At 70.5% G+C, this 55,036-nt stretch carries 58 protein-coding genes, 1 rRNA gene and 1 riboswitch (1 of these 60 cut by a window edge); of the genes, 22 read left to right on the top strand and 37 right to left on the bottom strand.

From position 1 onward, the window contains the following. Positions 1-59, top strand: the final stretch of a protein-coding gene (locus tag ACWFRU_RS17110; RefSeq protein WP_453688294.1) for an MFS transporter. 1,273 nt of this gene lie to the left of the window's left edge; the window shows 59 of its 1,332 coding nt (coding positions 1,274-1,332); its start codon lies beyond the left edge, outside the window; the stop codon is at positions 57-59. Between the two features lie 340 nt (positions 60-399). Here ACWFRU_RS17110 and ACWFRU_RS17105 read toward each other — a convergent pair whose 3' ends face one another. The 3 genes from ACWFRU_RS17105 to ACWFRU_RS17095 all read right to left on the bottom strand — a co-directional run bounded on the left by ACWFRU_RS17105 (position 400) and on the right by ACWFRU_RS17095 (position 3,569). Further along, positions 400-1,233 (bottom strand): spermidine synthase, encoded by an 834-nt coding sequence (locus tag ACWFRU_RS17105; protein WP_453688292.1) that lies wholly within the window; start codon positions 1,231-1,233, stop codon positions 400-402. Positions 1,234-1,358: 125 nt separating this feature from the next. Then, on the bottom strand, positions 1,359-2,528 hold the full coding sequence (gene tuf / locus ACWFRU_RS17100) for an elongation factor Tu (protein WP_453687709.1): 1,170 nt from the start codon (positions 2,526-2,528) through the stop codon (positions 1,359-1,361). 342 nt (positions 2,529-2,870) lie between these two features. Next, a complete protein-coding gene (locus tag ACWFRU_RS17095) occupies positions 2,871-3,569 on the bottom strand; it encodes a DNA alkylation repair protein (RefSeq protein ID WP_453687708.1) in 699 nt (232 codons plus the stop codon). Positions 3,570-3,646: 77 nt separating this feature from the next. Between ACWFRU_RS17095 and ACWFRU_RS17090 the strand changes: the two genes are divergently transcribed. From ACWFRU_RS17090 to ACWFRU_RS17075, 4 genes are all read left to right on the top strand, one after another. Then, entirely contained in the window at positions 3,647-4,351 is a 705-nt protein-coding gene (locus tag ACWFRU_RS17090; RefSeq protein ID WP_453687706.1) for a TVP38/TMEM64 family protein, read from the top strand. A gap of 172 nt (positions 4,352-4,523) precedes the next feature. Next, the gene (locus ACWFRU_RS17085) at positions 4,524-5,399 is read left to right on the top strand and encodes an undecaprenyl-diphosphate phosphatase (protein WP_453687704.1); all 876 of its coding nucleotides are present in this window, start codon (positions 4,524-4,526) and stop codon (positions 5,397-5,399) included. Positions 5,400-5,444: 45 nt separating this feature from the next. Continuing rightward, positions 5,445-6,020 (top strand): DoxX family protein, encoded by a 576-nt coding sequence (locus ACWFRU_RS17080; protein ID WP_453687702.1) that lies wholly within the window; start codon positions 5,445-5,447, stop codon positions 6,018-6,020. 118 nt (positions 6,021-6,138) lie between these two features. After that, positions 6,139-6,453: a DUF6401 family natural product biosynthesis protein gene (locus tag ACWFRU_RS17075; RefSeq protein WP_453687700.1), complete on the top strand. Its 315-nt coding sequence runs from the start codon at positions 6,139-6,141 to the stop codon at positions 6,451-6,453. Positions 6,454-6,493: 40 nt separating this feature from the next. On the opposite strand, the gene ACWFRU_RS17070 is transcribed toward ACWFRU_RS17075, so the two are convergent. Next, on the bottom strand, positions 6,494-7,315 hold the full coding sequence (locus ACWFRU_RS17070; protein ID WP_453687698.1) for a membrane protein: 822 nt from the start codon (positions 7,313-7,315) through the stop codon (positions 6,494-6,496). A 248-nt stretch (positions 7,316-7,563) separates the two neighbouring features. Here ACWFRU_RS17070 and ACWFRU_RS17065 point away from each other — a divergent pair, with 248 nt between their 5' ends. After that, the gene (locus ACWFRU_RS17065) at positions 7,564-7,743 is read left to right on the top strand and encodes a hypothetical protein (protein ID WP_365822279.1); all 180 of its coding nucleotides are present in this window, start codon (positions 7,564-7,566) and stop codon (positions 7,741-7,743) included. A 35-nt stretch (positions 7,744-7,778) separates the two neighbouring features. Here the strand turns inward: ACWFRU_RS17065 and ACWFRU_RS17060 are convergent, their stop codons facing one another. After that, positions 7,779-8,390, bottom strand: a complete 612-nt coding sequence (locus ACWFRU_RS17060) for an HAD family hydrolase (RefSeq protein ID WP_453687696.1) — start codon at positions 8,388-8,390, stop codon at positions 7,779-7,781. A 361-nt stretch (positions 8,391-8,751) separates the two neighbouring features. On the opposite strand from ACWFRU_RS17060, the gene ACWFRU_RS17055 reads away from it, so the two are divergent. After that, complete coding sequence (locus ACWFRU_RS17055) at positions 8,752-9,285, top strand: nuclear transport factor 2 family protein (protein ID WP_453687695.1); 534 nt, start codon at positions 8,752-8,754, stop codon at positions 9,283-9,285. A gap of 193 nt (positions 9,286-9,478) precedes the next feature. Further along, entirely contained in the window at positions 9,479-11,167 is a 1,689-nt protein-coding gene (gene lnt / locus ACWFRU_RS17050) for an apolipoprotein N-acyltransferase (protein ID WP_453687693.1), read from the top strand. Here the strand turns inward: lnt and ACWFRU_RS17045 are convergent. Both ACWFRU_RS17045 and ACWFRU_RS17040 read right to left on the bottom strand, forming a co-directional pair. Continuing rightward, on the bottom strand, positions 11,091-11,996 hold the full coding sequence (locus ACWFRU_RS17045) for a Gfo/Idh/MocA family protein (protein WP_453687691.1): 906 nt from the start codon (positions 11,994-11,996) through the stop codon (positions 11,091-11,093). The genes lnt and ACWFRU_RS17045 overlap by 77 nt on opposite strands. A gap of 20 nt (positions 11,997-12,016) precedes the next feature. Then, entirely contained in the window at positions 12,017-13,279 is a 1,263-nt protein-coding gene (locus tag ACWFRU_RS17040) for an FAD-dependent monooxygenase (RefSeq protein WP_453687689.1), read from the bottom strand. 105 nt (positions 13,280-13,384) lie between these two features. Here ACWFRU_RS17040 and ACWFRU_RS17035 point away from each other — a divergent pair, with 105 nt between their 5' ends. Then, a complete protein-coding gene (locus ACWFRU_RS17035; RefSeq protein ID WP_453687688.1) occupies positions 13,385-14,038 on the top strand; it encodes a TetR/AcrR family transcriptional regulator in 654 nt (217 codons plus the stop codon). A 112-nt stretch (positions 14,039-14,150) separates the two neighbouring features. Continuing rightward, the gene (locus tag ACWFRU_RS17030) at positions 14,151-14,606 is read left to right on the top strand and encodes a hypothetical protein (RefSeq protein WP_453687686.1); all 456 of its coding nucleotides are present in this window, start codon (positions 14,151-14,153) and stop codon (positions 14,604-14,606) included. Positions 14,607-14,652: 46 nt separating this feature from the next. Here the strand turns inward: ACWFRU_RS17030 and ACWFRU_RS17025 are convergent, their stop codons facing one another. After that, entirely contained in the window at positions 14,653-15,141 is a 489-nt protein-coding gene (locus ACWFRU_RS17025) for a hypothetical protein (protein WP_453687684.1), read from the bottom strand. A gap of 97 nt (positions 15,142-15,238) precedes the next feature. Beyond that, a complete protein-coding gene (locus tag ACWFRU_RS17020; RefSeq protein WP_453687682.1) occupies positions 15,239-16,201 on the bottom strand; it encodes a helix-turn-helix transcriptional regulator in 963 nt (320 codons plus the stop codon). A 61-nt stretch (positions 16,202-16,262) separates the two neighbouring features. Between ACWFRU_RS17020 and ACWFRU_RS17015 the strand changes: the two genes are divergently transcribed. Next, positions 16,263-16,712, top strand: coding sequence for a DUF3224 domain-containing protein (locus ACWFRU_RS17015; protein ID WP_453687680.1), 450 nt, complete (start codon positions 16,263-16,265; stop codon positions 16,710-16,712). A gap of 19 nt (positions 16,713-16,731) precedes the next feature. Here ACWFRU_RS17015 and ung read toward each other — a convergent pair whose 3' ends face one another. From ung to ACWFRU_RS16985, 6 genes are all read right to left on the bottom strand, one after another. Then, on the bottom strand, positions 16,732-17,415 hold the full coding sequence (ung, locus tag ACWFRU_RS17010) for a uracil-DNA glycosylase (protein ID WP_365822295.1): 684 nt from the start codon (positions 17,413-17,415) through the stop codon (positions 16,732-16,734). A gap of 108 nt (positions 17,416-17,523) precedes the next feature. Further along, the gene (locus ACWFRU_RS17005) at positions 17,524-19,101 is read right to left on the bottom strand and encodes an ABC transporter substrate-binding protein (RefSeq protein WP_453688291.1); all 1,578 of its coding nucleotides are present in this window, start codon (positions 19,099-19,101) and stop codon (positions 17,524-17,526) included. A 197-nt stretch (positions 19,102-19,298) separates the two neighbouring features. Next, on the bottom strand, positions 19,299-20,054 hold the full coding sequence (locus ACWFRU_RS17000; RefSeq protein WP_453687678.1) for an SDR family oxidoreductase: 756 nt from the start codon (positions 20,052-20,054) through the stop codon (positions 19,299-19,301). Between the two features lie 22 nt (positions 20,055-20,076). After that, positions 20,077-20,838, bottom strand: a complete 762-nt coding sequence (gene fabG / locus ACWFRU_RS16995) for a 3-oxoacyl-ACP reductase FabG (RefSeq protein WP_453687676.1) — start codon at positions 20,836-20,838, stop codon at positions 20,077-20,079. A 136-nt stretch (positions 20,839-20,974) separates the two neighbouring features. After that, positions 20,975-21,391, bottom strand: a complete 417-nt coding sequence (locus tag ACWFRU_RS16990) for a DUF3037 domain-containing protein (RefSeq protein ID WP_453687674.1) — start codon at positions 21,389-21,391, stop codon at positions 20,975-20,977. Beyond that, a complete protein-coding gene (locus tag ACWFRU_RS16985) occupies positions 21,388-22,179 on the bottom strand; it encodes a HipA family kinase (RefSeq protein ID WP_453687672.1) in 792 nt (263 codons plus the stop codon). Before ACWFRU_RS16985 ends, ACWFRU_RS16990 begins: the two co-directional genes overlap by 4 nt. Before the next feature lie 90 nt (positions 22,180-22,269). On the opposite strand from ACWFRU_RS16985, the gene ACWFRU_RS16980 reads away from it, so the two are divergent. Continuing rightward, entirely contained in the window at positions 22,270-22,734 is a 465-nt protein-coding gene (locus tag ACWFRU_RS16980) for a Rieske (2Fe-2S) protein (RefSeq protein ID WP_453687670.1), read from the top strand. 10 nt (positions 22,735-22,744) lie between these two features. Here the strand turns inward: ACWFRU_RS16980 and ACWFRU_RS16975 are convergent, their stop codons facing one another. Then, a complete protein-coding gene (locus ACWFRU_RS16975; RefSeq protein ID WP_453687668.1) occupies positions 22,745-23,386 on the bottom strand; it encodes a cysteine hydrolase in 642 nt (213 codons plus the stop codon). Between the two features lie 190 nt (positions 23,387-23,576). On the opposite strand from ACWFRU_RS16975, the gene ACWFRU_RS16970 reads away from it, so the two are divergent. Further along, entirely contained in the window at positions 23,577-24,056 is a 480-nt protein-coding gene (locus ACWFRU_RS16970; protein WP_453687666.1) for a pyridoxamine 5'-phosphate oxidase family protein, read from the top strand. 22 nt (positions 24,057-24,078) lie between these two features. On the opposite strand, the gene ACWFRU_RS16965 is transcribed toward ACWFRU_RS16970, so the two are convergent. Beyond that, a complete protein-coding gene (locus tag ACWFRU_RS16965; RefSeq protein WP_453687665.1) occupies positions 24,079-24,981 on the bottom strand; it encodes a LysR family transcriptional regulator in 903 nt (300 codons plus the stop codon). A 74-nt stretch (positions 24,982-25,055) separates the two neighbouring features. Here ACWFRU_RS16965 and ACWFRU_RS16960 point away from each other — a divergent pair, with 74 nt between their 5' ends. Continuing rightward, on the top strand, positions 25,056-26,036 hold the full coding sequence (locus ACWFRU_RS16960) for a DMT family transporter (RefSeq protein WP_453687663.1): 981 nt from the start codon (positions 25,056-25,058) through the stop codon (positions 26,034-26,036). Here ACWFRU_RS16960 and ACWFRU_RS16955 read toward each other — a convergent pair. Continuing rightward, positions 26,027-27,358, bottom strand: coding sequence for an aminotransferase class I/II-fold pyridoxal phosphate-dependent enzyme (locus ACWFRU_RS16955; protein ID WP_453687662.1), 1,332 nt, complete (start codon positions 27,356-27,358; stop codon positions 26,027-26,029). The genes ACWFRU_RS16960 and ACWFRU_RS16955 overlap by 10 nt on opposite strands. Before the next feature lie 35 nt (positions 27,359-27,393). Between ACWFRU_RS16955 and ACWFRU_RS16950 the strand changes: the two genes are divergently transcribed. Beyond that, complete coding sequence (locus ACWFRU_RS16950; RefSeq protein WP_453687660.1) at positions 27,394-28,128, top strand: pyridoxamine 5'-phosphate oxidase family protein; 735 nt, start codon at positions 27,394-27,396, stop codon at positions 28,126-28,128. A gap of 241 nt (positions 28,129-28,369) precedes the next feature. Here the strand turns inward: ACWFRU_RS16950 and ACWFRU_RS16945 are convergent, their stop codons facing one another. The 3 genes from ACWFRU_RS16945 to ACWFRU_RS16935 all read right to left on the bottom strand — a co-directional run bounded on the left by ACWFRU_RS16945 (position 28,370) and on the right by ACWFRU_RS16935 (position 31,209). After that, positions 28,370-29,353: a DMT family transporter gene (locus ACWFRU_RS16945; protein WP_453687658.1), complete on the bottom strand. Its 984-nt coding sequence runs from the start codon at positions 29,351-29,353 to the stop codon at positions 28,370-28,372. Between the two features lie 172 nt (positions 29,354-29,525). Further along, complete coding sequence (locus ACWFRU_RS16940; RefSeq protein ID WP_453687656.1) at positions 29,526-30,548, bottom strand: EamA family transporter; 1,023 nt, start codon at positions 30,546-30,548, stop codon at positions 29,526-29,528. A 46-nt stretch (positions 30,549-30,594) separates the two neighbouring features. Further along, positions 30,595-31,209: a Clp protease N-terminal domain-containing protein gene (locus tag ACWFRU_RS16935; RefSeq protein WP_453687654.1), complete on the bottom strand. Its 615-nt coding sequence runs from the start codon at positions 31,207-31,209 to the stop codon at positions 30,595-30,597. 215 nt (positions 31,210-31,424) lie between these two features. Between ACWFRU_RS16935 and ACWFRU_RS16930 the strand changes: the two genes are divergently transcribed. Next, positions 31,425-31,595 carry a hypothetical protein gene (locus ACWFRU_RS16930; protein ID WP_453687652.1) on the top strand — a complete coding sequence of 57 codons (171 nt, stop codon included), beginning with the start codon at positions 31,425-31,427 and terminating at the stop codon, positions 31,593-31,595. Between the two features lie 32 nt (positions 31,596-31,627). Here ACWFRU_RS16930 and ACWFRU_RS16925 read toward each other — a convergent pair whose 3' ends face one another. Further along, positions 31,628-32,461, bottom strand: coding sequence for a putative protein N(5)-glutamine methyltransferase (locus ACWFRU_RS16925; protein WP_453687650.1), 834 nt, complete (start codon positions 32,459-32,461; stop codon positions 31,628-31,630). A gap of 304 nt (positions 32,462-32,765) precedes the next feature. Here ACWFRU_RS16925 and ACWFRU_RS16920 point away from each other — a divergent pair, with 304 nt between their 5' ends. Further along, positions 32,766-33,194: a type II toxin-antitoxin system Rv0910 family toxin gene (locus ACWFRU_RS16920; RefSeq protein WP_453687648.1), complete on the top strand. Its 429-nt coding sequence runs from the start codon at positions 32,766-32,768 to the stop codon at positions 33,192-33,194. A 107-nt stretch (positions 33,195-33,301) separates the two neighbouring features. On the opposite strand, the gene ACWFRU_RS16915 is transcribed toward ACWFRU_RS16920, so the two are convergent. Continuing rightward, the gene (locus ACWFRU_RS16915) at positions 33,302-33,922 is read right to left on the bottom strand and encodes a PadR family transcriptional regulator (RefSeq protein WP_365822327.1); all 621 of its coding nucleotides are present in this window, start codon (positions 33,920-33,922) and stop codon (positions 33,302-33,304) included. Between the two features lie 221 nt (positions 33,923-34,143). Between ACWFRU_RS16915 and ACWFRU_RS16910 the strand changes: the two genes are divergently transcribed. Continuing rightward, positions 34,144-34,974: a PhzF family phenazine biosynthesis protein gene (locus tag ACWFRU_RS16910; protein ID WP_453687645.1), complete on the top strand. Its 831-nt coding sequence runs from the start codon at positions 34,144-34,146 to the stop codon at positions 34,972-34,974. 66 nt (positions 34,975-35,040) lie between these two features. On the opposite strand, the gene ACWFRU_RS16905 is transcribed toward ACWFRU_RS16910, so the two are convergent. Beyond that, on the bottom strand, positions 35,041-35,841 hold the full coding sequence (locus tag ACWFRU_RS16905; protein WP_453687644.1) for a CPBP family intramembrane glutamic endopeptidase: 801 nt from the start codon (positions 35,839-35,841) through the stop codon (positions 35,041-35,043). 166 nt (positions 35,842-36,007) lie between these two features. Between ACWFRU_RS16905 and ACWFRU_RS16900 the strand changes: the two genes are divergently transcribed. After that, entirely contained in the window at positions 36,008-37,780 is a 1,773-nt protein-coding gene (locus ACWFRU_RS16900; RefSeq protein ID WP_453687642.1) for a substrate-binding and VWA domain-containing protein, read from the top strand. A 16-nt stretch (positions 37,781-37,796) separates the two neighbouring features. Here the strand turns inward: ACWFRU_RS16900 and ACWFRU_RS16895 are convergent, their stop codons facing one another. Beyond that, positions 37,797-39,314 carry a glutamate--cysteine ligase gene (locus tag ACWFRU_RS16895; protein WP_453687640.1) on the bottom strand — a complete coding sequence of 506 codons (1,518 nt, stop codon included), beginning with the start codon at positions 39,312-39,314 and terminating at the stop codon, positions 37,797-37,799. 483 nt (positions 39,315-39,797) lie between these two features. On the opposite strand from ACWFRU_RS16895, the gene ACWFRU_RS16890 reads away from it, so the two are divergent. After that, a complete protein-coding gene (locus ACWFRU_RS16890) occupies positions 39,798-40,382 on the top strand; it encodes a hypothetical protein (RefSeq protein WP_453687638.1) in 585 nt (194 codons plus the stop codon). A gap of 305 nt (positions 40,383-40,687) precedes the next feature. Further along, entirely contained in the window at positions 40,688-40,879 is a 192-nt protein-coding gene (locus ACWFRU_RS16885; protein WP_363213468.1) for a DUF5999 family protein, read from the top strand. Positions 40,880-40,977: 98 nt separating this feature from the next. On the opposite strand, the gene gcvP is transcribed toward ACWFRU_RS16885, so the two are convergent. Beyond that, positions 40,978-43,863, bottom strand: coding sequence for an aminomethyl-transferring glycine dehydrogenase (gene gcvP, locus ACWFRU_RS16880; protein ID WP_453687636.1), 2,886 nt, complete (start codon positions 43,861-43,863; stop codon positions 40,978-40,980). Between the two features lie 197 nt (positions 43,864-44,060). Then, positions 44,061-44,158: riboswitch (glycine riboswitch) on the bottom strand. A gap of 144 nt (positions 44,159-44,302) precedes the next feature. Between gcvP and ACWFRU_RS16875 the strand changes: the two genes are divergently transcribed. Further along, positions 44,303-44,683: a PRC-barrel domain-containing protein gene (locus tag ACWFRU_RS16875; protein ID WP_453687634.1), complete on the top strand. Its 381-nt coding sequence runs from the start codon at positions 44,303-44,305 to the stop codon at positions 44,681-44,683. A gap of 49 nt (positions 44,684-44,732) precedes the next feature. Here the strand turns inward: ACWFRU_RS16875 and ACWFRU_RS16870 are convergent, their stop codons facing one another. From ACWFRU_RS16870 to rrf, 11 genes are all read right to left on the bottom strand, one after another. Then, positions 44,733-46,154, bottom strand: coding sequence for a DNA polymerase IV (locus ACWFRU_RS16870; protein ID WP_453687632.1), 1,422 nt, complete (start codon positions 46,152-46,154; stop codon positions 44,733-44,735). A 37-nt stretch (positions 46,155-46,191) separates the two neighbouring features. Then, positions 46,192-46,827 carry a MerR family transcriptional regulator gene (locus tag ACWFRU_RS16865; RefSeq protein WP_453687630.1) on the bottom strand — a complete coding sequence of 212 codons (636 nt, stop codon included), beginning with the start codon at positions 46,825-46,827 and terminating at the stop codon, positions 46,192-46,194. Positions 46,828-46,997: 170 nt separating this feature from the next. Then, entirely contained in the window at positions 46,998-47,471 is a 474-nt protein-coding gene (locus ACWFRU_RS16860; protein ID WP_006123076.1) for a bifunctional nuclease family protein, read from the bottom strand. 53 nt (positions 47,472-47,524) lie between these two features. Further along, a complete protein-coding gene (gene ftsR, locus ACWFRU_RS16855; protein WP_453687628.1) occupies positions 47,525-48,268 on the bottom strand; it encodes a transcriptional regulator FtsR in 744 nt (247 codons plus the stop codon). A gap of 42 nt (positions 48,269-48,310) precedes the next feature. Further along, the gene (locus ACWFRU_RS16850; protein WP_160510116.1) at positions 48,311-49,279 is read right to left on the bottom strand and encodes an FHA domain-containing protein; all 969 of its coding nucleotides are present in this window, start codon (positions 49,277-49,279) and stop codon (positions 48,311-48,313) included. Between the two features lie 82 nt (positions 49,280-49,361). Continuing rightward, a complete protein-coding gene (locus ACWFRU_RS16845) occupies positions 49,362-50,240 on the bottom strand; it encodes a DUF881 domain-containing protein (protein ID WP_453687627.1) in 879 nt (292 codons plus the stop codon). Positions 50,241-50,245: 5 nt separating this feature from the next. Beyond that, on the bottom strand, positions 50,246-50,578 hold the full coding sequence (locus ACWFRU_RS16840) for a small basic family protein (protein WP_003988855.1): 333 nt from the start codon (positions 50,576-50,578) through the stop codon (positions 50,246-50,248). Beyond that, complete coding sequence (locus ACWFRU_RS16835) at positions 50,575-51,474, bottom strand: DUF881 domain-containing protein (protein ID WP_453687625.1); 900 nt, start codon at positions 51,472-51,474, stop codon at positions 50,575-50,577. Before ACWFRU_RS16835 ends, ACWFRU_RS16840 begins: the two co-directional genes overlap by 4 nt. An 89-nt stretch (positions 51,475-51,563) precedes the next feature. Then, entirely contained in the window at positions 51,564-54,059 is a 2,496-nt protein-coding gene (locus ACWFRU_RS16830; protein WP_453687624.1) for a sugar phosphate nucleotidyltransferase, read from the bottom strand. Positions 54,060-54,172: 113 nt separating this feature from the next. Then, complete coding sequence (locus tag ACWFRU_RS16825; RefSeq protein WP_363213459.1) at positions 54,173-54,781, bottom strand: CDP-alcohol phosphatidyltransferase family protein; 609 nt, start codon at positions 54,779-54,781, stop codon at positions 54,173-54,175. 161 nt (positions 54,782-54,942) lie between these two features. Next, positions 54,943-55,036: ribosomal RNA gene (rrf, locus tag ACWFRU_RS16820) — 5S ribosomal RNA — on the bottom strand; the annotation flags it as partial.

Here is a 55,036-nt window from a genome sequence, read left to right as displayed (position 1 = left end):
GCGCCCCTCCGGCAATGCCCTCAGCCGACGCTGAAAGCGCCGCCGGACGGCTCGGCTAAGGCAACCGCGCCCTCGTCCCGCACCGACCGCCCATTTCGCCAAGCCAGCCGCTCGCCTGGGCGGCCCCCCGGCAATGCCCTCAGCCGATGCTGAAGACCCCGTCGGGCGGCTCGGGTAAGGCAACCGCGCCTTTCGTCAAGGCAGCCGCTCCCCCGGCCGCACCCGCAACAGGCCCGCAGCCAAACCCTCAGCCAGTACCGAAAGCCCCGCCCGGGCGCCTCGGCTCAAGCCACCGCGTCCACATCCCGCACCGGCCGCCCCCTTCACCAAGGCAGCCGCTCCCGCGGCTTCCCCCCATCACACCCTCGGCAGCCCCGCAGCCCAGCCTCAGCCAAACCCTCAGCCAATGCTGAAAGCCCCGCCCGGTGGCTCAGGTGAGGCCACCGCGTCCTCGTCCCGCACCGGGCTCGCGTCGCCCGTGAACAGGCGTAGTGCAGTCCCGTGCTCGACACGTGCCGGGAAGATGTCGGCCGCCGTGCGGCGGGACAGGGCCTCGATGTCGATGGACTCGTGCGAGGCGACGAGCACCGCGTTGCCGAAGCGGCGGCCGCGCAGCACGGCCGGCTCGGCGATCAGCGCGACCTCCCCGAACACCTCGGCGAAGGTGGCGAGCTGGGAGCGCAGGAAATCGAACGGCGCCCCGTCGGCGAGGTTCGCCGCGTAGAGACCGCCCGCGCGCAGGACCCGGTCCGCGGCGCGCGCGTAGGCCACCGAGGTCAGATGGGCGGGCACCCGGGAGCCGCCGAAGACATCGGCGACGAGTACGTCGGCGCTGTCCGGAGCCGCCGCCTCGAGCCACTGCCGGGCGTCCGCGCCGTGCACGGTGATCCCGGAACCCTTGGCCAACGGCAGCCGCTCGGTGACCAGTTCGAGCAGCCCCCGGTCCGCCTCCACCACGTCCTGGCGTGAACCGGGCCGGGTCGCGGCGACATAGCGGGGCAGGGTGAGCGCGCCGCCGCCGAGGTGGATCACGTCCAGGGGGCGGCCCTGGTCGTCGGCCGTGTCCAGGACGTGCGCGAGCCGCTGCGCGTACTCGAACTCCAGGTGGGTGGGCGCGTCCAGGTCGACGTACGACTGGGGCGCTCCGTCGACCGTGAGCAGCCAGGCGCGCGGCCGGTCCACGTCCGGCATCAGCTTGGCGGTGCCGTGGTCGACGGCCTTGATGACGGCCATGGCCTCGTCCGCACCTTCATCCGCGCCTTCATCCACGCTTTCGTCCGCGCGTTCGTCCTCAGTCACCGGTCCATTGTGCCCGCCTCCCCCGGGGGTGGACCCCCGCGGGAAGCGGGCACAGGACGTCAGCCGACCTCGGTCACCGTGCCCGCGCCGACGGTGCGCCCGCCCTCGCGGATGGCGAAGCCGAGGCCCGTCTCCAAGGGCATGTCGCGGCCGAGCTCGACCGTCATGGTGACGGTGTCGCCGGGCCGGGCGACGGCGGCCTCGCCGAGGTCGACGTCACCGACCACGTCCGCGGTGCGGACGTAGAACTGCGGCCGGTAGCCGGTCGCGATCGGCGTCGACCGGCCACCCTCCTTGGTCGACAGGACGTACACCTGGGCGGTGAAGCGGCGGCGCGGACTGACGCTGCCCGGCTCCGCGACGACATGCCCACGCCGTACGGCATCGCGTGGCACACCGCGCAGGAGCAGTGCCACGTTGTCGCCCGCCTGCGCGGACTCCATGGGCTTGCCGAAGGTCTCAAGACCGGTGACGACGGTCTCCGTCTCCGCGCCGAGCACCTCCACCCGGTCACCGATCCGCACGGTGCCGCGCTCCACGGCTCCGGTGACGACGGTTCCGCGCCCGGTGATGGTGAGCACGTTCTCCACCGAGAGGAGAAAGGGCGCGTCGACGTACCGCTCGGGCATGGGCACATAGGTGTCCACCGCGTCGAGCAGCGCCTCGATGGAGGCGGTCCACCGCGGGTCGCCCTCCAGCGCCTTGAGCCCCGACACCCGTACGACGGGGACGGAGTCGCCCCCGTACCCGTGCGCGGAGAGCAGGTCGCGCACCTCCAGCTCCACGAGGTCGATGAGCTCCTCGTCACCCGCGTCGGCCTTGTTGAGCGCGACGACGATGTGGTCGACGCCCACCTGCCGGGCGAGCAGGACGTGCTCGGCGGTCTGCGGCATGATCCCGTCGAGCGCGGAGACGACGAGGATCGCCCCGTCGAGCTGCGCGGCCCCGGTGACCATGTTCTTGATGTAGTCGGCGTGGCCCGGCATGTCCACGTGCGCGTAGTGCCGGGTGTCGGTCTCGTACTCGACGTGCGCGATGTTGATGGTGATGCCGCGCTGCGCCTCCTCGGGGGCGCGGTCGATGCGGTCGAAGGGCACGAACGTCCCGGTGCCGCGCTCGCTGAGGACCTTGGTGATGGCGGCGGTCAGGGTGGTCTTGCCGTGGTCGACATGGCCCATCGTGCCGATGTTGAGGTGCGGTTTCGTGCGGACGTAAGCCGTCTTGGACATGGCGGTTCCTTCTCCGGAACTCGAAAGCTGAAGTCCTGGGCGCACGTCGTCGCGTGCGCGCTCGGGACGGGGACCCCGGGGCCGGACCGACCCTCCCCCTATGGGGTCCGCCGGAGTGTCCGGGGAGGGTCAGCGTCGGGCGCCGTCGACGGGAAATGCTGCGCAGAGGAAAACGGCAGCCTTCGCGACGTCCGCGACTGCGGACGTGTCTGCGTGAAAGGCGTACCGGAACATGTCGCAGATCATTGCCGACGGGCGGGGGTACGTCGAATGGTTTTCGCCGGGCTCGCGGCGGGCTCGTGACGGGAGTGGCCCGTGAAGTCCGCCGTGCGCAAAGGCATTTCAGAGGTTCTTCAGTGCCTCGCGCACCGAGAGGGGCGCGAGGCGCCCGCGTTCCCGCTCGACGAAGGCGCGTACGGCGTCCGGGTCGGTCTTGGCGTACTCCCGCAGGCACCAGCCGATGGCCTTGCGGACGAAGAAGTCGGGGTGCCCGGATTGGCGTACGCAGTAGGCGAAGAGGCGCTCGGTGTCGGTGGCGTCCTTGTATCGGAGCTGGTGGAGGAGGGCGGTGCGGGCCACCCACAGGTCCTCGTCCTCGATCCAGGCGTCCATCTCGGTCCTGAGCCCCGGGTCGGCGGCGACAAGACCGCCCACGACATGCGCGGCGAGCGCGTCGACCGTGTCCCACCACGGGACCGTCGTCACGAGGTGGCGCACGACCGGCAGGAAGGCCGAGGGGAGGCGTGTCACGTGGCGGCGCAGATAGTCCACGGCGAAGTACGCGTACTCGCGCTCCGGAAGTGCCCAGCAGCGCAACGCGATCGCCGTGCAGTCGGTCGCGTCGGGGCGCGGGAGCCCGGCGAGCACCGTGCGGGACAGCCGGCGGCGCATCGGCGTGGGCAGGCCCAGGAAGGGGGCGACGTCCTTCATGTACGCCTGTGCCCGCGCGGCCCACTCGGGATCGGCGGGCGTCGTGTAGGCGGCGGTGAGCCGTGCCATGACGGTGTCGGCCAGGTCGCTGTGAGGGACGGTGACACTCATGGACGCACCCTAGAACTGTGACGCCCGTGAGACGTCGCATACGGCGATCACACACATTTGTCGGTTAGTCTCCCCGGATGTTCGACTCAGCCGCCGTCCGTCCGCAAGGCCTCGCCGAGCGCTGCACCAGGGTGCTGTTCTCGCCGTGGTCGCGGCTGTCGCTGCTGGTGGCGCTGCTCGCGGCCGCCGGGACGTGTGTCCTTCTCTTCGAGCCACAGCGCATCCTGTCCGACGGCTGGCCCGCCCAACTCGGCGGCGCCGCCGCTGTGGTGGTCTTCGCCGTCGCGTACGGCCTGTGCACCACCGCGTTCGTGCCGCGTCCGCTGCTCAATCTGGCGGCAGGCGCCCTGTTCGGGTCGCAGTTGGGCCTCACCGCGGCCATCGCGGGCACGGTCCTCGGCTCCGGGATCGCGTTCGGGCTCGGCAGGATGCTGGGGCAGGACGCGCTGCGCCCGCTGCTCCGGGGGCGCTGGCTGAAGGCGGCCGACGGGCAGTTGAGCAGGCACGGCTTCCGGTCGATGCTGGCGGCGCGGCTGTTCCCCGGGGTGCCGTTCGCGGCGGCCAACTACTGCGCGTCGGTGTCCCGCATGGGATGGCTGCCGTTTCTGCTCGCCACCGGCCTGGGGTCGATCCCGAACACCGCCGCGTACGTCATCGCGGGCGCCCGCGCGTCGACGCCGACGTCCCCGGTGTTCCTCGTCGCCATGGGCTTCATCGCGGTGACGGGGCTCGCGGGCGCGGTGGTGGCGTGGTGCAAGCGCCACCACCTGCGAAACCGGTAGGCCGCCGACAGGCGGCGAGCGCCGGACGGCGGCCCTCCGGCGGTCTCGTAACCAAGTGACGCTACGCTGCCCCACGGCAGGGGAGTGATCACCCCTCGCCCGCACACCTCCCGTGTCCCATCACATGACCGCACCCGCAGCCCATGATCCGTACTTGGACGGCGCAGTTTCCATGTCTTGGCTTGAATCCTTCATCCTCGGGCTCGTCCAGGGACTGACCGAGTTCCTCCCGATCTCGTCCAGCGCGCATCTGCGGCTGACCGCGGCGTTCGCGGGCTGGCACGATCCGGGAGCCGCGTTCACCGCGATCACCCAGATCGGCACCGAGGCCGCCGTGCTGATCTACTTCCGCAAGGACATCGCGCGGATCATCTCCGCGTGGACCGGTTCCCTCTTCGGCAAGGTGCCACGCTCCGACCACGACGCGCAGATGGGCTGGCTCGTCATCGTCGGCTCGATCCCGATCGGCGTCCTCGGGGTCACGTTCAAGGACCAGATCGAGGGCCCGTTCCGCGACCTGCGGCTCATCGCCACGACGCTGATCGTGATGGGCATCGTCCTCGGCGTCGCCGACCGTCTGGCGGCCCGCGACGAGGCCGGCGGCAAGCACCGCGCCGTCAAGGAGCGCAAGAGCCTGAGGGAACTGGGCGTCCGCGACGGCCTGATCTTCGGCATGTGCCAGGCGATGGCCCTGATCCCGGGTGTCTCCCGCTCCGGCGCCACCATCAGCGGCGGCCTGCTCATGGGCTACACCCGCGAGGCCGCGGCCCGCTACTCGTTCCTGCTCGCCATCCCGGCGGTCCTCGCCTCCGGCGTCTTCGAGCTCAAGGACGCCAGCGAGGGCGGCCATGTCTCCTGGGGCCCGACGATCTTCGCGACGATCGTCGCGTTCCTCGTCGGTTACGCCGTCATCGCGTGGTTCATGAAGTTCATCACCACCAAGAGCTTCATGCCGTTCGTGTACTACCGGATCGTGCTCGGCATCGTGCTGTTCGTGCTGGTCGGGATGGGTGTACTGAGCCCGCACGCGGGAGAGTCGGCGGGATAGCGCCGGGCGCTGACTGAGGTCCCGTATCGGGGGAAGCCGGATGGCATGGCTGTTCTCAGGAAATGCGCACGCCCGTTGCTCGCCTCGGTCTTCCTGTCGGGAGGGTTCAGCACTCTGCGGGACCCCAAGCGCGTGGCCCCCGCTGCGGAGCCCGTCGCGGTCCCGCTGGGCTCCAAGATCCCCCGGCTGCCGGAGGACCCCGAACGCCTGGTCCGCATCAACGGTGCGGTGCAGCTCGGTGCCGGCGCGATGCTGGCCACCGGGCGGGTTCCGCGCGTCGCCGCGCTCGCGCTGGCCGGGACTCTCGTGCCCACGACGCTGGCCGGGCACGCGTGGTGGAAGGAGGAGGACCCCGAGCGCCGAGACGCTCAGCGCACCCAGTTCATCAAGAACCTCTCGCTGCTCGGCGGCCTGCTGCTAGCGGCGGCCGACACCCACGGCAAGCCCTCCCTCGCCTACCGCGGCCGCAGCGCCGCCAAGTCCGGCGCCACCCGCGGCCGCTCCGCCGTGAAGTCCGGGGCCCATCGCGGCCGTGGCGCGGCGGAGTCCGGACGGCGGGTCGCCCGCAATGCCGGGCGCGATGCCAAGGGCGCGCTGAACAAGGTGACCGGGTCGTTGTGAGCAGTGGCCGGCCGTCGTGTGCAATGACACGGACGTCGTGAGCAGTGGCCGGCCGTTGTGACCAATGGCATGCCGAAAGACCCTCTTCAGGAGGGTTTGGCCGTCCTACGGTGAAGGGATGTCGCCCCTCGCCCGCATCAGCGCCTCGTACGCCCCGCGCTTCGCCGAGTTCGCCTTCGAGCCCGGATTCACGGCCGCCGTGGACCAGCACGTCGCGGAGCTGCGGGACCGGCTCGAGATGGGCGGGCCCGGGCTCGTGCCGCCGACGCCGGACCCGGAGATCCTCTCGGACTACGCCCTGGGGTTCCTCGACGCGCTGGCCGAGAACGGGTGGCGGGAGCCGGTGGGCCATGACTACGCGGTGTGCCGCCTCACCGCCATCTCCTGGCTGGTGAGGCGGCACGACCTGGTGCCGGAGTCCTCCGGGGCCTGAGGCGGTCCAGGGACAGCCCTGGGACCGGGACCCGGAGCGGTCACATGCCGTCGCGCATGTCGTCGTCACGCAGGTGACTGCCCGTTTCCGAGCCCATGCCGGGACGCGTGCGCTCCCGCACGGGCTGGTTGGTCATCGCGTCCTGTCGCCCCGCCTGGTAGGCGCTGACGCTGCCGCGAGCCTTGGCCGTCTCCTGCTCCGCCGTGTTCAGCCAGCGCTCCCAGCGCTGCCGCATCGGGCCGATGAGACCACCGCCCACGCCGACGATCAGGATTCCGGCACCAGCCGCGAGCGCCGCGTAGAGCACCGGCTGGGTGACCGTGGTGGCGATGCCCGCCTGGCCGAGGGCCGCGAATACACCGAGGGCGACGATGCAGGCCCACGCGATCGTGCCGACGGTCTTCCCGTACGACATCGAGGACAGGGCGCTGGTGACGATGTCCCGCACGATGTTGGCGACCGCCATGGCCACGACCATCAGGACGATGGCGACGACGCCGCGCGGAATCCAGGAGACGATGCCGTCGAGCATCGTGGAGACCGGGTTGCTGCCGAAGACTCCGAAGCCCAGCTGCAGGGTGATCAGAAGCAGGGCGAAGTAGATGACCTTGCAGACGATCCCCGTCATGTCGTACTTGGAGTTCGCGAGCATGCGGGACGCGCCCGCCCGTTCGGCGAGCTTCTCCGAGCCGACCTTGCGCAGGACCCGGTCGAGGACCCGCGCGATCATCTTCGACACGAACCAGCCGATGACCAGGACGACCAGGAAGCCGATCAGCTTCGGCACGAACTGGGCGACCTTCGACCAGGCGTCGTTGAGGCCTTGGGTGAAGTCCACGGAGAGACTTATGTACTGAGACATGAGTGGTCCTCCACTCGGTGGGCCCCGGCCGCCACAACGGCGTCAGGGCGATGAATCCCCCACGGCGCGCGGCTTCCGGCGCGTCCCTTCTCCCCTGGATATCAGGGGTCACGGCCCGGGGCGGTGCGGTGCTGAGCCGTACGGGTGACGGCGTGCGACGGTCCGCTCCGCTGTGCGTCCGCTCACTTGGGGGATGTGCCCGGTAGCTGAGAGTTCCGATTGTCGTAGCCATCCCCTAGGCTTGACTCATGCCCTTAACCCCTCAGCCCCTTGGTTCCGCACGGTCTGCCGCGGAACTGAACGAGCGGATCCGCGGCCTGTGGATGCGTGCCGGCGGACGTCTCTCGGCCGAGCAGCGCCGTGAGTACGAACAGTTGGTGACCGAGTGGGCTGCCGCTGTCCGCGAAGAGGTCGTCAAGGCGGCCTAGCGCAGGTCCGCCGCAGGTCCGCACCCCTGAGACGCTCACTCCTGAGACGTGAACTCCCTTATACGAGCGAGAGTTCGCGCCGTCTCGGTATGCACGTGACCCGCCGTCCCCAGCGCCCGTGCCGCCGCGACATTGCCGGAGGTGTCGTCGATGAACAGCGCTCGCTCGGGCTCGACGGAGAGCAGCCGCAGTGCGATCTCGTAGATCCGCCGGTCCGGTTTGGCACATCCGACCTCGCAGGACAGGACGAGGCGGTCGACGATGTCCGTCAGACCGCCGTCCGTCATCCGCTCGCGCAGACCGGGCCAGGTGTTGCTGACCACGGCCGTACGGACGCCCCGCTCGCGCAGGCCGCGCAGGCACGCCACGAGCTCCTCGTCCCAGCTCTCCCTTGTCGCCAGGTCCCGGCGCAGCTCGGCGATCACGTCCGGTTCCGTACGCAGCCGCCCCCGGACGGTCTCCCACCAGGCGTCCTCACTGACGCGGCCGACGAGGACCCCTGAATCGTTTCCCTCGTACAGGGCGGTCATGAAGGCGGTGGGCGTGAGGCCAAGACGCCTGCCCCAGGCCGCCGCGACGGCGGGCAGGTACTCGCGGACGAGCACACCGCCGACGTCGATCAGTACGCCGCGGGCGTGCGGGCTCATGTGCCGTACTTTCGCCGCCGCACGCCCCCGTCGTCAACGGTTGCCGCGTCAGCCCTTGCCCTGGCGCGCCTTCCTCGCCACGCGGCGCTTCTGCCGCCCCGTGAGTTCCTTGCGGTTGCCCTGCCGCTTGTACGCCGCGATGCGCTGCTCGTTCTTCACCGGGCCTCCCAGCTCGGAGTGCTATTGCTTGCCTCAACGGACATGAACGGTGGAACGGAGATGGAACTGCCGTGCATAGTAAGGCAGTTGTGGGCCCGCCGCCCCCTCCTGGCCGCAACACACGTGCCGCGTGCCGGGAAGCGTTGCGGCACGTTCCTGCACGCCTCTTGGCTGCGCACCCCCCGTGCCCAACACTGACCCGATGACGCAGCGCGTGGAACTCGCCGCCGTGATGGACCGGTTGGCCATCGACTCCCTCATCACCGAGTACGCAGTGACCGTCGACGACGGCGACTGGGACGCCTACCAGCGGCTCTTCACCCCGGACGGTCGCGCCGACTACAGCTCGGCGGGCGGTGTGGACGCGAGCGCCGCGGAGGTGGCCGCCTGGCTGGCCGGGACGATGCGGCTCTTCCCGATGCGGCAGCATCTGATCGTCAACCGGAGGCTGCGGTTCGGGACGCTCGACCAGGATGTCGGTGACGTGGCGCAGGTCCAGGCGGACTACGTGAACCCCATGCGCTTCACCACGGGCGACGCCGGGGGCGAGAGCGACGCCGAGGCCGGGGAGAAGGGCGAGGGCGGCGCGGAATCCTCGGCGCCGGACTTCATATGCGGCGGCCGCTACGCCTTCACGGCCCTGCGTACGGAGGAGGGCTGGCGGCTGAGTCGGGTGACCGTGCAGGAGAAGTGGCGCCAGATGAAGGAGCGGTCCGCGACCCGCCCGTCCGGCTAGGAGGGCGGCCCTCAGGAGGACGGCCCCAGGAGGGCGGCCCTGGAAGGGCGAACGGGAAAACGGCCGGGAGAAGGATCGGGAAAGCGGTCAGGGAATCGGGCGGGAAAACGCGGGGTAAGCGCACTGTCCTAGATCGTCCGGGACGCGCACACTGGAGGCACGACCGGGCGTCGGGGACCGAGGGAGGCGCTGCATGGAACCACTCCGCGACGACCGGGACCCGCGGCGACCACGCCGCACGGCCCCTTCGGCGGCGGGGCTGCTCGCGTCGGCCCGCTGGCGCGGCGCCATCGCGGTGGCCGCAGGCGCGCTGCCGGCCCTCGCCTTCCCCGCACCGTCGCTGTGGTGGTTCGCCTACGTCGCGCTCGTGCCCTGGATCCTGCTGGCACGCTCGGCGGGTACCGGGCGCAGGGCCGCGGTCGACGGATGGCTCGGCGGCCTCGGGTTCATGGTGGCGGTGCATCACTGGCTGCTGCCGAGCCTCCATGTCTTCACCCTCGTCATCGCCGCGCTCCTCGGCCTGTTGTGGGCGCCGTGGGGCTGGCTCGTACGGCGTCTGCTCGGCGGGGCGCTCACACCAGGGCGGACCGCGGCCGCGCTGGTCGTCCTGCCGTCCGGCTGGCTGATGGTGGAACTTGTCAGGTCGTGGGAGGGCCTCGGCGGCCCGTGGGGGCTGCTCGGCTCCAGTCAGTGGCAGGTCGAACCCGCCCTGCGCCTGATGTCGGTGGGCGGGGTGTGGCTGGTCAGCGCCCTGCTCGTGACCGTGAACACCGCCGTCGCGGTGCTCGTGGCGGCGCTCGTCCCGGCCCACGCCGTCCGCCCGCCTGGGGCGGTCCGCTCCCCCGTCGCCAGGGCCATCCCCGCCACCGCCGGTCTCGTCGCCGTCGCGGCCGTGACCACTTCCGCCTGGGCGTGGGCGCCGCGCCCCGAGGCCTCCGGACGGATGCGCGTGGCCGTCGTCCAGCCGGGCGTCATCGACGGCGCGGGCAGCGCCGACAAGCGTCTCGCGCGCGAGGAGGAGCTGACCCGCGGCCTGGCGGGGCAGGACCTGGACCTCGTCGTCTGGGGCGAGAGCAGCGTCGGGTACGACCTCGCGGAGCGCCCCGACGTCGCCCGGCGGATAGCCGCGCTGTCCGGCGAGGTCGGCGCGGACATCCTGGTGAACGTGGACGCGCGCCGCTCCGACCGGCCCGGCATCTTCAAGAGCTCCGTCCTCGTGGGTCCCGATGGCCCGACCGGCGACCGCTACGACAAGATGCGGCTCGTCCCCTTCGGCGAGTACATCCCCGCCCGCTCGCTCCTCGGCTGGGCGACATCCGTGGGCAAGGCGGCGGGCGAGGACCGCAGGCGCGGCGAGCGTCCGGTGGTGATGGACGTGGCGGGTGGCCCGAAGGTCGGCCCGCTGGTGTGCTTCGAATCGGCGTTCCCCGACATGAGCCGTCATCTGACGCGTGAGGGCGCCCAGTTGCTGCTCGCGCAGTCGTCCACCTCGACGTTCCAGTCCAGTTGGGCGCCCGAGCAGCACGCGTCGCTCGCGGCGGTGCGGGCCGCCGAGACCGGCCGCCCCATGGTGCACGCCACGCTCACGGGTGTCTCCGCGGTGTACGCCGCGGGCGGCGAGCGGGTCGGAGCACCGCTCGGCACCTCGGCGAGCGCCACGTCGACGTACGACATTCCGCTGGCCGAGGGCGTCACGCCGTACGTCAGGCTGGGCGACTGGCCCGTGCACACGGCCCTGGGTGTGCTCGCGCTGCTGTGCGCGGCAGAGGGCGTGCGGTCCCTGCGAAGGCCCGCGAGGGGTCGCCTCAGGCGGCCTGCTCCTGAGCCGCGCGGACCACACGCTCGCACAGCTCATGGGTCGCCAGCGCGTCCCGGGCGCTGAGCACCTTGCCCGCGCGCACGGCGTCGAGGAAGGCCAGCACCACCTGCTCGATGCCGCGCTGCCGGGCCACCGGCACCCAGTCGCCGCGCCGCCGCACGCTGGGCTGGCCCTTGTGGTCGATGACCTCGGCGAGATTGAGCACCTGACGCTTGGTGTCCTGCCCGGAGACCTCGAGGATCTCCTCGGTGGAACCGCTCAGCCGGTTCATCACGCCGAGCGCGGTGAACCCGTCCCCCGCGAGCTGCAGCACGACGTGCTCCATGAGCCCGTCCTGGACGCGGGCGCGCACGCTTACGTGGTCGATGGGCCCCGGTGCCAGGAAGCGCAGGGTGTCGACGACGTGGATGAAGTCGTCCAGGACGAGCGTGCGCACGTCCTCGGGCAGACCGACGCGGTTCTTCTGCATCAGGATCAGCTCGCGCGGGTGCTCGGCGCACTGCGCGTAGCCGGGCGCGAAGCGGCGGTTGAAGCCGACGGCGAGACTGACCGCGCGCTCCTCGGCCAGGCGCACGAGCCGCTGCGAGTCGGCGAGTTCGTACGCCAGGGGCTTGTCGACATAGGTGGCCACGCCCGCTTCGAGCAGCCGCGTCACGATCTCCGGGTGGGCGGCGGTCGACGCGTGCACGAAGGCGGCGTCGATGCCCTGGGCGAGCAGCGCGTCCAGGTCGGTGTGGCAGCGCGCCTCGGGGATGTGGTGGGTGCCCGCGACGCGGGCCAGGGTCGCGGGCGTGCGCGTCTGCAGGTGCAGCTCGACCCCGGGCAGGGTGGTGAGCACCGGAAGGTACGCCTTCTGTGCGATGTCACCGAGTCCGATGCAGCCGACCTTCACCACTGTCCCCTTTGTCTCCGCTAACGCTGTGCGAGTTCCGCTCCCGCAGCATACGGCTGCTGCGGAGGCCGCCAGTCGGCGATGGAGGCGAAGCTCCGCAGGATCAGGTTCGGGCCGAGGCGCGCGGCGGCGGCGATGACTTCGTTGCGTACGGCGATGAGCGGGGCGCTCGTCAGGTGGTTCATGCGGGCCGCGCGCGCCGCCTGCCGGACGATCGCCGTGGTGCGCGGCACCCGTACCGCGCTGTGGCGGGCGAGCCCGGCGGCCAGGTCCCCTCCCGGATCCGCGTGGTGGGCCAGGACGACGGCGTCCTCGATGGCCTGGTTGCCGCCCTGGGCCAGCGTGGGCGCCATGGCGTGCGCGGCGTCGCCGATGAGGGCGACCCTGCCGCGGTGGTGGTGGGCGAGCGGTGTGCTCATGTGCCGCACGTCGTTGCGCAGGATGTCCTCGGGGCGCGCGGCGGCGATGATCTCGGGGATCGGGTCGTGCCAGTCGGCGAAGCGCCGCGCCATCTCGGCCTTCTCGCCGTCGGGGCTGCGGCCGCCTTCGGGGACGGTGGCGGTGGCGTACGCGTAGATCCTGCCGTCCTTGAGCGGATGGGTGCCCCAGACACCGCCGTGGCCCCAGGTCTCGTGCGCTTCGAAGGGGCGGCCGGGAGCGGGGACCACGAGGCGCCAGGCGGTGAATCCGGCGTACGTCGGCTGCGGGTGGGCCGGGAACAGGACCGAGCGCACGGCCGAGTTGATGCCGTCGGCGCCGACCACGAGGTCCGCCTCGATGTCTCCGTCGCCGGTACGGACGACGGCCCTGCGGTCCGCCGCCCCCGGGTCGGCGAGCTCGGCCCGCACCCCGGTGCGCAGGGCGTCCGCGGGCAGCGCGGTGACGAGCAGGTCGACGAGGGTGGCGCGATGCACGAGGACCAGCGCGCCACCGAACTCCTCGGCGGTCGCCGCCGCGGACGTCCGCACGAGCCAGCGCCCGTCCTGCGCGCGCATGCCGCCGCCGCCCTGCCAGGCGGCGAGGGCGCGGACCCGGTCACCGAGCCCCAGGACGTCCAAGGCGCGCTGGGAGTTGGGGGCGAGGCCGATTCCGGAACCGACCGGCTCCAGGGTGGCGGCCCTTTCCAGGACGGTGACGCGCCAGCCCGACAGGTGCAGGGCGATGGCGGAGGTGAGGCCACCGATGCCTCCGCCGATGACGACGGCGTGCGGCCTGGGGCGCCGGGAGGGATGACGGGACCGCCTGGGCTGCTGAGGCCGCTGAGGCTGCTGGGGCTGTGCCATGACTCTGCTCCTCGTACTCGCGCTCACGCACCGCGCAACTACACCTGTAGTGACCAACACCTCGAAGGTACTACACCTGTAGTGACGGCGGCTAGGATGGCCGGTATGCCCGCACGCACCGCACCCACCGCGCACACCGCGCACACAGCACTCACCGCACGCACCCCCCGCGCCGAACTGATCGCCGACACGGCACTCGCCCTGCTCTCCGAGCGAGGCATGCGGGGGCTGACGCACCGGGCGGTGGACGAGGCCGCGGGGCTCCCGCAGGGCTCGACGTCGAACCACGCGCGCACGCGGCTCGCGCTCCTGGAAGCGGCGGTACGAAGGCTTGCGGACCGGGAAGCCGAGGTGCTGGGTCTGCCGGACTCGACGCTTCCGGGGCCGGGGGGCCGCGACAGCGTCGAGTCCGTGTTCAGGGCCCTCGCCCAGGCCCTGCACCGCTACCTGGCGGACGACCACCGCGACCTCTTGCTCGCCCGCTACGAACTGGCGCTGGAAGCAACCCGCAGACCAGAGCTACGCGCCCTCTACGACGCGACGGGATCACGCTTCACGGAGCCCCTGGTCGCCCTGATGCGCGCCCTGGACTCACCGGCCCCGCAACGACACGCGCTGTCGCTGATGGCGTGGAGCGAAGGTCTGCTCTTCGCCCACGCGGCAGGCTCCTACCGCACCCCGCCCCCGAGCGAGCGCACCCTGCGGACAGGCCTCACCGAACTGCTGCGGGGAATGCTTCCCGCCCTCCCCCAGGCATGACACCGGGCCACCCGCCACATCCCCCCGCCGGCCAGAAGCCCACTCACCCATGCGGGCCAACTTCTCCTCGTTCCCTCGCCGAAGGCACCCCGCACCCCCCAGAGTTGCGCGAATGCACCGAACCACGACCACCGCCACACTCCTGGCCTCCGTGGCGGTCACCGCCGTCTCCGGCTGTGTGAGCGTCGAGCGGCACCCCGCGCCCGGACCGTCCGCCGCGAGCGCCCCGCCCCCGGCGCCCCGCGCCGACGGCAACGCCCGCCCGCGCGTCGTGGAAGCCCCCGCCCGCGAGGCACTGGAGCTCATCGAAACCCCGCGCGACCCGGCGCCCCGCACCACCGGCACCGCCCCGACCGTCCCCACCGCACAGCCCCGTACGGCCGACCGCGCGCGCCCCTCGGACCCGCCCCCGCAGCGCCGCGCCCCGCGCCCCAAGGTCGCCGAACCGGCCGCTCTGCCCACCGAGGCGCCCACGATCGCGGACCTCTGCACCCTCGGCAAGCAGTACGGCGGCTGGCAGCCGGGCAGCCCCGAGGCAGTCATCTGCCAGAGCGCCTACGGCCGTTGACCCTCACCCGCCCGGCACCCTCACCCCACCCCGACGGGCCCCTGCCTCACTCGACCTCACTGCCCTCCCCGAGCTGCAGCTCCAGCCTCCCGATGGCCGCCCGGACCCCGTCCCCGTACCCGTCGTCCCCCAGTGCCCCGACCGCCCCGCGCGCCCGGCGGATGTGGTTGCGCGCCGCCTCGGGGCGGCCCAGTTTCGCGTAGTCCGCCGCCAGGTTCAGGTGCAGCGAGGGGTAGAAACCACGGACCGCGATGGAGTCGTGGTGCTCGTGCAGGCGCTCGTCCGTGAGCTCGTCGGCCGCCGACAACGCCCGCAGGTCCCAGGCCAGTTCGTCCGAGGGGTCCTCCTGCGTGTCCGCCATGTAGTGCGCCAGCGTGCAGCGGTGCAGCGGGTCGCCGTCCTCGCCGATCTCCGACCACAGGCCGAGGAAGCGGTCCTGCGCCTCCTCGCGGTCACCCCCGTGGTGCAGCATGACCGCCTGCCCGATCCGGGTCATCATGGCGTCGTCCGCCGCCTGCTCCTGCTGCTCCGCCACCGGGTCCTCCACACTCGTACGCCCATCGTGCCCACCGCTCTCGACGCTAGCCGCCCCCACCGACAATCACGGTCAGGCGCGATCGGCCGCGAGGCGCTCACGCGTACCGCTGGGCCAGCCCGGTGACGGTCCGCGCCACCTCCGCGCGCAGTTCGGGCGGGCCGAGCACCTCCGCCTCCAGGCCGAGCCTGATCAGGTCATTCACGGCGACGGGCAGGGTCTCGACCTCCAGGTCGACCACCCTTAGGCCCGCCGCGTCCGGCTCGCCCGCCGCCTCCACGGCCCGTGTCCCCGCCGCCCCGAACATCGCGGGCAGCAGCCGAAGCCCCGCCGGCGTCACCCGCACCCGCGCCGTTCCCTGCAGCACACGCGCCCGCAGGTCGCGCGACGCGTTCTCCCAGTAGGCGGCCAGATCGAACCCGGCGGGCCGCTCGGAGTCCTCGTCCGCCGCCGTCACCTCCAGGAACCGTGAGACCCGGTAGGTGCGTACGGTGCCGTCGGCGGCCGCCACCAGATACCAGTTGCCCGCCTTGAGCACGAGCCCCAAGGGGTGCAGTTCGCGCCGCACTTCGCCGCCCCACCGCCGGTAGTGCGCCCGCAGCACACGTTGCCGCCACACGGCGTCGGCGACCACGGACAGCAGCGGCGCCGGATCGGCCGCACGGAACCAGCCCTCCGCGTCCAGGTGGAAACGCTCCTGGATCCGCCGCGACCGCTCCCCGAGCCCGGCCGGCAGCGCCGCCCCCAACTTGAGCTGCGCGGTGACCAGTTCGGCCCCAAGGCCCAGATCGGCTGCGGCGGCCGGCATCCCGGCGAGGGCGAGGGAGTCGGCCTCGTCGTCGGTGAGGCCGGTCAGCCGGGTGCGGTAGCCGTCCATCAGCTGGAAGCCGCCCGCCGGACCCCGCTCGGCGTAGACGGGCACACCGGATGCGGCGAGGGCCTCCGCGTCCCGGTAGACGGTCCGCACTGATACCTCGAGCTCCCCGGCGAGCTCGGGCGCGGTCATGCGCCCCCGGTTCTGGAGCAGCAGGAGCAGGGCGAGAAGGCGGTCGGCGCGCATGGAACCAAGTCTGCACCGGTACCTGACAGAAGGTGTCAGGTACCGGTGACAGGGTTCTCACATGACGACGAACACATCGGCCGCAACCACCGCCACACCCGCAGCCACCATCACAGCCACTGGCACCTTCACCTTCTCCCACTGGGACGAGAAGCCGGTCGCCGGAGCCGAAGGCGGCGCCCGCATCGCGCACGCCGCCGTGACCAACGACTTCACCGGCGCCATCGAGGCCACCGGCACCTCCTGCGAGTACACGCTCGTGTACGCCGACGAGACCACCGGCGCCTTCGTGGGCTACGAGTTCATCGAAGGAACCGTCGACGACCGCGCGGGCTCCTTCGTCCTGGAGCAGCGCGGCTCGTTCGGCGCCGACGGCACGATCACCTGCGCCCTGACCGTGCAACCCGGCTCGGGATCACGGGAGTTGACGGGCCTCACCGGCACAGGCGCGTTCACCGCGCGACACGGCGAGACCACCGTCCCGTACACCCTCACCTACGAGATCAACTGAATTCGGCCCAGGGAAGCGCTCAGCCCAGGTTCGGGATCCGCCAGTCGATCGGCTCGTGTCCCTGCGCCGCCACCGCCTCGTCGATCTGCGTGAAGGGGCGCGAGCCGAAGAACTTCTTCGCGGAGAGCGGCGAGGGGTGTGCGCCCTTCACGACCACGTGCCGCTCCTCGTCGATGAGGGGCAGCTTCTTCTGGGCGTAGTTGCCCCACAGGACGAAGACGGCGGGGTCCGGGCGGTCGGCGACCGCGCGGATCACCGCGTCGGTGAACTTCTCCCAGCCCTTGCCCTTGTGGGAGTTGGCCTCTCCGGCTCGCACCGTGAGCACCGCGTTCAGGAGGAGGACGCCCTGCTGGGCCCACGGCATCAGATAGCCGTTGTCCGGCACGGGGTGGCCGAGCTCCTCCTTCATCTCCTTGTAGATGTTCCGCAGCGAGGGCGGGGTCTTCACCCCGGGCCGCACGGAGAAGCAGAGGCCGTGCCCCTGCCCCTCGCCGTGATACGGGTCCTGGCCGAGGACGAGCACCTTGACCTGGTCGTACGGCGTCGCGTCGAGCGCGGCGAACACCTCGTCACGCGGAGGGTAGACGGGTCCCTGCTCCCGCTGTTGCTCGACGAACTCGGTGAGCTCCTTGAAGTAGGGCTTCTGCAGCTCCTCGCCGAGGACTCCGCGCCAGGACGCGGGCAGCATGGCGATGTCGGTCACGTCAACAACCTCCGGTGTGCGGTCACTTCTCACCACAGAACCTACCGGCGACCACTGACAATCGACCCGCCGCCCGCTGCCCGGGCCCCTTCGCCGACCGCGCCCCCGCTACCAGCTCGTCTTGCGCTCCAGCTCCCACATCATCATGATCGCCGAGGGGTCCAGGGCGCGCTCGCCGCCCGCGATCTCCTCGCTCGCCATGATGTACTGCTTGCCCTGCCACAGCGGCAGCAGCCGCGCGTCGTCGACGAGGAGCTTCTGGGCCCGCTCGAAGTCGTCGGCCACCGCGCCCCGGTCGGCCTCACGGCGCGAGCGCGGCAGCACCTCGTCGGTGATCTCCGGCGCCGGGTAGGGCGTGTTGAGCACGTTCTTCGTGCCGATGAACGGCGCGATGAAGTTCTCCGCGTCAGGGAAGTCGGGGAACCAGCCACGGCCGAAGACCGGGTACTCGCGCTTCTTGGTGCCCGCGTCGAACTCGGTCCAGGGGCGGCTCTTGAGCGTGATCTTGAAGAGCCCGGATGCCTCGAGCTGCCGCTTGATCTCCTCGAACTCCCCGGCGGTCGCCGAACCGTAGCGGTCGGTCGTGTACCAGAGCGTGAGCGGCACGGGTTCGTTGATGCCCGCGCCCTTGAGGATGTCCGCGGCCTTGCTGTCGCTGGGGTCACCGTAGTCGTCGAAGAAGCCCGTGCCGTGCCCGGTGAGCCCCTGGGGAACCATCGAGTACAGCGGCTCGACGGTGTCCTGGTAGATCTTGTGGGCGATGGCCGGACGGTCGATGACCTGGGCGAACGCCTGACGGACCGGCTTCTTCCTGGCCCACGGGTCGTCGGGGTTGAACACCAGGTAGCGGATCTCGGTGCCCGAGCCCTCCACGAGCTGGATTCCCTCGCGCGCGTGCTTGTTGGCCTGCATGTCGACGATGTCCGTGGCCGCGAGTCCGCGGAAGGTGACATCGATCTGCTTGTTCTTCAGGGCCTCGACCATCGTGGCCGACTTCTTGAAGTAGCGGATCGTGACGGCGTCGTTCTTGCGGTCGGCCGCGCCCTTGTAGTTCGTGTTCTTGACCAGCTCCGCCCGCTCACCGGCCTGGTACGACTCCAGGGCGTACGGCCCCGAACCGGCGATGGACGAGCCCTCGCGGAGCTTGTCCGCCGGGTACTCGCGCGGGTCGACGATCGACATGGCGGGTGTGGACAGCACGAACGGGAAGGTGGCGTCCGGCTTCTTGAGCCGGAACGTGACCGTGCGCTCCCCCTTCGTCTCGACCTTGTCGAGCGACCCGAGCAGACCCGCGGGCCCGCCCTTCACGTCGATGCGCCGCATCCGGTCGAAGGTGTACTTGACCGCCTTGGCGTCGAGCGCGTGCCCGTCGGAGAACTTGAGGTCCTCGCGCAGCTCACAGGTGAAGACGGTGTTCGTCGCGTCGGCGAACTTGCAGGACTCGGCCGCGTCCGGCTCGGGCTCGGCCGCCCCGCTGGGGAAGCTGAGAAGCGTCTGGAAGACGTTGCGGTACAGCTCCCAGGAGCTGTCCCAGGCGGCGGCCGGATCGAGGGTGCTGGGAGCACTCATGGTGCCGACGGTGATCTTCTGTTCCTCGTCGGACTCGTCCGACGAGAAGATTCCGCATCCCGAGAGCAGGGACAGGGACACCAGCGCCGCGGCCGGCCGCAGGCCCCGGCGGGGCACCCCGGCCAGGCCACGCAGACCCGCCGCCGCCACCAGGCGAACTTCACTGAACACGCGCACGCTCCTCGATCGGCCATGCCATGGGTCGGGAGACAATATCGCAATGCCCCGCCGGGCCAACTTGCGGCGCCGACGGGGCACTTGATGCGGGTGTACGTCCCTTTTGGATGGCGTACCTGGCGATTGCCGGGCCTTCGTCAGCTGACGCCCGCATTGAGGAAGATGCCGCCATCGACCACGAGTGTCTGTCCCGTGATCCAGTCGGACTGGCCGGACGTGAGGAACGCGGCCGCGCCCCCGATGTCCTCCGGCACACCCAGCCGCCCCAGGGGGTACGCGGCCGCGGCCTCCGCCTCGCGGCCCTCGTAGAGCGCCTGGGCGAACTTGGTCTTGACCACGGCGGGCGCGATCGAGTTGACCCGCACCTTCGGCGCGAACTCGTGCGCGAGCTGCAGGGTCAGGTTGACCATGGCGGCCTTGCTCATGCCGTACGCGCCGATGAAGGGCGAGGGGGCGACGCCCGCGACGGAGGCGATGTTCACGATCGCGCCGCCGTTCTCGCTCTGCCAGGCCTTCCAGGTCTGCTGGGCGAAGCCGAGCGCCGAGATCACGTTGGTCTCGTAGACCTTGCGCGCCACGTTCAGGTCGAGCTCCGCGATCGGTCCGAACACCGGGTTGGTGCCGGCGTTGTTGATCAAGAAGTCGACCCGGCCGAAGGCCTCCATGGCGCGCTCGACGGCGACCGCCTGGTGGGCCTCGTCGTGGGCCTTGCCCGCGACGCCGATGACGCGGTCGGCGCCGAGCTTCTCGACGGCCTCCTTCAGCGCGTCCTCGTTGCGTCCGGTGATGCACACGCGGTCACCGCGGGCGACGAGCGCCTCCGCGACGCCGTAACCGATGCCTCGGCTGGCGCCCGTGACGAGCGCGGCCTTTCCGCTGTCCTGCACAGTCATCTCCGCATCCCTCCGGGAAGAACTAGTTGAGCGGGCCGCCGGCCACGTACATGACCTGACCCGAGACGAAGCCCGCCGCGTCGCCCGTGAAGAAGGCGATGGCGTTGGCGATGTCCTCGGGGCGGCCGACGCGCTGCACCGGGATCTGGGTGGCCGCCGCTGCCTGGAAGTCCTCGAAGCCCATGCCGACGCGGTCGGCGGTGGCCTTGGTCATCTCGGTGACGATGAAGCCGGGGGCCACGGAGTTGGCGGTGACGCCGAACTTGCCGAGCTCCTTGGCGAGGGTCTTGGTGAAGCCCTGGAGGCCCGCCTTGGCCGCGGCGTAGTTCACCTGGCCGCGGTTGCCGAGCGCGGAGGACGAGGAGAGGTTCACGATCCGGCCGAACTTGGCGTCCACCATGTGCTTCTGGCAGGCCTTCGACATCAGGAAGGCGCCGCGCAGGTGCACGTTCATGACCGTGTCCCAGTCGCTCGCGCTCATCTTGAAGAGGAGGTTGTCGCGGAGCACTCCGGCGTTGTTCACGAGGATCGTGGGCGCGCCGAGCTCGTCGGCGATCCGGGCGATGGCCGCCTCGACCTGAGCCTCGTCGGACACGTCGCAGCCGACGGCGATCGCCTTGCCACCGGCAGCGGTGATCTGCGTGACGGTGTCCTTGCAGGCGGCCTCGTCGAGGTCGATCACCGCGACGGCGCGGCCTTCGGCGGCCAGACGCACGGCGGTCGCCGCGCCGATGCCTCGCGCTGCTCCGGTCACGACCGCGACGCGCTGCTCAGTGGTGGACATGCTGGTTCTCCTCGCCCTGTGGGATGCGGCTCTACGGTACGCCCCGATGGTGAGCGACCGCTTAGTACCTTCAGCTGAACGAGACGCTAGAAGCCCTGGCACCCGGTGTCAACGGCACACTGAGGCCTGTGATTCTTTACCTCACCAGGAGGTCGAGGAGTCGGTCCACCTCTGCGGCAGGATCCGCCGTGAGACCCGTGTGCACGGGGCCCGGCTGCACGACGGTCGAGCGCGGCGCGATCAGCCACCGAAAGCGCCGTCCGGCGTCGTCCCGCTCGGCCTGGCCGGCCGCCTCTCCCCCGGCGCAGATCCGCTCGACGGCGCCGAGCGCGGCCCTGATGCCGTCGAGGTCGGCCCCCGGGTCCAGGGCCCGCAGCTTGCCCTCGTCGAGATGCGTACGGGCGGCCACGAAGGACTTCGCCCGGCAGTAGACGACCACGCCCGCGTTGAACTGCTCGCCGCGCTCCACGCGCGGGACCACGCGCACCAGGGCGTACTCGAAGACGTCCCGCTCGGTCGGCTTCGGCTGCTGCTCGGTCACTGGCGCAGTCACTGGGTGGCACCCTTCCGCTGCGCCTGCGGCAGCTGGATCCGCTCGTGGATGGTCTTGGCGCGCGGCAGCAGGGCCGTCACATAGGCGCGGCGCACGGCGTCGGGGTCCTCGAAGCCGGGCTCGTCCACCAGCCACGCGTCGGGCACGTCGGCCGCGGCGGCGGCGAGCAGCTCCTCGGTGACGAGCGGGGCGAGCTCGGCGGCGGCGGACGCGACGTCGGGGGCGAAGGGGGCGAGGGCGTGGTCGGAGGCGTCGTACGGCTTGGCGGCCGCGGTCTCGGCGGTACGCCAGTTGTGGTGCCAGATCATGCTCGCGCCGTGGTCGATGAGCCACAGCTCGCCGCCGGTCATGAGCATGTTCGGGTTGCGCCAGGAGCGGTCGACGTTGTTGATGAGCGCGTCGAACCACACGACCCGGCCGGCCTCGGCCGGATCGACGTCGAAGGCGAGCGAGTCGAAGCCGAGGGCGCCCGAGAGGAACTCCATCCCGAGGTTCAGACCACCGCTCGCCTTGAGCAGCTCCTGCACCTGCTGGTCGGGCTCGCCCAGGCCGAGCACTGGGTCGAGCCGGACCTGCGCGAGGCCCGGCACCCGGAAGCCGAGGCCGCGCGCCAACCGGCCGCAGATCACTTCGGCGACGAGGGTCTTGCGGCCCTGTCCGGCCCCGGTGAACTTCATGACGTACGGCGCGTACGTTCCCCGGCCGTCGACGGCCTCGACGAGGCCGGGGAGCGATCCGCCCTCCCGCAGGGGCGTCGCGTAGCGGACCGCGGTTACTTCGGTGAGCATTGCCCCAGGTTAATGCCGGTGCGAACTCGGTCTGCGCAAGAAGTGCTTGAGGGTTTGAACACGGCGGCCCGTGGTCTCGTACCTCCGGACATGACCATTTCGAAGGAACCCATTGGCCCGCTCTCCCGCCGTTCGGTCGTCGCCGCCGCCGGTGTCGTCAGCCTGGCCGCGGCCCTCGCGGCCTGCGGGGAGAGCGACGACGGTTACGGCTCCGACCAGGCCGACGAGCAGACGCCCGCCGAGGCCGATGCCCCGGAGGGCGCCGCCGGTGCCGCGCTCGCCAAGACCTCGGAGATCCCGGTGGGCGGCGGCAAGATCTTCAAGGACCAGGGCGTGGTGGTGACCCAGCCGACGGAGGGCGACTTCAAGGCCTTCTCGAACCGCTGCACCCATAAACAGTGTCCGGTGACGAGTGTCGAGGGCGGCACCATCAACTGCCCTTGTCACGGCAGCAAGTTCTCCATCGCCGACGGGAGCGTGAAGGCCGCGCCGGCGCCGAAACCGCTGCCCGCCGCCGAGATCAAGGTGGACGGGGACACGATCACGCTGGCCTAGGACATCCCGGTCACACCGGCTTGGGACGCTTCCAGGCGCCGAGGACCTCCGCGGTGGTGGCGATGGTGGCCACCAATGAGAGCGTGTTGCGGATCATCGCGGGTGCATAGTCGGAGGGGACTCCCGCGATGGCGTCCGACGGCACGACGGCGGTGTAGCCGAGGTTCACGGCGTCGAAGACAGCGTTCGGTATCGCCACGTTCGCCGACACACCGGTCACCACAAGGGTGCGGCAGCCCAGGTTGCGCAACAGCGGGTCGACGTCCGTGCCGGCGAGGGGCGAGAGGCCGTGCAGCCGCCGTACGACGAGGTCCTCGTCGGCCACTTCGACGGGCGGCGCGATCCGCACGGCCCTGGTCCCGGAGAGCTGCTGCACGGGCAGCCGTCCGGCGGCACGGAAGAGGCGGGCGTTGCGGTTGGCCCCGCGGCCGTCGGGCCGGCGTTCGGCGACGGCGTGCACGACCTGCACCCCGGCCAGGTGGGCGGCGGAGACGAGCCGCGCGACATTGACGAGACAGCCCGACGAGCGTGCCTCGTCGGCGAGTTCGGGCAGCGCGCTCTCCGTCCCCACCACACCCTGCTGGCACTCGACGGTCATCAGTACGGTGGTGGCGGGATCGAGGAGTTCCCTGAGCTGTTCGTACGACGGCATCGCTCCCCCTGTCCGGGTCGCCCGGGCCGGTCGAGGCGGGCTGCGCCCGGGATGCGCGGAGGTTAGCCGCCATTGCGTCACGGCGGAAGAGACCGCATGCTTTCCTGACGCAAGGAACTGACGACCAGTCAGTTCTCCATGGGTGCCCACCTTTTGTGTGCCCACCTTTTCCACACACGCGGGAGGACCGATGGCCGTCACACAGCGCCGGGGCCGCAGGATCATGATGTCGCCGGGCGAGCTCGACGCCTACCTCGGCGCGGAACGCACCTGCCGGGTCGCGACCGTGTCCGCCGACGGCGCCCCGCACGTCAGCGCGCTCTGGTTCGCCTGGGACGGCACGTCCCTGTGGCTGTTCTCGATCACCCGCAGCAAGCGCTGGGCCGACCTGCGGGGCGATCAGCGGATCGCGGTGGTGGTCGACTCCGGCGTGGAGTACGGGGAGCTGCGGGGCGTGGAGCTGACCGGGTCGGCGGTCTTCGTCGCCGAGTCACCGCGCATGGGCGAGCCCTGCCCCGAACTCGACGTCCCTGAGCGGCTTTTCGCCCAGAAGTACTTCGGGATGGACTCGATGCCGTACGACGGGAAGCACGCCTGGATCCGGCTCACACCCGAGGCGATCACGTCCTGGGACTTCCGGAAACTCGCGGACCTCCCGGCCCGCCCCTGATCCTGATCCCCTCGGCCCGGCCCTAGCGCAGCCCGGCCCCCGCCACCTGGAGCGCCTCCACCGCCGCCCTGATCGAGGGGCGGCGGTCGGCGTCCGCGCGCCACACCACGTACACATGACGGCGCACCCGGTGGCGCACCGGGACGGTCCTGACGCCGGCCGGCATCGGATCGCGCCCCAACTGGGGCGCCACGCACACGCCGAGACCCGCGGCCACCATCGCGAGCTGGGTGTGGTGTTCCTCCGCGCGGTGCGCGATCCGCGGTTCGATGCCCTTGGCGCGCAGCGTGAACATCAGCCACTCATGGCAGAACTCCCCCTCCGCCCAGGCGATCCACTCGTCGTCCGCGAACTCCTCCAGGTCCACTTCGGCACGGTCGGCGAGGGGGTGCGCCGCGGGCATGGCGACATCGGCGGGGTCGTCCAGGAGGGACGCCTTGATCAGGCCTCCGGGCATCGGCAGCGGCTTGTTGTACCAGTCGAGGACGACCGCGAGGTCGATGTCGCCGCGCACCACGGCGGCCACCCCGTACTGCGGCTCCATCTCCTGGGAGCGGACGCGCAGGCCGGGATGTCCGGCACGCAGCGCGGTGAGCGTGGCGGGCAGCAGCCCTCGCATCGCCGTGGGGAACGCGGAGATCCGCAGCTCGCCGACGGCCTTGCCGCGCTGCTCCTCCAGGTCGGACTGGGCGAGTTCCACCTGGGAGAGGATGCGCGCGGCGTGCTCGGCGAGCAGCCGTCCGGCGTCGGTGAGGCGCACTCCGCGGCCGTTCTTAGCCAGGAGCTGCTGGCCCACCTCGCGCTCCAGTTTGGTCATCTGCTGGGAGACGGCCGACGTCGTGACGTGCAGCCCGGCCGCGGCGCCGCTGACCGATCCGTGCCGGGCCAGTGCGTCGAGCGTGCGCAGGCGTTCCAGGTTCAACATGTAAGCGATGCTACGCGGTACTGGGCAGCTAATTTCGCTTGTTCTACGAGGTCGCAGCCTTCAATGTGACGTACATGCGCGTCACCACCACCCCTCCCGGCTCCCCCGCCGCCGCGTCCCCCACCACCCCTGACCCCGTCGCACCGAAGCACCGCCCCGCCCTCGGCTGGCGTCTCCGCTTCGGCATCCTCTCGCTGATCTGGGGCTTCAGCTTCCTGCTGATCAAGGTCGGCACGGAGGGGTACGCCCCCTTCCAAGTCACCCTGGGGCGGCTCCTGTTCGGTACGGCGGTCGTCGCGGCCGTCCTCGTCACGAAGCGCGAGCGGCTCCCGCGCGGCGCACGGACCTGGGCGCACCTCACCGTCTCCGCACTGTTGCTCAACGCCCTGCCGTTCTCGCTCTTCGCGTACGCGGAGCTGACGATCCCCTCCACGCTCGCCGGCATCTGCAACGCGACCTCACCCCTGTGGGGCATGGCGCTCTCGATGGTCGCGCTCTCCGAGGACCGGCCGACGCGGCGCAGGGTCGCGGGGCTCGGCATCGGGTTCCTCGGGGTGCTGACGGTGCTCGGCGCCTGGCAGGGCTTCAGCGGACTCGACCTGCGCGGCACCTCCCTGGCGCTGCTCGCCTCACTGAGCTACCCGGTCGGCTGGATCTACGTGCGCCGTACCCTGGCCGGCTCCAGCCACTCGAACCTGTCGCTGACCGGCGCCCAGCTCCTGGTCGCGACCGTCGAACTGGCCGTCGTCACCCCGCTGTTCACGTCCCTGCCCACGCACTTCCCCGTCGTGCCGCTCCTCGCGATCGTGGCACTGGGTGCCGTCGGCACCGGCCTCGCCTTCCTGATCCAGTACGGCCTGGTCTCCGAGGTCGGTCCGACGACGGCCCAGATGGTCACGTACTTCGTCCCGGTCATCGCCACCGCCGCGGGCGTCGCCCTGCTCGGCGAGTCCCTGAGCTGGTCGACGCCGGTCGGCGCGGTGATCGTCCTGGCGGGCGCGGCGCTCACCCAGTCAAGGCCGCGTGATCGCTCGCGGAAGTCCGCTCACTCGTAGCGCCGCGCGGGAGCGGGCCCGGTGGCGGACGCGACGGCGTCCGCCACCGTTTCGATGTCCTCGTCCCCGAGCGTCGACACCGTGATCCGCACTCCGGGCCGCGCGCCCATCCGGAAGCGGGCCCCGGGCGCGACGGCCCACCCCGCGTGCAGCAGCCTGGCCACCGCCCCGGTCTCGTCCGGCACGGGAACCCACACGTTCATGCCGCTGCGCCCGTGCGCCCTGACGCCCCGCCGATCCAGCGCGGCGATCAGGGCATCACGCCGCCTTCCGTACGAGGCGGCCACCTCGCCCGTGTCCACCGCCCCCTCCGTCCACAGCCGCACGACGGCGCGCTGCGAGATGTGGCTGACCCACCCGGGGCCGAGCCGCTGGCGCCCCTGGACACGGTCGACGGTGACGGCGTCACCGGTCAGCAGGGCCAGGCGCAGGTCGGGGCCGTAGGCCTTGGCCGTGGAGCGGATGAACGCCCAACTGCGGGTCACGCCCGCCAGCGGGTGCAGCGGCAGATCGACGATGGCGTGGCCGTGGTCGTCCTCGACGAGCAGCACGTCCTTGTGCGCGGACAGGACCTTGCGCAGCGCACGCGCGCGTGGGGCGCTGATCGCGGCGCCCGTCGGGTTCTGGGCGCGGTCGGTGACGATGAGCGCCCGGGCACCGCCGCGCAACGCGCTCTCCGCGTCGGCGGGCAGCGGCCCCTCGTCGTCGACGCCCACCGGGACCGTCCGCAGACCGAGCACCGGCATCAGGTCGAGCAGACTCCCCCAGCCGGGGTCTTCGACCGCCACCGCGTCACCGGGCTTGAGATGGGCGGCAAGGACACGCTCGATGGCGTCGAGGGAACCGGACGTGACGGCCACGGGACCGTCCGGCACGCCGTCCTCGTCGAGGGCCACGCGCGCGTGGCGGGCCATTTCAGGGTCCACGGTCTCGTCCCCGTACAGCACGGGACGCCGGTCGCCCTCCGCGGCTGCCGCCGCGAACACCCCGGCGAGAGCAGGCAGCAGAGCCGTGTCCGGATTGCCGTTCGACACGTCACGCACACCGGGCGGCACGTCCACCCGGATCAGCTCACGCACCGTCGTCGCGGGCTTGGGACGCACGCGGCTGCCGCGCCGCCCCGCCGTCTCGATGACGCCGCGTTCGCGCAGCGTGCGGTAGGCGGCGGCCACCGTATTGGGATTCACCCCGAGCCGCTCCGCCAACTCGCGCATCGGCGGCAGGAGTTGACCCGGCTCCAGGTCACCGCCGCCCACCGCGCGCTCCACGCTGGCAGCGATCTCGGCTGCACGCCGACCTTCGATCCGATACTCTCCTAGCACAAACGAGATTATGCACTAGTGCAATGGAGAATGCAATGAGCGTCGCTTCCGAGTCCGGCATCGACACCGGCGTCGAGCCCGCCACCGACACCACCGCCGCCACCGCCTCGTACGCGCCGACCGACCTCACCGTCCCCACCCGTGGCCGTGACCGTGCCGCGTACGACCAGGAACTGGTGCACGCGATACTCGACGAGGCGTACGTCTGCCACCTCGGTTTCGTGCGTGACGGCGCCCCCGTCGTCCTGCCGACGCTGTACGGCCGCGTGGGCGAGCGCCTCTATGTGCACGGCTCGACGGGATCGCGACCGCTGCGGATGGCGGCCGACGGGCGGCGGCAGGAAGAGGACCCGGGTCTCGCGGTCTGCCTGACCGTCACCCACGTCGACGGCCTGGTCCTCGCCAGGTCGGCCTTCCACCACTCGATCAACTACCGCTCCGTGGTGATCCACGGCACTGCCCACCAGGTCACGGACCCCGAGGAGAAGCGGGCCGCCCTCGACGCGCTCGTCGACCACGTCGTGCCGGGCCGTTCCGCCGACTCCCGCCCCGCGAACGCGAAGGAGCTCGCGGCGACCGCCGTACTGAGCCTCGACCTCGCCGCGGTCTCCGCCAAGGTGCGCACCGGCGGCCCGAACGACGACCCCGAAGACCTCGGCCTCCCGCACTGGGCCGGAGTCGTCCCGCTGCGCAAGGGCCACGACCCGCTCGTCCCGTCCCCCGACTTGGCACCCGACATCGAGGTACCCGACTACTTGATCGAACTCTGACGCCGCCCCACCCCTGCGGGGGGGGTGCCCCGCAAGGGGCGCGAGGAACTGCGCGGCCAACCCCCACCGGCCCGCAGAGAAGCGCCCCGTAAGGGGCGCGGGGAACTGCGCGGCCAACCCCCACCGGGCCCGCAGGGAAGTGCCGTTAAGGGGCGCGGGGAACTGCGCGAACAACCCCACGGGCCGGCAGACGCAACACGCAGCTCAGGAACCGGCCCCCGGCAAAGCCCCCGAGAGCCCCCTAAACCAGCTCCAGCCGCGGCTCACGCACCACCACCCCCCGCCGCGCAGCAACCGTCTCCGCCCCCGCGAGCCCCGTCACCGCGGCCAGCATCAGCAGGGTGCCGAGCACGGTCGACACGGTCAGCTCCTCGCCGAGCAGCACCACCGCGATGACCGCCGCGCTCAACGGTTCGAGGAGCGTGATCACGGAGACCGTCGCGGACCGGATGACCGCGGCGCCCGCGAAGTACAGGGCGTAGGCGACCGCGGTCGGGATCACCACGATGTACAGCAGGTACAGACCCATCCGCGCCGGTTCCGCGGTGTGCGGGACGAGCCCCTCCACCGCGGCGAGCGGCAGCAGGCAGACGGACACCACGGCGAACGACCAGACCGTCGTGTCGGACGAGTCGGTGCCCCCGTCCCGCCCCCACCACCGCGTGAGCAGCGTCATCGTGGCGTACGCGGCCGCCGAGACCAGCCCCCACCCGACGCCCACGGGACGCACGCTCGCGCCACCGCTGCCGAGGACCAGCACCACGAGCCCGGCAAGCGCACCGGCCACCGCGACGACACCGCCGAGCCCGAGCCGCTCGCCCATGGTGAACCGCGCCCCGAGCGCGATGAGGACGGGCCCGGCCCCCATCGTGACCACGGTGCCGACCGCGAGTCCGGTCGACTCGACGGCCGCGAAGTAGGCGGTCTGGAACACGGCGAGGGCCACGCCGGTCGCCACGATCCGGGGCAGCCTGCGCCGCAGCGGCGCACCCGCGCCCGAGGCGGCACCGGCAGCGGCGGACCGCCGGCGCGAGCGCATCACGCGGACGGCGAAGAGCAGCACGAAGCCGCCCGCACAACGCCAGAAGGACAGGCTGACCGGTCCCATGTCACTGAGGTCGAAGACCAGCGCGGCGGCGGCACCGGCGGTGCCCCAGGCCGTACCGGCGACGATCAGATAGAAGAGGCCTCGTCCGACGGACAGGCCGGAGACAGAAGTCGACACAGTCGACACATTCGACACGTGAGTTCTCCGCAGAAAGAAGAAAGAAGGTCCCTGGCTCCGTCTGCGGGCAGCGTCGTTCCACCCGGCAACCGCCGGGTGTGATCCGTGAAGTGCCCGCGCCTAAGCGGCCGGGGGCGGAAGAACGAGCGCGCGTGAATGCATGATCAGCACCCTAGACGGCGGTACCGGTCGACGACAACCGCTCTTCCGCCCCCGGCCGACCGCCCGCGGTGGGCCCCTCCGGGGGCTTGGTCGGCGTGGACGACTGGGCGATGAACGCGCCCGCGAGCACGACCGCGCCCCCGATGATCTGCGGCGCCGACAGATGCTCGCCCAGCATCACCCAGGCGAGCACGGTGGCGATGACCGCTTCCAGACAGGCCACGACGCCCGCAACCTGCGGCGAGAGCCGACGCACCGAGAGCACCCCGGTGACGTACGCCACGACGGTCGCGAGGAGCACGACCCAGGCGATGAGCGCCCACCCGGGCACGGCCGTGCCGTCCATCTCCGCGTTCCCGGCGAGCACCGACCAGTCCATGCCCCAGGGGCGCGCCACGACGGTCAGCACCACGGTGCCGATCAGCAGTCCGTACGCGATGACGCCGAGCGGGTCGGGAGCGTCGTCGCCGGCGTCGCTGCCCTGGTCGGACAGGACGAAGTAGCCGACCTGGCAGCACGCGGCGCCCAGCGCGAGGAGCAGCCCCACGGCGTCGAAGCTCAGCCCCGCCCACACCTCGACGACGCAGGCGAGCCCGCCGACCGCGAGCACCACGCCCACCGCGGCCGCGCGCGTCACGGGCCGCCGCTGCACGAAGCGCACCCAGCCCAGGACGAGCGCGGGCGCGAGGTACTCGACAAGGAGCGCGACACCGACGGGGATACGGGAGATCGCCGCGAAGTAGAAGGCCTGGACACCGGCCACGGCAAGCAGACCGAAGCCGAGCAGGAGCGCGGGCCTGCGCAGCAGCAGCCCGCGGTGGCGCCAGGCGACCGGCAGCATGACGAGGGCGGCGCCCGCCACCCGCAGCCACACGACGTGGAGCGGGTCGAGGCCCGCCTCGATCAGCGGCTTGGCCGCCACGCCCGAGCCGCCGAAGGCGACCGCCGACACTAGGGCGAGCCCCAGGCCGACGCCTCTCCCTCGGCTCAGCCGCGAGCCGGTCTGATTCCCCTGAGACGCTTGCACCGGCACATCATGACAGGAGGTGTCATGAGCGTCACCCCCGATAGGCCCTGTCTCAATCGGCGGACGTCTCCGCGTACGGGTCGGCGGACGTCTCCGTATACGGATCGGCGAACACGTCGCCGGACGTCCCGGTGCGTGGATCGCCGTCGAGCCGCCGGAGTATCCCTTGCGGGTCGGCCCCGGCCCGTCCCAGGACCTCGACGGCGCGGCAGTCCGGATCGGCGACGAGCGCCGCGAGGAGGTCCACGCCGAGGGCCTGCGGTTCGCCGCGACGGTCGGCCCGCTCGATGGCCGCCTCCATGGCGGCGCTCGCGGACGGCGACCAGCCCGTCTCCTTGCCGGGAGCGGCGTTGCCCTCCCGCACCATCGGCACCGCTCCGGAGTCCTCGACGGTCCCCTGCCACTGCAGGCCGTATCCGATGCTGCGCTGAACGAGATAACCCAGCAGCCGCACCACCTGCGCTCCCTGATCGAAGGCGGCCCGCACCTCCGGGTCGGTCTCCAGGAGGGAGTGCAGCAGATGCGCGGTGTCGATCTGGCGGTCCCCGTCGCGCACCGCACGCCGGCGCGCGCCGACCACCACGGACACCAGTGCGGCGCTCAGTCGGGAGTCGGTCTCTGCGCGGGTCGGGCCGGGCTCGGCGCCCTGCGGGGTACGGCTTTGCACATCTTCCACCCCATCAGCCCCCGAGTACGGCGTCATCGGCGGCGGGAAGCATCTTCGCGTCCGACACAGGTTGGGTACGCATGAGCGGCTTCTCCTCCTTACGGATGAGATCTGGCTGTTCTTCCCCGAGGGGCGCGCGCCGCCTTGATTCGCGCCGGGCACGCAACCACGGCACACCGGTCACTCGTCTTTCAGGCATGGAGCGCAGGTGCTGGATGGTCGCGCTGCCGGCGATCGACGGCAGACAGTACGTGTACCGGGTGTACGCACCCGAAAACGCGTTGCCCGCCGACCTTTTCTGGGATGCCTGGCACTGCCACGACGAAGGCCCGTTCCCCAGGGCGTGCGATCTCTTCGACGCGGCGGAGATAAGCAGGGTGGGCTGACGCCGGCCCGCGTGACCGGCGCCGCCCGCGCCCTACGCGGGCCGCGTCCCGATGACGACCGTCGCGTACATCTCCTGGTCGCTCACCGACCGCGGCACGAGACCTCCGTCGGCGACCGCGTCCAGCGCATACGGCACCTGACGCTCGCTCGTCTCGAACAGCAGGCTGCCGCCGGGAGCCAGCCAGCGTGCGGCGTCGGCGGTCACCCGCCGCAGCACGTCGAGACCGTCCGCCCCGCCGTCGAGCGCCACACGCGCCTCGTGGACACGGGCTTCCGGCGGCAGCAGACCGACCTCTTCGGTGGGTACGTAGGGGACGTTCGCCAGGAGTACGCCGACACGGCCGCGAAGGTCGGTGGGCAACGGCTCGTAGAGATCGCCCTCGTAGACCCGGCCCCCCACGTCGGCGACGTTCCGCCGTGCGCAGCGCACGGCGGCGGGGTCGATGTCGGCGGCGTGCAGCTCGATCCCGTCGACCGCGGCGCCGAGCGCGGCCCCGAGGGCCCCCGAGCCGCAGCACAGGTCGACGACGACGGCCCCGGGCCCGGCGAGGGCGGCGGCTTGCTGCACGAGGAACTCGGTGCGCCTGCGGGGCACGAAGACCCCCTCGTCCACGGCGATCCGCAGACCGCGGAACTCCGCCCAGCCAAGGACGTGTTCGAGGGGATGCCCGATGACGCGCCGCTCGACCATGGCGGCGAGTTCGGCGGGGTCGCGCGCGGTGTCGACAAGCAACTCCGCCTCGTCCTCGGCGAAGACACAGCCGGCGGCGCGCAGCCTGGCGACGATGGCGGAAGGGATGAGGGCCGCTATGGGCGATGCCGCGGATGACGCCGACGGAGAAGAGGAGAAAGAGGAAGCCGACATGCGAAGAGAAACCTTTCGGGACGCCTTGTGGGGCTCCCTCGGTCACCTATGCCGGGTGAACCGCGCGGTCGCGAAGGGGGAGCACCCGACCTGCTGCTGCGGTAATGGGTCTCACCTCCTGGGTCCGTCTTCCCGCGTCCGTCGCGGGGATGGCCACAGTACCTGACCTGGTCGCGGGCGGCCTCGCCGGAGTGTCCACAACATCTGACGGTTCATCAGTATTGAATGTTCCGGGCCCTGCGGCTACGTTCCGCGACACCATAGCTGCGCCCCGCCGCAGCGCCCGAGGAAAAGGGGTCGTCGCATGGCCGAAGTCAGCGCGGAAGCACGGATCGAGGCGCCCGCGGAGAAGGTCTGGGCCCAACTCACCGACTTCTCCTCGTACGGCGAGTGGAACGCCACGCACACGAGTTTCCCGAAGGGCGCCCCCGCCACCCTGGAGGAGGGCGGCACGTTCGAGGAGAACATGAAGCTGATGGGCTTCCCCGCCGAGGTCAACTGGACGGTCGAGGAGCTGACGCGCGAGCGCACGCTGGCGATCAAGGGCAAGGGCCCGATGGGCGTCACGGTCGGCACCCGTTACTCCCTCTCCCCTGAGGGGGACGCGACGAATGTACGCATCGACGGTGAGTTCACGGGCGCGGCGGTGTCCCTGATGGCGGGCAAGCTCAAGGATTCGGCGACGGCGGCCCTGAACGAGTCGCTGCGCAAACTGGCGGGCCTGGTGACCTGAACCGCCCCACACATCCGCACTTTCGCCGCTCCGACACACAAGAAGGCGCCCCACACGTGAAGTGCGGGGCGCCTCAGCGGCAGTGGGGATCATCGATCCCCACCACCTCAGTCCTCATCGGCGAGGATCAGGTACAGCTTCTTGCGGGCGTCGTTGATGACCGTGACGGCCTTCTCGCGCTGCTCCTTGCTGCCGGTCTTCCAGACCTGGCCGAACGCCTCCATCAGACCGAAACCGGCCTGCCGGATCTCGCCCAGCGCTTCCCAGTCGACGCCACGCCCGGCCTCTTCCCAGGGCGCGTCGGGACCTTCGTCGGCCGCGGTGCGCCCGGCGTCGGTGAGCGAGAAGAGCTTCTTGCCGCCCTCGCTCGCGCTGCTGATCAGGCCCTCGTCCTCCAGGAGCTGGAGGGTCGGGTAGACCGAACCGGGGCTGGGCTTCCACGCCCCGCCGCTGCGCTCGGCGATCTCCTGGATCATCTCGTAGCCGTGCATCGGCCGGTCCTTCAGGAGAGCCAGGATCGACGCGCGTACGTCACCGCGCCTCGCCCTGCCTCGCGGACCGCCCCTGCCGCCGCGACCGCCCCAGGGGCCGCCGGGCCCACCGGGGCCGCCGAAGCCGGGCCCGAAGGGACCGAACGCCGCGCGCCGCCCCTCGAAACCACCGCGGCCCTCGTGACCGGGGCCGCACTTTCCACGTCCGTGCTCGTGTTCGTAACCGTGGGAACGCATGACAACCACTCCTTCTCTACATGTCTCGTAGGTGATCTATCGCGCCATCGTTGATCAGTCGCGATGCCTCAACGATATATCGGAACAGTTCGTCTGGCAACCCTTCCCTCCGCCCATCCCCTCCGAGACACAGACCGGCCCCCCAACGCCTCCCTCAATCGGGCCACCCACCCCCGATTGGCCTTGTCCTGTCCCTGCATTGGCCCGCTAGCGTCGACGGCATGCCGACTTCTCAGTCCTCCCACCGCATCCGCGTCGTCGACGCCTTCACCGACCGGCCCTTCTCGGGCAACCCCGCGGGCGTCCTCCTCCTCGACGCCTTTCCCGATGACGCCTGGCTGCAGAACGTGGCCACCGAGGTCAATCACGCCGAGACCGCCTTCGCGCACCGCCTCCCCTCGGGCGGCGAGGCCGACTGGGCGCTGCGCTGGTTCACGCCCGCCACCGAGGTCGACCTCTGCGGCCACGCCACGCTCGCCACCGCCCACGTACTGCAGGCCACCGGCGCCGCCGAAGGCCCCGTACGGTTCGCCACCCGCAGCGGAGTCCTGACCACGACCGCGCACGCCGACGGCACCATCACCATGGACTTCCCGACCGCCCCGCTCACCCCGGCCGCGATCCCCGACGGCGTGGCCGAGGCACTCGGCGCCGAGCCGCTCGCGGTGTTCGACGCGGGGGCCAGCCTCGGTGACCTGCTGGTCGAGCTCGCCGACGAGAAGACGGTGCGCGCCCTCACCCCGGACCACAAGGCCCTCATCCGGCACTCCGAGCGCGGCATCATCGCCACCGCACAAGCCGAGGACCCCACCCGCGGCTACGACTTCGTGTCCCGCTGCTTCTTCCCGCGCGTCGGCATCGACGAGGACCCGGTGACCGGCAGCGCCCACACGGCCCTGGCCCCCTTCTGGTCCGAGCGCCTGGGCCGCACGGAACTCACCGGCCTGCAGGCCTCGGCCCGCAGCGGCCTCGTCCGCACGGAGCTGCGCGGCGACCGCACCCTCCTGACGGGCCGCGCGGTCACCGTCATCGAGGGCGACCTGTACGCCTGACGCGACTGTGGGGACGTACGACCCAGCTCGTACGTCCCCACAGTCATGCCCGCCGACCGCCCGCCCCTAGGGCGTCGGCAGCCACCCCACCTTCCCCGCAAGCAGCGAGTACCCCACGAACGCCCCGATATCCAACAAGGAATGCGCCACCACCAGTGGCCCGACCCGCCCCCACCGCCGGTACAGGAGCACGAAGACCACCCCCATCGCCATGTTCCCGATGAACCCGCCGATGCCCTGATAGAGGTGGTAGGAGCCGCGCAGCACCGAGCTGCCGACCAGCGCGGCCATCGGCGTCCACCCCAACTGCCCGAACCTGCGCAGCAGATAGCCGACGACGATCACTTCCTCGAGCACCGCGTTCTGCACCGCGGAGAGCACGAGCACCGGGTACTTCCACCAGACGTCGGGCAGATCCTCCGGCACCACCGTCAGGTTGAACCCGAGTCCTCGCGCGGCCAGATAGAACGCGATGCCGGTACTGCCGATCACCGCGGCGATCGCCGCCCCGCGCCCCAGGTCCGGCCACGGCCGGCTCCGGTCGAAGCCGATCGTGCGCAGCCCCGCGCCCTCCCGGATCAAAAAGTGCGCGACCAGCGCCACCGGCACCAACGCGGTCGAGATCCCGAACAGTTGCCACGCGAGATCAAGCCAGGGGCGCCCCGGAGCGGCCGAGGCGTTCATGGTCGCCGCCTGATCCTTCAGACCACCCGGTTTGGTGACCGATCCGACAAAGCTGATCAGCGCGGACACACCGCTCGCGCCCAGTGAGAGCGCCAGGACGAGCAGCGTCTCGTCCCTCAGGATCCGTCGCGATGGCCCCTCGCCCCGAAAAGAACCGGCCAACGGCCCGGACTCCGCTTGCACTCCGCCTCCAGTTGAGTAATCCCGCCTCATCCCCATCTCCGCCCCGCTAGGGTCTCGAAAGAAGTTACGAAGATCGTGCGCGACAGGCCGAGGGGGACGGACGCCGACTGCGGTCATGCCACCCCCTCTTTCCTTGCTTCATCATTCAAGGAGGGGCACCACCGCCATGGGACGTCACAGCTTGCCCGATGCGTACGGGACGGACGCACCCGACCCTCGGCCACGCACCCGCGGCCGCACCGTGGCCATCGCGACGGCACTCGTCCTGACGGTCGCGGCGGGCACGGCGGTCGCGGTCCGCAGCGACCTGCTGAGCTTCGGCGGTTCGTGCCGTGAGGACACGGTGGAGGTGGACGTCGTGGCCGCCCCCGACATCGCTCCCGCCCTGCGCGCGGCGGCCGACGACGCGCGCGAGAAGGAAATCACGTCGGATGGCGCCTGCATCGACGTACGGGTGAGCGCCCGTGATTCGTACAAGGTCGCCGACGAACTGCGGACGGGCAAAGGCACTCCGGCGTACGACGTGTGGGTGCCGGACTCCGAACTGTGGCTGCAGCGCGTAGGCCTGGGCGGCGAGCGGGACAGGGTCTCACCCGCGGGGAACATAGCCTCCTCCCCGGTTGGCATGGCCATGGTCCCCGCTGCGGCCGAGACCCTGGGCTGGCCCAAGAAGACGTACAGCTGGCCGGAGTTGGCGGGCGCGGCGATGAAAGGCGACAAGCTGCGGCTCGGCGCCGCCGATCCCGCGCGCAGCGCGACCGGCCTGCTCGCGCTCACGAAGCTGAGCGCGTCGGCGAAGAAGTCGGGCGGCAAGGACGGCGACACCCAGGCGGCAGCGATGGCCAAGGCACTGTCCGCGCGCACCTCCGACAGCGACGGCCAGCTCCTGGACACCCTGGCCCGCGACTCCTCCGGCACCGAACAGGGCAATCCGCGCCGCAACCACGCGCTGATCCTCTCCGAGCAGGCCGCGTACAAGCACAACGCGACGGCGGGCGAGGAGAACAGCCTGGACATGTTCTATCCGAAGGACGGCTCACCGCGCCTCGACTACCCCTACACCCTGGTCCAGGAGGACGAGCTGTCCACGGACCAGAGCCGCGCCGCCCTGCGCTTCATGACCCTGTTCAGCGATGAGGCGGGCCGCGCGATCCTGGAGAAGCACGGCTTCAGGACCGGCGCCGAGGCCCCGTCGGAGAAGCTCGTCACGGCGGCCGGCGGCCGCACTCCCCAGCCGTACGGCGACGAGGCGAGCGAGCCGCCCTCTGAGAAGGACCTCCAGGAGACGCTCGGCATGTGGACGATCACCGTCCAGAGCGCCCGGATCAGCACGGTCGTCGACGTCTCGGACTCCATGGGCGAGTTCGTGCCGGGCCGGGGCCAGACCCGGATGGAGATCACCAAGTCCTCGCTGCTCCAGGCACTCGCGGGGTTCACCGACGAGGACGAGATCGGCCTCTGGGAGTTCGCGACTCTCCTGGACGGCGAACGCGACTACCGCAAGCTCGTGCCCACCGAACGGCTGGGCGACCGCAAGGGCGAGGGCACCCAGCGGGACAAGGTCTCCGAGGCCTTCGGCGACCTGGCCCCCATCCCGGGCGGCGCGACCGGCCTGTACGACACCACGCTGGCGGCGTACAAGGAAGCCACGTCCACCTACGCCCGCGGCAAGTTCAACGCGCTGGTGGTCCTCACGGACGGCGCGAACCAGGACCCCGGCTCCATCGCGCGCAGCAACCTCATCGCACAGCTGGAGAACCTCGCCGACCCCAAGCGCCCGGTGCCGCTCATCGCCATCGCGGTCGGTCCGAACGCGGACAAGGAGGAGGTCGTGCAGATCGCGGAGGCGACCGGCGGATCGGGCCATCAGGTCGACGACCCGGCGCAGATCCACGCGGTCATCCTCAAGGCCATCATGGAGGCGGGCAGCCACGGCTGAGCCCGCCCCCTGCGCCTCAGCTCAGGACGGCCGGCTCCGGCAGCCCCACCGGCCAGGTGTGCACCGGGTCGCCCGCGTGCATCAGCTCGGCGTAGCGCCGGGTGGTCGCGGCGAGGGCGGCCTCGCGTTCGAGCCCGGTCTCCAGGGCCTGGTGGTAGGTGGCCGCCTGCCAGGACGCGCCGTTGACCCGGCGCCTGCACCGCTCCTCGATGACGCCGAGGTAGAAGTCCCGGTCCGCGGGCTCCACGCCCCACGCGTCAAGCCCGGCCGCGGCCAGCGGCAACAGCTCGTCGCGTACGAGGGCGACCGCCGGCAGCTCCACGAGCCCGCCCGACCTGCCCCGCCGCGGCCACTGCAGCCGGGCCTCGATGCCGTCGCGGCACGCGGTGTCGAAGTTGCGGGCGGCGGCGTCGAAGGGCAGCCGGGTCCACACGGGCCGGGGTTCCTCGGCGAGGGCGCGTACGACGCCGTAGTAGAAGGCGGCGTTGGCGATGACGTCGGTGACGGTGGGGCCGGCGGGCAGGACACGGTTCTCCACCCGCAGGTGCGGGACGCCGCCCGCGATGCCGTACACGGGGCGGTTCCAGCGGTACACGGTGCCGTTGTGCAGGACGAGTTCGGCGAGCTGCGGCACCCGGCCGTCGTCGAGCACGGCCAGCGGGTCCTCGTCGTCCACGAGGGGAAGCAGCGCGGGGAAGTAGCGCAGGTTCTCCTCGAAGAGCTCGTACGCGTCGCTGATCCAGCGCTCGCCGAACCAGGTCCGCGGCCGCACCCCCTGCGCCTGCAGTTCGGGCGGGCGGGTGTCGGTGGACTGCAGGAACAGCGGGGGCCGCGACTCGCGCCACAGCTCACGGCCGAACAGGAACGGCGCGTTGGCGCCGACGGCGACCTGCGCCGCGGCGACGGCCTGGGCCGCGTTCCACACGTCGGCGAACCTGCCCGGGGTGACCTGGAGGTGCAACTGCACCGAGGTGCACGCCGCTTCGGGCGCGATCGAGGCGGACGTGCAGGTGAGCCGCTCCACGCCCTGGATGTCCAGGACGAATTCCTCGCCGCGCGCGGCGACGATCTGGTCGTTGAGGAGCGCGTAACGGTCGACGTCGGAAAGGTTTCCCGAGACCAGGTCGTGGTGTGCGAGTGTCGGCAGAATGCCGATCATCACGATGCCGGCGTTCACCTCGTTCGCTTTTCGGTGGGCATAGGCGAGGCCGGTGCGCAGCTCTTCGGCAAGTCGGTCGAGAACACGTCCGCCCAATCGGTGCGGTGCGATATTGACTTCAAGATTGAACATTCCGAGTTCCGTCTGGAAGTCCCGGCTCGCGATCCGTTCGAGAACTTCGGCATTCAGCATTCTCGGCATGCCGTCGGGCCCCGCGAGATTCAGTTCGATCTCCACGCCCATCAGATTCTTGGGCCGGTCGAACCGCTCCTCGTCCAACAGCCTCCGCAGCCCCGTCAGACACTCCTTGAGCTTGTCCCTGTACCGGCGCCGCTCGGCCAGATCAAACGTTCCTGCTACGACCTTCTCCCCCATCGAAGCGTCCCCTCCTCGGATGGGCAGCCAATGATCCGGCCGCGGTGTCTCGGTGGATGATGCCCTGCAATGTGATCGATAACGCCCCGCACATGCCCCTGGCCCAGTACGCTCGACGCCAAGTCCGAGCGGCACATTCACCGGGCATGGGGTGCGCCGGGGAATCCTCGCATCGACGCCTGGTGAAAAACACCGACGAGAATCGGCCGACCGCTGCGGGGAAAGCGGCCGAGGTCAAACGTCCGGACTCTTCCAGAATCGGGTTAAAGTCCGCAAAATGGCGACCGGATAACGCCTTGCAGGCAATATCGGGTGCGGTTAGACGAAACACTGCCTGAACACGTGTCGTATAAACTCCGCGAACGAGGCAGAGAGTTGGCGCTCGCGGTCCCCAGCCCCCGCCCCTCTGACCCCGGAGCAGACAGCGACGTCCGCACCTGTCCTCGTTCCACTGTGCCTGTCGAATGAGAGAGGCGACCCATCATGCCGCTGCAAGTCCCCCCGGCTCCCGCGCCCGCCCTGCGCAGCGTCCTCGCGGCACTCGGTTCACCCACCGCCGTACGCGAAGCCCGCACCCCGTCCCTGCGTGCCGTGCAGGGACCCGTCAGCCCCGAACTCCCGTTGCCCGTCCACGTACTTGACCGGATCACCCCGGCGGGCACCGCACCCACCCGGCTCGCGGGGTGGCGCTTCTTGATCCGCACGGGCGAGCGAGCCGTCGCCGCGGCGGACACGATGCTGACGCCTGACGGGTGGACCTTCTCGCACTTCTTCGAAGGTCCGTACATAGCGTCCACGGAACGCGCCCTCCGTCATGCCGAAGCGATGCCAATGCCGTACCAACCACGACTGTTGTCCGTACCCGAGCTTTACATGCTGACACTCTGGTTGCACGGCGACTGCACCGCGGACGGCGCGGACGGTCCTCTCGCGCCCTCGGACGTCCTCGTGCCCCTCGCGCCCGCGCCCCCGGGCATCGCGGCGCACCACCCGCACCGCGCCACGGAGCTCCTGAAGGTCCTCACGCACCGCATGACGCCGGCACCGCTGCTCGGCTCGCCCGCCTGACCTCGCCGTACGTCTCCGTGCCCCGCCGCCGCCCAGGCCGCGGGGCTCGGCGCGTGGGGTGCCCATACGGACTAGCCCGGTATGACCACCCCGAACCACCCGAAGAGACAGTGCAGTTGGGCTGAACCGTCCGGGCGGGTGATACGTCATTAAGCAGTAAGGAGCGCTGCCGCCAAATCCCTGCGGATTGACGCCCGTAGGGCAACACTGGGAACGGACCGACTCAACGGGGGGCGGTTATGAACACCGCATCGAGCCGCAAGGCAGACGTCACAGCCATCACATCACAGCGAAAGAACCCATCCATGTGCCAGCACCAACCACCGTGCCCGACAGCCGACTCCGCAGACCGGGAAGCCGCGCTCCTCATGGCGAGCCACCCGGAGCAGGGCTGGAGCCTGCTGTGCAACGGCGTCCTCCTCTTCGAGGACACCGGTGAGCTGCTGCCGGACGGCCAGATCATCGCGCCGCATCGACCGCTGGTGACCGCGGCCTGAAGCGACGGCAGCACGGCACGGGCAAAAGGACAACAAAGGGGCCGACCCGGAGAGACAAACCTCCGGACCGGCCCCCACGCATGTTCGAGGCCCCGATATCAGTCCTCGTACGCATCCAGCGGCGGGCAGGAGCAGACCAGGTTCCGGTCGCCGTACGCCTGGTCGATGCGGCGCACCGGCGGCCAGTACTTGTCGGCGGCCACCACGCCGGCCGGGAACACGGCCTCCTCGCGGCTGTACGCGTGCTCCCACTCACCGCCGAGCGCCGCCGCGGTGTGCGGGGCGTTGCGCAGCGGGTTGTCATCGGCGGGCCAGTCGCCGCCGACCTTCTCGATCTCCGCGCGAATGCTGATCATCGCCTCGCAGAACCGGTCGATCTCGACCAGGTCCTCGCTCTCGGTCGGCTCGATCATCAGCGTCCCCGCGACCGGGAACGACATGGTCGGCGCGTGGAAGCCGTAGTCGATGAGCCGCTTGGCGATGTCGTCGACGCTGACACCGGTCGCCTTGCTCAGCGGGCGCAGATCGATGATGCACTCGTGCGCGACGAGCCCGCCGGGGCCGGTGTAGAGCACCGGGTAGTGCGGCTCGAGACGCTTGGCGATGTAGTTCGCGGAGAGCACCGCGACCTGCGTGGCGCGCTTGAGCCCCTCACCGCCCATGAGGCGTACGTACGCCCAGGAGATCGGCAGGATTCCGGCCGAGCCCCACGGCGCCGCGGAGATCGGACCGACGCCGGTCTCGGGTCCCGCGGCGGGCTGCAGCGGGTGGTTGGGCAGGTACGGCGCGAGGTGCTCGCGCACACCGACCGGGCCGACGCCGGGGCCACCGCCGCCGTGCGGGATGCAGAAGGTCTTGTGCAGGTTCAGGTGCGAGACGTCGCCGCCGAACTTGCCGGGCTGGGCGAGGCCCACCAGGGCGTTGAGGTTCGCCCCGTCGACGTAGACCTGGCCGCCCGCCTCGTGCACCTGGGCGCAGATGTCGGCGACGTGCTCCTCGAAGACACCGTGCGTGGACGGGTAGGTGATCATGAGCACGGACAGTTCGTCGCGGTGCTTCTCGATCTTGGCGCGCAGGTCCTCGACGTCGATCTCGCCGTCGTCGCTGGTCTTCACGACGACGACCTTCATGCCGGCCATCACGGCGCTCGCGGCGTTGGTGCCGTGCGCGGACGACGGGATGAGGCAGACGGTGCGCTGCTCGTCGCCGTTGGCGCGGTGGTAGCCGCGCACGGCGAGCAGTCCGGCGAGCTCGCCCTGCGAACCGGCGTTGGGCTGCAGCGAGACCTTGTCGTACCCGGTGACCTCGGCGAGCCGCTCCTCCAGCTCACGGATGAGCGTCAGATAGCCCTGCGCCTGCTGGGCGGGCGCGAAGGGGTGCAGCTGTCCGAACTCGGGCCAGGTGACTGGCTCCATCTCGGTGGTCGCGTTGAGCTTCATGGTGCAGGAGCCCAGCGGGATCATGCCGCGGTCGAGCGCGTAGTCGCGGTCGGCCAGCTTGCGCAGGTAACGCAGCATGGCGGTCTCGGAGCGGTACTGGTGGAAGACGGGGTGCGTGAGGTACTCGTCGCCGCGCAGCAGCTCCGCGGGGAGCGAGTCCTCGGTCCGGGCGTCGAGCGCCTCGATGTCGGCCTCGACCCCGAACGCGCCCCAGATCGCGGTCAGTTGCTTGCGCGTGGTGGTCTCGTCGCAGGCCAGGGAGACGTGGTCGGCGTCGACCTGGTGGATGTTGACGCCACCCTCGCGGGCCGCCGCGACGAGCGCCTCGGCCCTGCCGGGCACCCGCACGGTCAGCGTGTCGAAGTACGCGCCGTGCACGACCTCGACCCCGCCCGCGGTGAGCCCCGCGGCCAGCACGGTCGCGTAGCGGTGGGTACGCCGCGCGATGGCCTTGAGTCCCTCCGGCCCGTGATAGACGGCGTACATTCCGGCCATCACGGCGAGCAGCACCTGAGCGGTGCAGATGTTGCTGGTGGCCTTCTCGCGGCGGATGTGCTGCTCACGCGTCTGCAGCGCGAGCCGGTAGGCCTTGTTGCCGTCCGCGTCCACGGAGACGCCGACGAGCCGCCCCGGCAGGCTGCGCGCGAACTTCTCGCGCACCGCCATGTAACCGGCGTGCGGGCCGCCGAAGCCCATCGGGACGCCGAAGCGCTGCGTCGTGCCGACGGCGATGTCGGCGCCGAGCTCACCGGGCGAGGTCAGCAGCGTCAGGGCCAGCAGGTCGGCGGCGACGGAGACGATGGCGCCGAGCTCGTGGGCCTGCTCGATGAGCGGCTTTATGTCGCGTACGGCACCCGAGGCGCCGGGGTACTGGATCAGCACGCCGACGACACCGCGCTCGGCGACCTCGGCCGGGATGCCCTCGCTCAGATCGGCGACGACGACCTCGACACCGGTCGGCTCGGCACGCGTCTGGATCACGGCGATGGTCTGCGGCAACGCGTCGGCGTCGACGAGGAAGACACCGTCCTTGACCTTGCCCATGCGCCGCGACAGCGCCATGGCCTCGGCGGCCGCGGTCCCCTCGTCGAGCAGCGAGGCGCCGGAGGTGGGCAGCCCCGTCAGCTCGGCGACGACGGTCTGGAAGTTGAGCAGCGCCTCGAGGCGGCCCTGGGAGATCTCGGGCTGGTACGGCGTGTAAGCGGTGTACCACGCGGGGTTCTCCATCACGTTCCGCAGGATCACCGGCGGCGTGAAGGTCCCGTAGTAACCGAGCCCGATCATGGAATCGAGGACCTGGTTACGGTCGGCGAGGGAGCGCAGCTCGGCGAGCACCTCGGCCTCGGTGCGCGCCCCGGGCAGGTTCAGCGCCTCGGCGTTCTTGATCACATCCGGCACGGCGGCCGCGGTGAGCTCGTCGAGCGAGCCGTACCCGACCTGCGCGAGCATCTTGGCCCGTGCTTCCACATCGGGACCGATGTGCCGCTGCTCGAAGGGAATGCCCTGTTCGAGCTGGGAGAGCGGGATACGAGGTGTGGCGGTCATTGCGGAGGCCTCCTGGTCTGACGCGACCTGCGAGGGGCACCACGGCGCGGGTACCCGGACGGCCTCCCCCTCTGTCATCTCAACCTGAGAGTTTCACCGGTCCGTGCCCCGCGAGAGGCGCCGTACCGGCTTTCACCGTCGGTGAGGAAGGGGACCGGACGTGCCCGCCCGACGCCCGCCCTACTTTCCAGAGTGACCTCGTCCGTGCGGTACAGGGGCCTGAGAGATTCCGGGGAGGAGTTGCTCCTTCGGCGCCTCCGGTGTCTCGACCGGAGAGCTCTCCCGCACGGGGTCAGCAGCCAAGCGCCAGCCTACCAGCGAGGACCGTGACCGTTCCCTCGAGTGGCCACCTGCCCCGAAGTGCTCTTTCGTAGTGATTGCGAACGAACGAGGATGAGTTACGCCCCACTTCGACAAGCCTCGACCAGTTGGAGGGCCCGTGCAGACCGACATCGATCCGCGCAATTTGATCGGCCGGAAGGCGTTCGACCGGAACGGGGCCAAGATCGGCACGATCGACGAGGTCTATCTCGACGACGCGACCGGCGCCCCGGAGTGGGCCGCCATACGCACGGGCCTGTTCAGCCGGGACACCTTCGTCCCCCTGGAACCGAGCGAGCTCAGGAGCGACGGCACCCTGCACATCCCCTTCGAGCGCTCACTGATCAAGGACGCCCCCGATTTCGGCGTGGGCCGCCACCTCTCCCCCGAACAGGAACTGCAGCTCTACCACCATTACGGCCTGGACATCACGCCTCCGCCGTCCACACCACCACCGGACAAGGACTTCGGCAACATCGCGGGGCAGGAGAAACCCTGACACCCGCGCGGCAGCCCAGGTGACCCCGGCGGGACAGGCGCCCCCGGCGTCACCGCGGCTCCACCGCCCCGGGAGCCGCCACCAGGGGCAACGGCTCCGCGGGCTCGAGCGCCGGATCATCCGTACGGAACGTCCGCACCCGCCCCGGCATGGTCGACTCGGGCGTCTCGAAGCGCACCGTGACCCGCCCCAGGCCACTGCCCTGCACCCAGCCGTACCCGTACTCGGCATGCCGCACGTCGTGCCCCGCGGCCCACCGCCGCTCGGCCGGAACGGCCGGCTCCACCCCCGCCTCGGCCATGGGCTGCGCCACGGCCTCCCCGCCCCGCTCCTCCTCCGTCTCCTGCTGCGTCTCCGGTGCCTCCGTGGCCTCGGCCCGCGCCTCGGCCTCCGCCTGGGCCTGCGCTTGCGCGAAGAGGTCCTCCTGCGTGTAGTCCGCGAGCCCCGTGACGCCCACTCCCAGGAGCCGCACCCCTCCGGTGGTGTCCACGGACTCCAGGAGCCGCGCGGCGGCCTCCCGCACCACCCCGTGGTCGTCCGTGGGCCCACGCAGCGTCTCGGAGCGCGTCAGCGTAGAGAAGTCGAACCGCCGCACCTTCAGGACGATGGTCCGCCCCGAGTGCCCGGCCGCCCGCAGCCGCTCCACACAGCGCTCGGCGAGCCGCGCGACCTCGCCCCTGACCCGTACCCGGTCATGGATGTCCACGTCGTACGTGTCCTCGACACTGACCGACTTGGATTCCCGCTCTGCCACCACGGGCCGCTCGTCCCGCGCCAGCGCCATCGCGTACAGCGCGCTGCCGTGCGACTTCCCCAGGAGCCGCACGAGCTCGTCCTCGCCCGCCTCCGCGATCTCCCCCACGGTCGTGATCCCGCCCCGCCGCAGATGGTCCCCGGTGGCAGGACCGACGCCGGGCAGCGTCCGCACCGGCATCGGGGCGAGCAGGTCCCGCTCGGTGCCCGGCACTATCAGCCGCAGCCCGTCGGGCTTGGCCTCCTCCGAGGCGATCTTCGCCAGCATCTTGGACGCGGCGAGCCCGACCGACCCCGCGAGCCCCGTCACCGCCTTGATGTCCGCGCGCAGCCGCTCGCCCACCTCCAGCGCGGACGCCCGGTCGTCGGCCACCCCGCCGGCCTCCAGGTCGACGAAGGCCTCATCCAGGCTGAGCGGCTCCACCAGCGGCGACAGCTCCCGCAGCAGCGTCATCACCTGGTCGCTGATCTCGCGGTAGAGCCCGAAGCGGGGCACCAGATAGGCGGCATTGGGCGCCAGGCGCCGCGCCTGCCCCATCGGCATCGCCGAGTGCACACCGAACTTCCGCGCCTCGTACGAGGCCGTGGCCACCACGCCCCGCGGCCCCAGCCCGCCCACGACCACGGCTTTCCCGCGCAGACTCGGCTTCGCGGCCTGCTCTGCGGACGCGTAGAAGGCATCCATGTCGAGATGCAGGATCGTGGGCGCGGTTCTCACATCTCTGATGCTGCCTTACGCCACTGACAACGCGGCCTCACACGGCCCTGTTGCGCCGCCTCGCGAGCTCATCGGCGGGGTTCTGGCGCACCAGCGTCTCGCCGGTGTCGATCCGCTCCCCGTGCAGCTGCGAGAGCGCCGCCTCCACGTCCCGCCACACGACGCCCACGGCGATCCCGAAGATGCCCTGGCCGCCCTGGAGCAGGTCGTGGACCTCGTCGGGCGACGTGCACTCGTAGACCGTCGCGCCGTCGCTCATGAGCGTCATCCGCTCCAGATCCTTGAAACCGCGGTCACGCAGATGCTGGACCGTGGTCCGGATGTTCTGCAGGGACACACCCGTGTCGAGGAAGCGCCGCACGATCTTCAGGACGACGACGTCCCGGAAGCTGTAGAGCCGCTGGGTCCCCGAACCGCCCGCGGACCGCACACTGGGCTCGACGAGGCCCGTACGGGCCCAGTAGTCGAGCTGTCGGTAGGTGATCCCGGCGGCCGCACACGCGGTGGGACCCCGGTAACCGATCTGTTCCTGTTCGGACTGTCCGGACGTGGCGTCCCCGCTCCCCTGAACGCTCCCCTGAACCACCATCGGCCTCTGCGGAGAGGGACCGGCAGTGCTGGTGTGAAGCGGATACGGCCCACCCATCGCCGCACCGTCGCCGCTGCTTCTCACGCCGACCTCCGTCCTTGACCTGCCTTCACGACGGTAGGCAGTCACCAGGGGCTCGTCAACGATCGCCACACTCGGCACGCCGAGTGATAATCACCCTAAGAGTGGTTTGCTGTCCCGCACTGCCGGGAAAGGCTAGCCGGATGGCCGGCCGGGCCCTCGGAAGCGACGGCCTATTGGCTGTTGGTGCCGAAGTCCTCGGGAGAGATCTGGTCGAGGAACTCGCGGAACTTCTCCACCTCGTCCTCCTGCTCGTCCGGAATGGCGATGCCCGCGTCGTCGAGGACTCCGTCGCTGCCGTAGATCGGCGTTCCCGTACGGAGCGCGAGCGCTATGGCGTCGGACGGCCGGGCGCTCACCTCGACTCCACTGGCGAAGACCAGCTCCGCGTAGAAGACACCTTCCCGGAGGTCCGTGATGCGCACCTCGGTGAGCTCCTGACCCACCGCCTCCAGCACGTCCTTGAACAGGTCGTGGGTCAGCGGCCGTGCGGGCGCCATCCCCTGCTGTGCGAAGGCGATCGCGGTCGCCTCCCCTGGTCCGATCCAGATGGGGAGGTATCGATCGCCTCCCACTTCACGCAGGAGCACGATCGGTTGGTTGGAGGGCATTTCCACCCGGACACCTACGACGTCGAGCTCGTTCACACAGCAACCCTAGGACGTGCCCGGCCGGTTTGGGTAGTCGGGCACCCCCTGAGTCAGGGCAACCGGACCCCGAGCGCCGTCTGTACCAGTGCAGAATGCAGCTTTCCGGTCAGCCCGGCGAGTTCCTTCGTACGGGCTTCCGCATGGGCCCTGGTCTGCGGATTGCGGTGCCGGCGCAGCGGCGCGACGACCTGGTCGACCAGACCGGCCTCGCGTTCGGCCGCCGTTTTCACGGCGCGCAGATGCCTGGGTTCGATACCGAATCGCCCAAGTTCGACGACGAGCGCGGCGACCGTCACGGCCTCCGCGTCGTAACCACCGTCCGGCAAGGGCACGATGAGCCCGTACGTCTCCCAGTCGGCGAGCTGCTCCGCGTCGATCTCGGCGGCTGCCAGGAGCTCCGCACGGCCCACACGGGCGGCAGTGGGCTCCACGGCGTCACTCACGCCCCAGGCGTCACCGGGCTCGCGCGGCTGCCCCAGAGAGGGCACAGAGACCCGCTCTCCGCGCTCCAGGGCGTCAAGGTGCTCCCGGATCACCTTGAGCGGCAGATAGTGGTCCCTCTGCATCCTCAGGACGTGACCGAGCCGCTCGACGTCCTGGGGGCTGAATTTGCGGTAGCCAGAGGGCGTGCGCTCCGGCTCGATGAGCCCCTCCGCCTCCAGGAACCGGATCTTGGAGATCGTGACCTCGGGAAACTCGTCACGCAGCGCGTTCAGCACCGCGCCGATGCTCATCTTCCGATGGTCCTCGGCGGCGGTGCCGTTCCCGGCACCGCCCCTCGGTGTTTGAAGCATGGACCTTCCTGGGGGTCCCCCCGGACGACGTCCGGGGGAGGATCAGATGCCGATGCCCCGCTGGCTCGCGTAGAAGACCAGCCGGTACTTGCCGATCTGCACCTCGTCGCCGTTCGACAGCGCGACCGAGTCGATGCGCTCCCGGTTGACGTACGTGCCGTTGAGGCTGCCCACGTCGGCGACGGTGAAGGAACCGTCCCCGAGACGACGGAACTCCACGTGACGGCGCGAGACGGTCACGTCGTCCAGGAAGATGTCGCTCTGCGGGTGGCGCCCCGCCGTGGTCAGCTCGCCGTCCAGAAGGAAGCGGCTGCCCGAGTTCGGCCCACGGCGCACCACCAGGAGCGCGGAACCGAGCGGCAGTGCGTCTACGGCGGCCTGGGCCTCCGGCGAGAGGGCGGGCGAGGCGGTCTGCCCCGTCACCTCCGCGTCGTAGGCCTCCAGGCCAGAGATGGAGATCGTCGAGGTCGTCTCGGACGGACGCTCCGGCGCCGCCCCGGCCCGCAGCGGCGCGCCGCAGTTGGAGCAGAACCGGCTCGCCTCGGCGTTGCGGTTCCCGCACCTCGTACACACCAGGGCCATGGACGGATCCTCCTGCCGCGGCTGCCCCGCGGGGGCATTCGATGCGTACGGATCGGGGGTAAACCCTCCACCCGTACTTGAGGTTGACGGTTCTCCGAAACCTATGCGGCCCGGACCGGCAGGGTCAACAGACGACGCGCCCTGCGCGCCCGAAATGTCACCGCCTGGCCCACCGACCTGGTCACGGAACATCGGGCGCTCGGCGCCCTGCTCCTCGGCATCTCCATGGCGCGGGGCACGGTGCCGGGCCGTGGCGGGATTGCCACTGTCCTCACGTGCGCTCTTGCCGAACAACTTCGCAAACAACTTCACGGGCGATTCCCCTTGACCGAAACAGACCCGCCCGTGGGGCAGGACGAACCCTGATTGCACACACCGGCGTACATCGGCAGCACAGACATCCTCACAACGTCCGTATCCACCAAACAGTTTCCACCACGCACCACGCTTACAGTGCGCCGACCCCCCGCAACCTCATGCCCTTGACCGGCGGCCCCCATGCGCCCCCGCCTCACTGGGACGACGACCGAGCGTAGTCAGGCCGCTTCGCCGCTCGCAAGGCGTCCACCACGATCTTCTCCGCTCGCGTCACGGTGGCGGTGGCCTGCTCCTTCTCCAGAGTCTGCACCACTCCACCTGGGATGTTCAGCGCCGGCTCGAGGTCCTGCGGCTTGCCGATCACCTTGAACCGGTAGGGCTTGCCGACCTTGCGGCCGTCCACCCGGACACCACCACTGTCCGTATCCGAAAGATAGGTGCTGGCCACTACGCGTACATCATTGATCTGGATGGCCTCGGCCCCCGCGGCACGCAACTCCTGGATGGCGTCAAGCAGCATGTCCGCCTTGACCGACCCCTTCTTGTCATCGATGGTCAGCGTGATTCCAGGACCCTGCGCCGCCACGGTGCCCGCCAGAATGCCGAGTTGACGCTCCTTCTCGACAGTCTGCTTGCGGGCCTCCTCGGCCTGGTCCGAGCTGTTCTCCAGCCCGGTGCGCTGGTCCTCGAGACGCTGCTTCTCACCTTCCAGACGCTGTGTACGGTCATCGAGTTCATCGAGGATGCGTACGAGATCTTCCTGACGTGCCCCGCGCAGCGCACTGCTGTCGTTGTTGGAGCGCACCTGGATGGCGAGACCGAGCCCCAGCACGAACAGCAGCAGGGCCACGATGAGTTGCGGGCGCGTGACGCGAGGCGGCCACAGCCCCTGGGCCAGCCGCTGCCGGCCGCTGAGCGGCGCCTTCCCGTCCTGCGGCTCGTCACGTCGCGCGTCCTGCGGCTCGTCCCGCTCGGGCGCCGCGCCGTCCCCGGGCTCCGCGGGCACGCTGCGCACCTCGGCGGGCAGCTCCCTGCTCCGGTTGTCGCCCCCGGGCGTCTCCTCCGTACCCATCCGCGTCACGCCCTGAAGACGTGTCGGCGGATGGCGGCGGCGTTGGAGAAGATCCGGATGCCGAGCACCACCACGACACCGGTGGAGAGCTGGGCGCCCACGCCCAACTTGTCGCCGAGGAACACGATCAGGGCCGCCACGACCACGTTCGAGAGGAACGACACCACGAAGACCTTGTCGTCGAAGATGCCGTCGAGCATCGCCCGCAGGCCTCCGAACACCGCGTCGAGTGCCGCCACCACGGCGATCGGAAGGTACGGCTCGACCACGGCCGGAACCTCGGGCCGGACCAACAATCCGGCCACGACTCCCACGACGAGGCCCAGTACGGCGATCACGATGTGCCCTTTCCTGCCTTCGGCTCTGCTGTACGTACGGTCACACTCGGTGCTGCCGGCAGTCGGACGTCATCGTGGACGGAAATGCTGGTCCGGACGCCGAAGTTCTCCTGCAGAGCATGCAGATACTGACCGTCGCGACTGTTCTGGAATCTCGTGCTCAGACGCTGCCCGTCGCCTACGGCAAGAACCGTATACGGCGGCACCAGCGGCTTGTTGTCGACCAGTATCGCGTCCCCCGCGGCCCTGATCGCCGACAGCGCCGTCAGCCGCTGGTCGTTGATGGCGATCGCCTCCGCGCCGGACTGCCACAGGCCGTTGACGACCCGTTGCATGTCACGGTCGCGGACCCGACCGGTGTCGGAGAACCCCGCGCTCTCGCGCGGCCCGCCCCCGCCCTGGTCGGCTTCCTTGGCGTCGTCCACCACAAGCTTCACACCGGTCCCATGGACCTTGGTGGCACCGGAGAGCAGGGACACCAACTCGCCCTGGCTGCCCCCGTGTTTCTTCAGCGCCTCACGCTGCCGCTCGCCCACGTCGTCGCGGAGCGTCTCGACGTCCCCTTCGAGCTCGTCGGCGTCCGAGGTCGCCGACTCGATCCGGTCGATGAGCTCCGCGCGCTCCTTGGCGACGACCGGAGCCGCTATCCGCGCCTGCGCGGCACCCACCGTCACCACCAGGGCCGCGAGCACAAGACCGAGGGCCAGACCGAGTTTCGCCCGCAAGGGACGTGGCACGCCACCGGCACCGGCGGCCTTCTTGCGGGCAGCCGCCTCGGCGTACCCCTCGTCCAGACTGTGGTCCATGACCGTGTTCAGCAGCGACATGGAGGCGTCCGGACGCCGGGGGCGCGAGGGGGTGCTCCGAACGGGGGGCTGCTGCGGCATGCCGCACATCGTCGCACGTCGCGGGCGCTACCTCCGAATGGCCCCACCGGTCGGCCGGACGGCACCCCGCAAGGGTGCCGTCCGGCCGGAGCCTTCGGTCAGCGACCGGCGCTGTCCACCACGGCGGACCACTCGTCGAGCAACGCCTGGGCCGACGCGTCGTCGGGCCCCTCGGCCCACAGATGGGTGACGGCCTCCGCCGGGTCGGGCAGCACCAGCACCCACCGTCCGTCGGACTCCACGACCCGCACGCCGTCGGTGGTGTCCACCGAACGCTCCCCCGCGGCCTCCACCACGGTCCGCATCACGAGTCCCTTGACCGCCCACGGCGTCGCGAGATCACGCCGCAGCACATGGGCGCGCGGGATACGCGCGTCGATCTGGCTCAGCGTGAGCTGCGTACGCGCCACCAGGCCGATGAGCCGCACGAAAGCGGCCGTACCGTCGAAGACGCTGCTGAACTCGGGAATGATGAACCCGGCCCGGCCGTCGCCACCGAAGATGGTCGACTCGTCACGACCCACGCGCGTCAGATCGTCGGGCGACGTGGTCGTCCAGTCCACCTGCGTCCCGTGGTACGCGGCCACCTGCTCGCCGATGCGCGTCGTCGTGACCGGCAGCGCGACCCGACCGCTGCGGCGCTCCGCGGCGACCAGGTCGAGCATCACGAGAAGCGCCCGGTCGTCCTCGATGATCCGCCCCTTCTCGTCGACGAGCGAGAGCCGCTCACCGACCGGGTCGAAGCGCACACCGAAGTCGGCACGCGACGACGCCACGATCTCGCCCAGTCGCACCAGGCCCGACCTGCGGGCCTCATGGGTCTCGGTCGGACGCGACTCGTCGAGCCCCGGGTTGATGGTCAGGGCGTCGACGCCGAGCCGCCCCAGAAGGCTCGGCAGCACAAGGCCCGCACTTCCGTTTGAGGCGTCGACGACGACCTTCAGATTCGACTCGGCCACACCCGTGGTGTCGACATTGCGCAGCAACGAACCCGTATAGGAGTCGAAGACACTGGACGGGAAGTGCAGATCCCCGATCTCCCCGGGGAAGGCCCGCCGGTACTCCTGGCGCGCGTACACCCGGTCCAGCTTCCGCTGGCTCCCCTGCGAAAGGTCGGCTCCTCGCCCGTCGAAGAACATGATGTCGACGGAGTCCGGAACCCCGGGCGTCGTCCGGATCATGATCCCGCCGGCACTGCCCCGCGCCGTCTGCTGCCGCGCCACGGGCAGCGGTACGTTCTCCAGGTCGCGTACGTCGATGGCACTGGCCTGCAGGGCAGAGATCACCGCTCGCTTCAGCGCCCGCGCGCCTCGTGAATGGTCACGGGCCGTGGTGACGGTCGAGCCCTTCTTGAGGGTCGTGGCGTACGCCCCCGCGAGCCGCACCGCGAGCTCCGGGGTGATCTCCACATTCAGGATGCCGGAGACACCGCGCGCCCCGAAGAGATGCGCCTGGCCCCGGGACTCCCAGATGACGGAGGTGTTGACGAACGCGCCGGCCTCGATCGTCTTGAACGGGTACACCCGGACATTGCCCTGGATAATCGATTCCTCACCGACGAGGCACTCGTCGCCGATGACGGCGCCGTCCTCGATGCGGGAGGCCCGCATGATGTCGGTGTTCCGCCCGACGACACAGCCCCGCAGGTTGCTGTGCTGGCCGATGTAGACGTTGTCGTGCACGACGGCCTTGTGCAGGAAGGCGCCGGCCTTCACCACGACGTTCGATCCCAGCACCGTGTGCTCGCGAATCTCGGCGCCGGCCTCCACCTTGGCGTAGTCACCGATGTAGAGCGGACCGCGCAGGGTGGCGTCGGGGTGGACCTCGGCGCCTTCGGCAACCCACACACCGGGCGAGATCTCGAAACCGTCGAGTTCGACGTCGACCTTGCGTTCCAGTACGTCGGCCTGAGCCTTCACATAGCTCTCGTGCGTGCCGACGTCCTCCCAGTAGCCCTCGGCGATGTACCCATAGATGGGCTTGCCTTCCTTCATCAGCTGCGGGAAGACGTCACCGGACCAGTCCACCGACACATCGGCGTCGACGTAGTCGAAGACCTCGGGCTCCATGACGTAGATGCCCGTGTTCACCGTGTCGGAGAAGACCTGCCCCCAGGTCGGCTTCTCCAGGAAGCGCTCGACCTTTCCTTCTTCGTCCACGATGGTGATGCCGAATTCCAGCGGGTTGGGGACGCGCGTCAGACAGACGGTGACAAGCGCGCCCTTCTCCTTGTGGAAGTTGATCAACTCGGTGAGGTCGAAATCAGTCAGTGCGTCCCCGGAGATCACGAGGAAGGCATCGTCCTTCAGTGCTTCCTCGGCGTTCTTCACACTCCCGGCAGTGCCGAGTGGCTTCTCCTCATTGGCATAGGTGAGCTCCATCCCGAGCTCTTCACCATCGCCGAAGTAATTCTTGACCAGGGAGGCCAGGAACTGGACTGTCACTACGGTCTCGGTGAGCCCATGCCTCTTGAGCAGCCGCAGCACATGCTCCATGATGGGCCTGTTGGCCACAGGCAGGAGCGGCTTGGGCATGCTCGAGGTCATAGGGCGAAGGCGCGTGCCTTCGCCTCCGGCCATTACGACGGCCTTCATGTCGGAAGCGTCCTCCTCAATAGACGACGATCTAGCCGACTTAGCCAGCCGAAATAGACCCGTGAATGTCGCTCACGGGACTGCAAGCCTCTACAGCTACTAAATCAGCGAGCTCAATCGGCCGTGGTGTCTGCACGGACAAGGCGGCGGACCTGGACCACGTAGAGGATCCCTGCCCACCAGTACAGACTTGTACCCCATCCTGCGAACGCCCATCCGAAAATAGCAGCGAGAGTGTTGATCCAGCCACTTCCATCACTGAGGAGCAGTAGTGGAAAGGCGTACATCAGGTTGAAGGTGGCAGCCTTGCCCAGGAAGTTCACCTGGGGCGGCGGATAGCCGTGACGCCTGAGGATCCAGACCATCACCAGCAGCATCAGCTCACGCAGCAGCAGCGCCGCGGTCAGCCAGAGCGGAAGAATCTCCCGCCATGTGAGCCCGACCAACGTCGACAGGATGTAGAGCCGGTCAGCGGCCGGATCGAGCAGCCGCCCGAGGTTGCTGATCTGGTTCCAGCGGCGGGCCAGCTTGCCGTCGAGATAGTCGCTGATGCCGCTCAGCATCAGCACCAACAGCGCCCAGTGGTCACTCTTGGGACCGCCGAACTCCGGCCTGAGGATCAACCACAGGAAGAGAGGTACGCCGACGAGGCGCGCCATGCTGAGGATGTTCGGGATGGTGAGGACCCGGTCCGTCTGGACGCGAGTTTCCTGGACCTCCACCCGGGGGCCTCCTGTGGGAAACGAGCCGATGATGCCCCCTGACCTTACCGTCAGTTGTCAGCCGGCGGTGCAGAGGGGTGACCCGAGACCGGAAAGGCCCTGGAAACACAAAAAGCCGTGGCCCCTGGACAATAAGTCCAGGGGCCACGGCTATAAATTGAGTTCGGCGGCGTCCTACTCTCCCACAGGGTCCCCCCTGCAGTACCATCGGCGCTGTGAGGCTTAGCTTCCGGGTTCGGAATGTAACCGGGCGTT

This window comes from Streptomyces sp. NPDC055099, from assembly GCF_053607685.1.
This window is presented reverse-complemented; position numbering and strand designations above follow the sequence as displayed.

Coding starts and splice junctions, on each gene's coding strand:
- ACWFRU_RS17070 (WP_453687698.1), bottom strand. CDS start 7,315: ATGTCTCAGTACATAAGTCTCTCCGTGGACTTCACCCAAGGCCTCAAC.
- ACWFRU_RS17040 (WP_453687689.1), bottom strand. CDS start 13,279: ATGGCACAGCCCCAGCAGCCTCAGCGGCCTCAGCAGCCCAGGCGGTCC.
- ACWFRU_RS16930 (WP_453687652.1), top strand. CDS start 31,425: ATGGTCGCGCTGCCGGCGATCGACGGCAGACAGTACGTGTACCGGGTG.
- tuf (WP_453687709.1), bottom strand. CDS start 2,528: ATGTCCAAGACGGCTTACGTCCGCACGAAACCGCACCTCAACATCGGC.
- gcvP (WP_453687636.1), bottom strand. CDS start 43,863: ATGACCGCCACACCTCGTATCCCGCTCTCCCAGCTCGAACAGGGCATT.
- ACWFRU_RS16845 (WP_453687627.1), bottom strand. CDS start 50,240: ATGGGTACGGAGGAGACGCCCGGGGGCGACAACCGGAGCAGGGAGCTG.
- ACWFRU_RS17020 (WP_453687682.1), bottom strand. CDS start 16,201: ATGCGCGCCGACCGCCTTCTCGCCCTGCTCCTGCTGCTCCAGAACCGG.
- ACWFRU_RS16965 (WP_453687665.1), bottom strand. CDS start 24,981: ATGTTGAACCTGGAACGCCTGCGCACGCTCGACGCACTGGCCCGGCAC.
- ACWFRU_RS16830 (WP_453687624.1), bottom strand. CDS start 54,059: ATGAAGGCCGTCGTAATGGCCGGAGGCGAAGGCACGCGCCTTCGCCCT.
- ACWFRU_RS17085 (WP_453687704.1), top strand. CDS start 4,524: ATGTCTTGGCTTGAATCCTTCATCCTCGGGCTCGTCCAGGGACTGACC.
- ACWFRU_RS17075 (WP_453687700.1), top strand. CDS start 6,139: ATGTCGCCCCTCGCCCGCATCAGCGCCTCGTACGCCCCGCGCTTCGCC.
- ACWFRU_RS16925 (WP_453687650.1), bottom strand. CDS start 32,461: ATGTCGGCTTCCTCTTTCTCCTCTTCTCCGTCGGCGTCATCCGCGGCA.
- ACWFRU_RS16975 (WP_453687668.1), bottom strand. CDS start 23,386: ATGCCGTCGTACGAACAGCTCAGGGAACTCCTCGATCCCGCCACCACC.
- ACWFRU_RS17000 (WP_453687678.1), bottom strand. CDS start 20,054: ATGACTGTGCAGGACAGCGGAAAGGCCGCGCTCGTCACGGGCGCCAGC.
- ACWFRU_RS17030 (WP_453687686.1), top strand. CDS start 14,151: ATGCACCGAACCACGACCACCGCCACACTCCTGGCCTCCGTGGCGGTC.
- ACWFRU_RS16970 (WP_453687666.1), top strand. CDS start 23,577: ATGGCCGTCACACAGCGCCGGGGCCGCAGGATCATGATGTCGCCGGGC.
- ACWFRU_RS16885 (WP_363213468.1), top strand. CDS start 40,688: ATGTGCCAGCACCAACCACCGTGCCCGACAGCCGACTCCGCAGACCGG.
- ACWFRU_RS16950 (WP_453687660.1), top strand. CDS start 27,394: ATGAGCGTCGCTTCCGAGTCCGGCATCGACACCGGCGTCGAGCCCGCC.
- ACWFRU_RS17055 (WP_453687695.1), top strand. CDS start 8,752: ATGACGCAGCGCGTGGAACTCGCCGCCGTGATGGACCGGTTGGCCATC.
- ACWFRU_RS17060 (WP_453687696.1), bottom strand. CDS start 8,390: ATGAGCCCGCACGCCCGCGGCGTACTGATCGACGTCGGCGGTGTGCTC.
- ACWFRU_RS16910 (WP_453687645.1), top strand. CDS start 34,144: ATGCCGACTTCTCAGTCCTCCCACCGCATCCGCGTCGTCGACGCCTTC.
- ACWFRU_RS17015 (WP_453687680.1), top strand. CDS start 16,263: ATGACGACGAACACATCGGCCGCAACCACCGCCACACCCGCAGCCACC.
- ACWFRU_RS17035 (WP_453687688.1), top strand. CDS start 13,385: ATGCCCGCACGCACCGCACCCACCGCGCACACCGCGCACACAGCACTC.
- ACWFRU_RS16920 (WP_453687648.1), top strand. CDS start 32,766: ATGGCCGAAGTCAGCGCGGAAGCACGGATCGAGGCGCCCGCGGAGAAG.
- fabG (WP_453687676.1), bottom strand. CDS start 20,838: ATGTCCACCACTGAGCAGCGCGTCGCGGTCGTGACCGGAGCAGCGCGA.
- ACWFRU_RS16915 (WP_365822327.1), bottom strand. CDS start 33,922: ATGCGTTCCCACGGTTACGAACACGAGCACGGACGTGGAAAGTGCGGC.
- ACWFRU_RS17065 (WP_365822279.1), top strand. CDS start 7,564: ATGCCCTTAACCCCTCAGCCCCTTGGTTCCGCACGGTCTGCCGCGGAA.
- ACWFRU_RS17090 (WP_453687706.1), top strand. CDS start 3,647: ATGTTCGACTCAGCCGCCGTCCGTCCGCAAGGCCTCGCCGAGCGCTGC.
- ACWFRU_RS17080 (WP_453687702.1), top strand. CDS start 5,445: ATGGCTGTTCTCAGGAAATGCGCACGCCCGTTGCTCGCCTCGGTCTTC.
- ACWFRU_RS16835 (WP_453687625.1), bottom strand. CDS start 51,474: ATGTGCGGCATGCCGCAGCAGCCCCCCGTTCGGAGCACCCCCTCGCGC.
- ACWFRU_RS17105 (WP_453688292.1), bottom strand. CDS start 1,233: ATGGCCGTCATCAAGGCCGTCGACCACGGCACCGCCAAGCTGATGCCG.
- lnt (WP_453687693.1), top strand. CDS start 9,479: ATGGAACCACTCCGCGACGACCGGGACCCGCGGCGACCACGCCGCACG.
- ftsR (WP_453687628.1), bottom strand. CDS start 48,268: ATGCTTCAAACACCGAGGGGCGGTGCCGGGAACGGCACCGCCGCCGAG.
- ACWFRU_RS16900 (WP_453687642.1), top strand. CDS start 36,008: ATGGGACGTCACAGCTTGCCCGATGCGTACGGGACGGACGCACCCGAC.
- ACWFRU_RS17095 (WP_453687708.1), bottom strand. CDS start 3,569: ATGAGTGTCACCGTCCCTCACAGCGACCTGGCCGACACCGTCATGGCA.
- ACWFRU_RS16960 (WP_453687663.1), top strand. CDS start 25,056: ATGCGCGTCACCACCACCCCTCCCGGCTCCCCCGCCGCCGCGTCCCCC.
- ACWFRU_RS16895 (WP_453687640.1), bottom strand. CDS start 39,314: ATGGGGGAGAAGGTCGTAGCAGGAACGTTTGATCTGGCCGAGCGGCGC.
- ACWFRU_RS16985 (WP_453687672.1), bottom strand. CDS start 22,179: ATGCTCACCGAAGTAACCGCGGTCCGCTACGCGACGCCCCTGCGGGAG.
- ACWFRU_RS16980 (WP_453687670.1), top strand. CDS start 22,270: ATGACCATTTCGAAGGAACCCATTGGCCCGCTCTCCCGCCGTTCGGTC.
- ACWFRU_RS16890 (WP_453687638.1), top strand. CDS start 39,798: ATGCCGCTGCAAGTCCCCCCGGCTCCCGCGCCCGCCCTGCGCAGCGTC.